Source organism: Belliella calami (assembly GCF_022549695.1).
GTDB lineage: Bacteria > Bacteroidota > Bacteroidia > Cytophagales > Cyclobacteriaceae > Belliella > Belliella calami.
On sequence record NZ_JAKZGS010000002.1, the window covers coordinates 57,672 to 115,342 of the forward strand.

Here is a 57,671-nt window from a genome sequence, read left to right on the forward strand (position 1 = left end):
AATAGTTTCTAAAAATTCTTTTCTGTCAAAGTTCTTATTAAAACCAGATTTTTCACCTTTTTCCAATTCTTTTACCAATAGCTCTTTTTTAGTTTCATTTTGCTCAAATGCTCTTAGTGCAGCTCTTACGACTTCACTTGCAGATGAGTATTTCCCTGTTTGAACTTGTTGTTTTATAAAACTATCAAAATAGTCTCCTAATAGTATGGATGTATTTTTTGCCATAGGATTTTATTAATTCCCTAAACATACCAATTATTGGTATATCTCACAAATTTGTCACTCTCTTGTCAAGTATTAAGCAAGCTTTTTCATTTTCTCTCCTATTGCTTGTGCGATTGCAGAACCAACCATCAGCTGCAAAGCATGGTAAATCATCAATGGCAATAATATCACCCCAAAAATAATGGGATCTGGAAACATCACTCTCCCCATAACTGCTCCTTGAACCAATGACTTTTTACTTCCACAGAAAAGTACTGTAATCCTATCAGCATCACTAAATTTCAGCAATTTGGAAATCAAATGCATCAAAAGCATCATCCCCAGGAAGAAAAGTAACATCAAGAATCCAAGATAAATCAATTCACTCGCTGTCTTTCCTTCAAACATTCTTTCTTCAAACGATTCTGCAAATGCTGAGAAAACAATCAATAAAATAATGAACTGATCAAAATTCTTCAAGGCCTTTGAATACTTCACAACATACACATTCAAATACTTATGGAGTAGAAGCCCAATTACCAATGGCACAAGAACCTGAACTCCCAATTTGATAAAGGTATCAAGCAATTCAAAATCAACTGCTGATTCGGGCAACATCACTTCCATCCAAACTGGAGTAATGAATATTCCTACAATACTCGAAATACTTGCATTGAAGATTGCAGCAGGCAAGTTTCCTCCAGCCAAAGAGACCATCACTACGGATGAAGAAACTGTGGAAGGCAATGCTGCTAAATAAAACGTACCTAACCACAAATAGGAGTTTTCATCTCCCCAAATTGCATATAAAATCAATATCACCAATGGAAATATCAAAAAGGTAGTACTCTGAACTACCAAATGTAGTTTCCAGTTCGAAAGGTCTGATATTAGCTTTTTTGGATTTAGTTTGACTCCATAAAAAAAGAAAATCAATGTAATACCAATTCCTGTGATCATATCCAAAGGAATAGGACTCGCATCGGTGCCCCATTCTGGGAAAGCTTTGGCTAGGAAAATTACCCCAATTAGTAAAAAAAAGAAAGTATTGAGACCAACCTTTTTCAAGGTGCTAAATATTTTTGACATCTTGGACGTTTGAATTTAGAGTCTTTTGAAATTATCGCAAATGATGGCTGTGGCAATTGCCACATTTAGGGATTCTGCTAATCCAAATCTAGGAATAGTGATTTTATGGTTTACAAGTGAACCAATTTTTTCTGAAATCCCATTCGATTCATTTCCCATCAAAATCACTGCAGCAGCTGGTAATTTAGCTTTATAAATATTTTCACCTTCCAAAAAAGCCCCATATACAGGAAGTTTTGATTTTTCTAAGAATTGGTAAAGATCTGTGTATAATACATTAACTCTAGAGAAACTCCCCATACTTGAATTCAATACTTTTGGGTTGTAACAATCAGCAGATTCCTCTGAGCAAATAACATATTTGATTCCATACCAATCGGCAATACGAATGATAGTTCCAAGATTACCTGGATCTCTGACATCATCAAGCGCCAAAACTAAACTTAGATCCAGCTCAATTGGCATCGTGTTTTGTTTGATTTTCGCTACTGCCAAAGCACTATCATTTGTCTGAAAAGAGCCTGCAGACTCCAACACCTTTTGTGTAACCAAGTAGGCTTCTCCTCTAAAAGCAGAAACTGCCTGGCGATTTTCCTCTGCAAATTTTTCGGTATATAATAAATGGGTGACTTGGAAATCTGAGTCCAATAATTCCGTTACATTTTTGCTACCTTCCACAAAAAATGCATTTTCTTGTTTACGGAATTTTTTCTGTTGCAAGGATTTAATAAACTTAAGCGTATTTTTGCTCAACATTCGGTGATGATAAAATAGTGAATAAGGCCAAATATATAAACTTTCTGTTTCTACTTCTTTTGATTTCCTCATGTTCTTTGACCAAAGGTTTGAAAGAAAATGAATACGTTCTCTATCAAGTAAATATAGAAGGGGTAAAAAAAAGTGACAAAAATGCACTCTCAAGTCTTGTAAGACAAAACCCAAATACAAGGATCCCGATTTTCAATACTTCACTTGGGGTAGCAATTTACAGGTTTGGTGAATGGACTTTTGATAGTACAAAGCACATTAACAGACGTGAAAAATTACTTCAAGAAAGACAAGCTCTAGTAGATAGACAACAAGTAGAGGAAGATCTTTCGAGGAGAGAAGTAAAAAGGTATACAAAAATCAATAGTCAATTAACTTCTTTGGAGAAAAAGCTCGAATTCGGGAATTTCTTTATGAGAACAGGAAATCCTCTGGTGATCTATGACAGCATTGAATCAGCCGATTCCCAAAGACAAATGAATTTTTATCTGGCCAACAATGGATTTTTTGAAGGCTATGTAGAATATGAAGTTGAGAAAAAAGGGAAAAAGGCTGAAGTAACATATCAAATTTCAGAGCAAGAGCCATATATCATTGACTCTATCTATTCCAGATCAGATGACGAAAATATTTATATTTTGCTTGACAAGAATATTAAAAAATCGGAAATAAAAGCAAAATCACGCTATGAACAATCTCAAATTTCTAGAGAAAGGCAAAGGGTTGAAGATTTCTTAAAGTCAAATGGTTATTATACATTTTCCAAGTCTTATATCGAATACAATGTCTATAAAGACACTTTGGAAAAAACTGTAATAGTAGAACAAGTCATTAGAAAGCCAGAATATGATGATTTCCACAGAGTGTACACCCTTGATTCCATCTACTTTTCAATAGATTCTCCATCTGATTTGGTTTTTAACGAAGAAAATAAGGTGACTTACAATGATATCAATTTTACGCTATACAGAGATCGGTATTCCGAAAAAGTCATTTCTTCAAGGATATTCTTGGAAAAAGGGTCTCTATACAACAAGACTGATGTACTCGAAACCCAACGACAGCTAGCCAATTTGGATCTTTTTAGATTTGTGAATATTTCATTTGATACCTTGGGAAACGTTCTCAGGCCGAGGATTTTCACACAACCTAACCAAAAATATCTGATTACAAACCAACTTGGTGCAAGCATAACAGAACAAGTACCTGGTCCATTTTTCAGCCATTCATTAAGAAACAGAAATTTGTTCAGGGGAGCTGAGATTTTCGAGTTCAATTTCCGAGCAGGTTTGGAAGGTGTAGTTTCTGCTACTGGCGAAGGTGGTGTGTTCAGATCGCGGGAACTCAATACATCAGCATCTGTTATTTTCCCAAAATTCCTGGTACCTTTCAACCGTTATTCTTTGGAGAAGTTTGGTCGATACAATCCTAGGACACGAACATTGGTTGGTTACAATTATGTAGATCGTCCAGAATATACCAGGGAAAGTGTAAATGGTATTTTGGCTTACAACTGGAATACAAGAAACCTCAGACAGCAATTTTCTTTCAGCTTACTAGATGCGAATTTTATTAGGTCTAGTTTAAGTAATGATTTTAGACAAATACTTGAAGACTTTCAAAATCAAGGGAATAATCTTATCAATTCTTTTTTACCATCTTACGTCAGCAGTATTTCTGGGCAGGTTATCGTGAACTTTAACCAATACGGAGCTTTCCAAAAAAACAGGGCTTCTTTATGGCGAATATTTGTTGAAAGTGGAGGAACAACATTGAATTTTGTGAATAGGGATTTTGTAGAAAACAGAAGCTTAGCCTATTTTCAATTTCTGAAATTCCAGTCTGATTTCAGAAGATATATTCCGATATCTGCAAAGCAAACAATAGCATACCGATTAAATTTAGGATTGGCTAAGCCTTACGGAATTAGCAATGGTATTTTACCTTATGAAAAATACTTTTTTGCTGGAGGAAGTACAGGGATCAGAGCATGGCAGCCTAGAAGATTGGGACCTGGATCATATACTCCTCCAACCAACGACGATGGGTCTTTTGATTATAGATTTGAGCAGCCTGGAGATATTCTTTTTGAAGGGATGTTTGAGTGGAGAAGCAAAATTTATGGATATTTTGACGGGGCATTTTTTGTTGATTTTGGCAATAGCTGGACTTTCCAAGACGATCCTACCCGACCTGGAGCAGATTTTAAATTCGATAGATTTTACAAAGAATTGGCTGTCGGCACAGGTCTTGGGTTGAGGATGGACTTTGACTTTCTTGTATTGCGATTGGATATGGGTGTCAAAGCTGTAGATCCAGCTCGCCCAGATGGTGAGAGATTCATCTTGGGAAATTTCTTCAATAGATTTCTTGGCGAGCGGGGTCAGACAGTGTTTAACATAGGGATTGGATATCCTTTCTAGTGATTGTCTGCTTTACCGACATGCACTAGCGCATCTCCCGCATTCACTACCGGATTGTTGTTCAATCCTACTACAAATCCATTTGAAGTACACCTGACAGGCACTTTGGTTTTTCCATAAGGGTCCGAAATTTTTGCCAAAATCTGCCCTTTTTTGACTGCATCACCCAATTTTACTGTAGATGTGAAAATCCCTGAAATCTTTGCCCTCATCCAGGAGCTTTCCGATATCATGATAGTGTCTTTTGACTGTACATCGGCTTCCATCATCCCAAGGTATACCAATAGCCTTTTTGTTCCAGCCACAGCCTCTTCTACAGCATAATCATCTAAGCGCATAGATTCGCCTCCCTCGTATACCATGATGTGTTTACGCTTTTTGTATGCTTCCTTTCTAAAAGATTTATCAATGTGGGGAGAATTCAAGATAAAATGTGTTCCAAATGCTTTTGCTAATTCAAGTACTTTCTTGTCCCTATAATCGACCCTTACTTGTGGAAAATTAGAGAGCATACGTCCACCCGTATGGAAATCAATTCCATAATCGATAATTGGTATAATATCATTGGTCAAAATAAAAGCAATTTGGGAAGCCAATGATCCTTTTTTACTTCCTGGGAAACTTCTGTTGAGATCTCTTCCATCGGGAAAAGTTCTTGAGTTACTCAAAAAACCATAAACATTTACCAATGGAATAAAAATAATCGTTCCTTTAGTCGGTGCTATCAAATCCTCCTCTAGCATTCTTTTTACGGCCACTATGCCATTTATCTCATCTCCATGAACACCTCCTGAAATCAACACTACCGGTCCATCCTCTTTGGCCCTTTTGATGAAAATAGGTAAATCAATCAAAGTATGTGTGGGTAGTCTAGCGATCGCTATTTCAATGTTCAAAGTCTGTCCTGGTCGTATCCTTACTCCATTAATTACCATTTCTTTCATAAAAACTATCTATTTAGAATCGTGAATTATAATTTTGAATTTCCTATTTACTCAAAATCTTGCTTACTTCGCAAGTAGAATTTCAAAACATGAAGATACAAGAAAACATTTCTTTAAAACCATATAATACCTTTGGCATTGACAAAAAAGCCAAATTTTTTACTCAAATATCTTCTGAAAATGAAGTTATTGAAGCTTTGAAATATGCTAGCAGCCAAAATACACCTTTGATCATCTTAGGTGGTGGAAGTAATATTCTATTGACAGATGACCTAAATGCATTGGTTATAAAAATAGAAATAAAGGGGATGAGATTGATTAAAGAGTCTGAAGAAGAGGTATTTGTAGAGGTGGGTGCAGGAGAGAATTGGCACGAATTTGTTTTGCATTGTATCGAAAAAAATTGGTCTGGTGTAGAAAATTTATCATTGATTCCCGGAACTGTTGGTGCATCACCAATGCAAAATATTGGAGCGTATGGAGTAGAAATCAAAGAGGTTTTTGATGGCTTATATGCTGTAAACAGAGAAACACTTGATCGTGAATATTTTGGCTGGGATGATTGTAAATTTGGCTATAGGGAAAGTGTTTTCAAAAATACACTAAAGGGAAAATATGTCATCACCAAAGTTGTATTCAAATTAAAAAAGCAACATACATTTCACACTGAATATGGTGCGATTTTGCAAACTTTGGAAGAGATGAATATCAAAGACCTGAGTATTCAGGCAGTTTCGAATGCAGTCATTAAAATTAGACAAAGCAAACTTCCAGATCCTAAAGTGATCGGAAATGCAGGTAGTTTTTTCAAAAATCCTACTATTTCAATTCCACATTTTGAACGACTGAAAAGAGAAAACCCTACTATTCCGGGTTTTCCAAATGAAGAAGGAATCAAAGTTCCTGCTGCTTGGCTGATCGAGCAAGCAGGATGGAAAGGCTATACACAGGAAAATATTGGTGTTCATAAACTCCAACCTCTTGTTCTTGTAAACTATGGTGGAGGTGATGGAAAAGAAATAGCTAACCTTAGCAAAAAAATTCAAGAATCTATCAAGGAAAAATTCAATGTGGACCTACATGCAGAAGTGAATTTCCTTTAGATCAAAGGATCTTCTACGCTGAATTCATTTTGGTATTTCTCCACTTCAACTCCAAATTTCCTCAAAAATTCCACTCCTTCATCAAAAGGTAATCCTTTGTATTCTGCATAAGAATACATATAAATTACCCTCTCGATCCCCATTGAGAAAATAATCCTTGCACACGCCAAACATGGTGCTAAAGTCACATATAATGTTGATCCTTCGACAGATGTGTTGTTTTTGACAGCATACAAAATGGCATTTTGTTCTGCATGAAGCGCTAAAGTGCAACTTCCCTTGCTGTCTCTTGCACAGCCTTCTACAGGAAATTCCTCATCACAATTGTGAGTCCCTGAAGGGGGTCCATTGTAACCTATAGAAATGATCCTGGTGTCTTTTGCCAACACAGCACCAACATGCTTTTTGATACAATGGGATCTTTTGGCAAGATTCACTGCCAATTCCATGAAAATATCATCAAAGTTCGGTCTTATCATATTTCTTTGTTCCAATATTGCTGCGGCTGATTTGGCGCTTCTTTCAGAGGACAAAGAAAATAAAACAAAACCGCATTGCTGTATCGATTGTAAAGATATTTTTATAAAATTAATGCTTAAGCATTTTTCTTCTTCTTTTCATTGGAAGGTAATATTCGTACTTTTGCTTGAAATCAAAATCAAAAATGGAAAAAGAAAATCTTACAGACGACCAAATGATTGTGAGAGATTATTTAGCCAGGCAAAGAACTACGCTTGCCAATGATAGAACCCTCCTTTCATACATCAGGACATCTTTGTATTTTTTGGTAAGCGGTACTGCATTGATGGAAGTGAAGGTTTTGAGCCATGTCAGTGACCTTGGCTATTTAGCTTTTGCTTTGAGCGTGATGCTTGTTGTAATTGGTTTTATCAATTATTTCAAAGTCAAAAGTAGACTGAAAAAAGGAAATTACATTAAAATGTAAGTAGGTTTCCCACTTATCTGAAATCAATTTTAAGTTACTCTTTAAACCTATTCACATTGGAATTTGTACAGGAAGAAGGCTATGCCTTAATTGCTTTTGCAGTAATTATATTTGGATTGTTGGCAGTTGACCTTTATGTTTTCAACAGGGAAGCTCATAAAGTAAGTACCAAAGAAGCACTCAATTGGTCCATTGTTTGGATTGGGTTAGGTTTATTATTTGGAGGATATATATATTGGGAATTTGGCCTTGAAAAATCCTCACAATATTACTCTGCTTTTCTGATAGAAAAAGCATTGAGTGTTGACAACCTTTTTGTTTTTATCTTGGTATTTAAGTTTTTCAAAGTACCGGAAAAATATCAACACAAAGTCCTTTTTTATGGAATACTAGGTGCAATAATCTTAAGAGGAATCTTCATTTTTTTTGGAGTTACTTTGATAGAAATGACTTTCATACCAGCATTTCAAATATTTGATATTGAGTTAAATATAAATGTAATAATGACTGCATTTGGTATATTTCTAGTCTATGCTGGCTTCAAGTCTTGGAAGCAAGATGAAGAGGATGAAGAATCCAAGGATTTTTCAAAATCATTAGGTACTAAATTAATTCATAAACTCTTCAGGGTAGATCCACAATATCACGGTACAAAATTCTTTGTGAGCATAAATGGAAAGCGTTTTGCCACCCAATTACTGGTAGTAGTCGCGGTGATTGAGTTTACAGATCTGCTGTTCGCTGTTGACTCCATACCTGCTATTTTTGCGATTTCCAATGATCCAATAATACTATATACTTCAAATATTTTTGCAATTTTAGGTTTAAGAGCACTCTACTTTTTATTGGCAAATAGTTTTGAGATATTTCATTATTTACAACATGGGTTAGCTTTTATCCTGACTTTTATTGGTCTGAAAATGCTCCTTTCTGCCGCTTACCACGTGCCTTCTTATATCTCGCTTTCTATTGTTTTTGGCATCTTACTGATTAGCATTTTGGCATCATTGAAAAGGTACAGGGAACAAAAAGGATAGCATCATTTTTTGGTAGGCTTATTGTTTAAATAATCTGCAAACAAACTAAAAAATCATATGAAAGCATTAGGAATAATTTTGATTGTAGCTGGTATAGCCATGTTCGTATTTTCGGGATTTAGCTTCAACACAGAAGAAAATATCATCGATGCTGGCCCTATTCAGGTAAATAAAGAGAAAGAGAACAATGTAAGCTGGCCCAATTATGCAGGTGGAATAAGTGTAGCTGCAGGCATTATTGTTTTGCTAGCTGGCCGAAAAAAGTAAAACTTTAAGCTCAATTGTTAATGTTTTTGGTTAATTTAGTTGAGATTATAGTTGAAATTAATCTTATAATGGGGACATTTGTCCCCATCTTTAACCTAACCTAAATATTAAATTTTGAAATTAGCAGCTGTAGATATTGGTTCAAATGCCATAAGACTACAAATCACCAACGTCACCCACTATGAAGGCAAAGTCACCTTCAAAAAATTAGAATATCTACGCTTCCCATTACGATTGGGAATGGATGTATTTCATGTTCAAAAGATAAGTGACAAGAATAGACGTAAGTTTGTAAAACTGATGAAAGCTTTCAAGCTTTTGATAGATCTTTATGAAGTAGACGACTATATGGTCTGTGCCACTTCGGCGATGCGAGAATCTTCTAACGGAAAAGAGATCGTGGAAGAAGTAAAACAGGATATAGGGTTGAAAATACAGGTTATCGATGGCAATAGAGAAGCTGAATTGATCAATCTTGCTCTATGGTCATACATTGATGAAAAATCCTATCTGCATATAGATGTAGGTGGGGGAAGTACAGAATTGAATATTTATATCAATAAAGTAAAAGTAGCTTCAAAATCCTTCAAAATCGGCTCTGTAAGAGCTTTGGATGATAACATCCCCACAGCTGTTTGGAATAGTATGAATAAATTTATTCATGAAAACATTTCAAAAAAAGACAGAATTACCTGTATTGGAACAGGAGGAAACATCAATAAAATTTTCGAAATTTCTAAGCCAAGCAAAAACAAAAGATACCTTGATGCTGACAAAATAAAAGAGATTCAAGAATATTTAGCCTCATTTTCATACGAAGATCGGGTCAATAAACTTAACCTTAACCCAGATAGAGCTGATGTTATCATTCCTGCAAGTAAAATATATCTTGCAGCTATGACCGCTGCAGCCTCCAAAAAAATGATTGTCCCGGATGTGGGTCTTAAAGATGGGTTAATGAATGTGCTCTATGAAAGAAATAAGATCAAAAAACCTCAATGATTTTTAGAGAAAAATCAACTTTTGGGATTTTTTCTCTTATCAAATTAAATCACAGTCAAAAACCCTTATACAATACTTGCTGATTGAGAGCAAGTTGCGAGTATTGGAAGTAAAATTTCAAGTTCTATTGACTACACCTCAGGAAATGCGTATCAGCTTTTGGTCGCTCCTCTGCAAGTAAGTTCTTGAGAGTGTACGCATCAAACAAGGCGTCTTTTTACCCGACTCACAACATTGCAGATACTCAAACTTACGAAACAAGAAAAGGCAAAGAACCTACAAAAATGTATATTCTTTGCCTTTTTTGATTCTTCAAAATTTCAAATGATTCTATCGCTTTTTTCAAAAAAACTGTTGGAAAATCATCCTAAAATACCATCGGAATTTGATCACTAATCAAAACTCATGTTAATTTGACATTCATCACTGCATCAACATTCAGGTTGAAAAATTCTTTGTGTATGTTGAACTCGTCTTCATTATCTTTAGGAATTTTTGGCGCATAAGACCCATCTTCTTGCATTCTATATGAATTGACATTATCTCTAAGATTGAATGAAATTATATTCATCAATTGCTTTTCTAGTAATGGAGAGTCTACTTTAAATAATGATTCAAGTCTTTTATCAAAACTCCTAACCATCATATCTGCACTTCCGGCATAAGTTCTTGTTTTTCCATTGTTATGAAAATGGTAGATTCTAGAATGCTCAAGGAAATCCCCTACTATAGATAACACTTCAATATTTTCACTCAAACCTTTCCTACCTGGACGCAAGCAACAAATCCCTCTTATGATCAATTTTACAGGTACACCTGATTGGGAGGCTCTATAAAGTGCATAGATAATCTCTGAATCTTCCAGTGAATTCACTTTGATGAAAATGCCAGAAGGTAGTCCATTTCTTGCATTTTCTGACTCTTGTTCAATAAAATCTATCAACTGATTACGCATGTCTCTAGGAGCTGTGATTAAGCTTTCATAAGATTCTGGTATCGAATGTCCAGTAATGACATTGAAGAACTCTGAAACATCATTTGCCAATATTTCATTTGTTGTCAGTAATCCTATATCAGTGTAAAGTCTTGCTGTGTCCTCATTGTAATTACCAGTCCCCAAATGTACATATCGAGTAATTTTATTCTCATCTTTCTTGACAATTAGCATTAGCTTGGTATGCGTTTTCAAATTTGAAATCCCATAAATAACGAAACAACCTGCTTTCTGAAGCTTTTTGGCCTCTCTGATGTTATTTTCTTCATCAAATCTCGCTTTCACTTCAAATAGAACAGATACGTGTTTCCCATTTTCAGCTGCTCTCAACAAAGCCTTAGTGATCCTCGAATCACTTGCCAGTCTATAAATTGTCATCTTGATAGCCATAACATTGCTATCTTCAGCTGCCTTTTCTACAAGGTCTAAAATTGGATCAATATTATTGTACGGATGGTGAAGCAAGATATCCCTATTCTTCAAAACTTGGAATATATCTTCTGTTCCTTCTTCAGGATATGAAAGTGGGTGCACAGGTGAAGGCATTTGCGGAAGCCTATCTTTAAACCTCTTATTTCCAATCACTTGCCAAAGACCAGTAAAATCAAGCATGCTTCTCTTTTCTACTTTAAAGATACTGTCATCTTGAATATTCCAGCGTTCTTTAAGCAAATTTATCATCCATTTGCTATAGCCTTCTTCAATTTCTATTCGCACTACCCTACCAGTCTTTCTCTCGTTGAGCTTACGCTTGACTTCTTCAAGAAAGTTAGCGTCCATGTCCTCACTTTCCTCAAGTGTAAAATCACCATTTCTGGTAATTCTAAATAGATTTACCGATTCAATATTTACATTTCGAAACAAAGAGATTAAGTTTTCTCTAATCACTTCCTCGATTGGAATATAAATGACAACATCTTCTCGCTCCACCTCGAAAAACCTTGGGATATTTGCAGGAATCTGTACAAATGACAGTTTTCTGTTTTCTTTTTTCTCTCCTGGCGCAAGTGTCACTACTCCAAAAACCAATAGTTTGTTCATCAGAATTGGAAAAGTTCGATATCCGTCATACACCATGGGCGTAAGCATTGGATAAATAGCCTTTGTGAAATAAGAACGGATATACTCTTGCTCGTCTGCTGTCAAGTTTTTTACATTACTCAGGATAAATCCTGAATCAGACATGTTTGGTAAGAGATTCTTTTGAAAATGCTCTTGCTGCTTTTTGTGAAATTCCTGGCATTCGAGCATCAGTTTCATTTTGAAAGGCTCTTCTCTCAGACCAGAATAATCAACTCGCTCTTTGTCATAATCAAGGTAATTGTATAATGACCCAACCCTGATCATAAAAAACTCATCCAAATTAGAGGCGGTTATTGCCAAAAATTTTAATTTCTCAAAAATTGATCTGTTTTCTTTTTTTGACTGATCAAAAACTCTTTCGTTGAATTTCAACCAACTCAGATCTCTACTTACCAAGTCACTGGAGTTGATAACTCCATCAAATTTATCTTTAGCTGCTATATTCATTTTTTATAAACGTATTGACCAAATCTAATTATTTTTTTTATGTTCCTTTCAAGTGTTCTCAAACTATCTTAAATTATAATGAAAAAATAACATTAGATTCTTTTCAGATATTTGTGAAACAAAAAAAGGGAGCTTTTGGCCCCCTTCTGATTTTTTCAAGAAAAGATTAAGTATCGATTTTTGCGTATTTCGCATTTTTCTCGATAAAATCTCTCCTAGGAGGAACCTCATCACCCATCAACATACTGAACAAATGATCCGCTTCAGCTGCTGATTCGATTGTGACCTGTTTGAGAGTTCTTGTATTTGGATCCATGGTAGTAGTCCAAAGTTGCTCTGGGTTCATTTCACCAAGACCTTTGTATCGTTGCAAATTGATACTATCTTCTTTGCCAGTATCGCCTACCATTTCCCTTGTGATTATTTTTCTATCATCTTCATTGTAAGCATATCGCTCATCCTTACCTTTTTTCAACAAGTAAAGTGGTGGTTGAGCAATGTACACATAGCCATTTTCGATAAGAGATCTTAGATATCTAAAGAACAATGTCAAAATCAAAGTCCTGATGTGGGAACCATCGATATCAGCATCGGTCATGATGATGATTTTATGATATCTCAAGTTTGTCAAATCAAGTTCTCTGTCTCCGTTGATCGTTCCAAATTTCACTCCAAGAGCAGTAAGGATATTTTTTATTTCGTCATTATCATAAATCTTGTGCTCGTGAGCTTTTTCGACGTTCAGAATTTTCCCTTTCAATGGCAAAATTGCTTGAAAATCCCTGTCCCTACCTTGCTTAGCTGATCCACCAGCTGAGTCACCTTCGACAAGATACAATTCACAAACAGTAGGATCTGAATTTGCACAATCTGCCAACTTACCAGGAAGTCCACCGCCACCAAGCACATTCTTTCGTTGGACCATTTCCCTTGCTTTCCTTGCAGCATGACGCGCTTGGGCAGCTAAGACTACTTTACCAACTATAATTTTGGCTTCTTTTGGATGCTCTTCTAACCATGTCTGAAGAACTTCCGAAACAGAACTATCTACAGCACCGACTACATCAGAGTTACCAAGTTTGGTTTTTGTCTGACCTTCAAACTGAGGCTCTGCTACTTTGACTGAAATGACTGCAGTCAAACCTTCTCTAAAATCATCCCCAGAAACTTCAAGCTTCAGCTTATCAAGCATTCCAGACTTATCTGCATAACTTTTCAAAGTCCTTGTCAAAGCTCTTCTAAAACCAGAAACGTGAGATCCACCTTCATAAGTATTGATGGTATTCACATAAGAAACTACATTTTCTGAATAGGATGAGTTATAACTCATGGCAACCTGTACAGGTACACCATTTTTTTCAGATTCAATATAGATAGGATGCTCGATTATCTTTTCTTTGGTTTCATCCAAATACTGAACGAATTCAACCAATCCACCTTCTGAGAAAAACTCTTGGGATTTAGGATTTCCATCATCCTCAATCTCACGCATATCTTTTAAGAAAATCCTAATACCGGCATTCAAAAAGGACATTTCCCTTAATCTATTCGCTATTGTTTCGTACTTGTATTCAGTAATGGCAAAAATACTTGTATCAGGCTTGAAATGAATGATTGTACCTCTTTTGTCAGTTGTACCCACTTCCCTTACGTCATACTGTGGAATTCCAATAGAATATTCTTGTTCAAAAACTTTCCCATTTCTATGGACAGTGGCTTTCATCATTGTAGATAAGGCATTCACACAAGAAACACCAACACCATGCAAACCACCTGAAACTTTGTAAGTATCCTTGTCAAACTTACCACCTGCATGAAGCACAGTCATTACTACTTCGAGTGCTGATTTTTTCTCTTTTGGGTGATAATCTGTAGGGATTCCTCTACCGTTGTCTTCTACTGTTACAGAATTGTCTTCGTTTACAGTTACATGGATCGTATCGCAGTGTCCTGCAAGTGCCTCATCTATTGAATTATCTACTACTTCCCAAATCAAATGATGTAGTCCTTTAACTCCTACATCACCAATATACATCGCAGGCCTTTTTCTTACTGCTTCAAGTCCTTCTAAAACCTGAATATTACCTGCTGAATAATCCTTATTGTTGTCTTCTTTATTTTCGCTCATAATTAATTTTAAGCTCTTTCACTTAGTATGAGAAAGAGATTTTTTTACCTCTCTAACAAACCGTAATAATACACAAAAAATCTGAGATTACATACCTTCTACAAGGGTGTATTTCTACTTTTAGAACTACAAGCAAAGTTCAAAAAACTTAATCTAGATTGACTTCACAGGCATTTTTCACCTGATACATTGTCAAATTTAACAGTAATATGAAGTACCATTTAATTTCATCTTGACAAAGGGAATTGACTGTTCATACACTTTTGTTTAATCTTTCTAGTATTGGGTTAAACAAATATTCCCTTAATTATCTTTTGATTTCAAAAATCACCCAAAATTATATTTCCCATCTCCAATCACATCTAAATTAAATTAACAATGAACACAATTATTTCAGCAGAATTAATCGGTTTGGATCGAATCGTCAATAGTGATCCAGTAGCAATTACCTTCTTCATTGGGTATATGGCTATGCTTGCGTCATCAGTTTTCTTCTTCGTAGAAAGAAGTTCTGTCAATGATAAGTGGAAAACATCCCTTTTGGTCTCAGGTCTTATCACGGGTATAGCCGCGGTACACTATTATTACATGAGGGATTTCTATTTACAGACTGGTAGTTCGCCAACAGCATTTAGGTATGTGGACTGGACACTTACAGTTCCCTTGATGTGTGTTGAATTTTATCTTTTGACCAAGCCATTTGGTGCTAAAGGATCTACACTTACCAAGTTGATCCTAGCTTCATTATTGATGTTGGTAGCTGGTTACATTGGTGAAACATCTGGGATTGATAGCAATATCTTCTGGGGTGTCTTGTCTACTTTAGGATACTTATATATCGTGTATGAAGTATTTGCTGGTGATGTTGCGAAATTGGCAAAATCTTCTGACAGTCCTGCTTTGGCAAAAGCGATGTTCCTATTGAAAATTTTCGTAACACTAGGATGGTCAATTTATCCTATTGGCTACATGGTTCTTCCAGGAAATTTGCTTTCAGGTGCTTTTGAAGTAAGTAGCATTGATTTATTCTACAACCTTGCAGATGCGATCAATAAAATTGGTTTTGGACTTGTAATTTACTCAGTGGCTATCGCTGAATCAAACAAGAAAAAAGCTATTGCATAAGTTAAATACCAGTCACCTCACATTACTATGGGGTGACTTTTTATTGTTAAAACCCAAGGTAATGACCTACGATATCATCGTGTCCGGACTTGGTTGTGCAGGTTTTAGTTTTATATACTACTTGCTGAACAGTCCATTGAAAGATAAAAAAATATTATGTATAGATTCTTCCAAAAAGGATCACAACGATAGAACATGGTGCTATTGGTCTGAAGATAAACTCGACATTCATCCTAATCAAAGTGATTTGGTCTCTTGGAAATTATTGAAATTAGTAGGGAATAAACAATCAAATATATCATTAGATAGATTCACTTATTTTCACATTAAGTCTTCTGATTTTTATCAAGAAATGAAGACAAAAATTGCATCTAATCCGAACATCATTTTTGTTAATGAAGTCATACAAAGTGTTGAAAAATCAAATTCGGGCACATATGTTTTTACATTAAAAAACAAATTATTATTTGAGGGAAAAACCGTAATAAATTCCATATCACAAATTTCAAATCCTTTCTCAGAAAGCATAATGAAGCAAGAATTTGTTGGTTGGAAAATAAAAACAAAATCTGAATTTTTTGATCCAAAGCAGATGGTGTTGATGGATTTTGAAAAGAATACACAAAATAATCCTTTCAGCTTCTATTATATATTGCCATATTCTCAAAATGAAGCACTGGTAGAATATACAACATACACAAAGACCAAAGTGAGTAAACCCGAGATGAAGAATAAATTAAAAAAATATATAGAAAGGAAGTTTACGAGCGATTATGATATAACTTTTCAAGAAAGTGGTTCTATTCCAATGTCAACAAAGGAATTTACCAGTTCAAATGATCCGAATTGGATAAATGTAGGAACTATTGGAGGTTGCACAAAGCCATCAACAGGTTATACATTCCACACTATTCAAAAACATTCTAAGATGATTGTTGATGGATTATCTTTTGGAAAAAATAAGACCAAACTCAGTTGGAATAGAGCAAATAGATTTAGATTCTATGACAATATTCTCTTAAATATCGCTGCCAAATGGCCTGATAAATTACCTGCAATCTTTCAAGAAATGTTTTCTAAAAACTCAGGAGATCAAGTTTTAAAGTTTTTAAACGAAGAGACAAGATTCTTGGAAGAGTTGAATATTTTGCGCAAGCTTTCCTTTGGGATATTTATCAAATCACTTTGGAACTATGAAAAACATTGATATTATCGGGAAGACAATAGCAATAATTATTGCCATTTCGTACTATTTCTTTTTTGAGAATATAGAAGCTTTTCAGTTGGTGATTTTTTCGGGTGTAATTTTAATTATCGGCATACCTCATGGTGCAATAGACCATCTACTGCCTCAAGACAAAGATGCTACTAGCTCCTTAATGGTCTTTTTGGTAAAGTACTTTAGTATAATGTTAATCTACTTGTACACTTGGTATTTTTTTCCAAAGTTATCTCTGCTTGTATTTTTAACAATTTCAGCCTATCATTTTGGCCAAACCCATTTTGTCAATCATTCTGTGACTAAATTCCGGTCTCTATGTTATTTTTTTTTAGGTTCAAATTTTCTCGGTATCATCCTTTTAAGTGATTTTCAAGCTACTGAAGAGATTCTTTCTTCCATTGCTGAGGTAAGCTTTATCGAACCTTTTAGGTATCTAGTGATGCTAAGTTTATTTATTGTTAGTTTTTCATTGACTTTTATTCAAAAAATCGAGAATAAAAGTATTTTGTTAACTGAAATTACTTTGCTTAGTGTGTTTTTATATTTTACACCTCTTCTATTGAGTTTTGGTTTGTATTTTGGTTTTTGGCATTCATTGCCAAGTTTGTTGATTGAGTTTGAGGAAGTATCTAGAGATTATTCAAAAGAGAAATTGAAAAAATTCATCCTACATTTGATGCCTTTTAGTATAATAAGCATACTCGGAATTATATTTATTTTATTCCTTTCAAATACTTACCTACAAAAAGATCAGATGATATTGTTGTTTTTTATATTGGTTTCTTTAATCTCAGCACCACATATTTTTGTGATGAATAAGTTTATTGAAAGTAGAAAAATTCAAAATTGACCTGTACTCAATAATACTAAATTGCAAGCAATTACAGGCTCGATATCATTTTCCCTTGCCAAATCAAAAAACTCTTTATTTTCGGTTCCCGGATTGAATATTATTCTTTTTGGTTTCAGGGATAAAATGTAATTGTACCATTCAGGCTGATGTATAGGACCGATATAAAGTGTGATTGTATGCACATCCTCAATGGAAGGTTTGCTGCTAATATCCAAGATTTCTTCTCCAAAAACAGTTCCTTTTTTGATGCCAATCGGCACGAAAGGAACATTATATTTAGAAAGCATTTCTGCAGCTATAAATGCGTATCTTGAAGGATTTGTTGTTGCTCCTACTATTACAGTTTTTTTCATTTTTTTCTATCTACTTCCGAAAACTCTATCTCTTTCAAAAGTTTCCATATGACGATGTTTTTTACTTTCGTAAATGTCATCAATTGTAATTAAAATCCCTGTTTCTTCCACTGCTCCAAATTCATCATTTAGCGCTGTCCCAAAAGTTTTCATAGTCGGCGACAAATTCATGTATGTATTGATTAATGGCGGAATATTCTCTTTTGCTGCCCTAATTCTTGAGTTTAGAAGCTTATATCCATCTTTATAATTCAGCCCTTTGAATGCATCCATCACTTCCCCCATATCAGTTTCATACGTGAGTTTAAGGCTTGGCTGTGGACTTACCAAATGATCATTGTCAGGGAAATAATGGTTCATGAAGTATAGCAAAAGATCTCTCGCTCCTCGATTGTAATGTGGATACATCGTCACTTTTCCGAAAAGGTACTTGACATCAGGGTGCAGCATAACAACAGCTCCCAAGCCATCCCAAAGATTATCCAATGAGAAAAGACCTTTTCTATTGTCTATGCTTGGTTGATATTTTGGTTGAACAAAAGATCTACCTAGCTCAATTGTATTGGGAATATAGTCATCAATAAAGGTCTGTGAAAACTCGAAAAGGTGCGCGGTAGAAAGATTAATTAGCCCTTGATGATCAAAATTTGCGTTTTTACAATAAATAAGCCTATATCCAGCAACAATCTCCTCTTCTTCTGGATTCCAAGTAATCAATTGTTGATAGCAGTTTTCACATGTATCGTTTTCATCAATATCCAATGGTTGCCCTGTGCCTCCTCCTGCTCCTCTGAAGGTAAGTTCCCTCAATCTACCGATTTCCCGAATTACATTTGGCGCAACGTGGTAATCAATCAAATAAATATGATTGTTTCCATTGTTTGTATATCGTAAAAAACGATCTGGTATCAATTCACTTTTTATGAGTTCTTTATCAACCGCTGGTATTATTGCTTGCATATAAATACTTTTTTAGGCCATTTGGTAAACTAAATTCTTTACCTCCTCTGCCCACTCCTTTTCACTTTTCGATCTATCAAAATATCCGTAAGATATTGGTTTTCCTACATGAATCACTACACTTTTTCCTCTTTGTGAGAACATTTCGTCTGCAAGATATAACATTTCAACATTAGACTGTATGCCGAGTATTTTTCTATATTTGGCTAAGTTATAAAAGAATTTTGAATTCTTTCCTTCTATGTATACTGGTACAACATCTTTTTTATAACGCTTTGATTTGCTTATAAAGCTTTTTTTCCATTCGAGATCTTTGATTCCCTTTTCTTGCTTTCTAGATACTAAGCCAGCAGGAAAAACCAATATAGCATTTTCACTGGCATAAGTATCTTCTATCAACTTGGTAACTTCTCGGCTATTAGATCCATGCTTATTGACAGGTATAAACATAGGTTCAAAATTTTTGATATTGGTTAAAATATCATTGACTAAAAATCGAATATCTGTCCTATATTTTCCAAGAGCATACATAAAAGCAATCCCATCCATTCCTCCCAACGGATGATTGGAAGCAAAAATCACCGATCTGTCTAAAGGTATATTTTCTGCTCCTGTCAGAGTGACTTCCACTCCAAATTCCTCTATCAATCCATTTACAAAATCCATCCCTTGCAAATGGCCATGTTTAGACATGATCTGATTGATATCATCTTCATGTACAATCCTTTTGATATAGCTTAGCGCAAAATTAGGCAGCCATTTGTGAAGGTTTGCGTTTTTATCCTTTAGAACTTTTTCTACATCAATAAAAGGTTCCTTATTTTTCACTTTTTAGAATTGAATTTTACCTGTGGTTTCTTCTTTTAGTTTCTCTTAAGAATTTGATATTCAAAACGCTCGATTTTTATATCAGATAGAAGTTTCTATTTTTCATTAAATATCAAATTTTCAAAAGCCTAAAAATACAAAATTTTACATAAAGATTATGTTTTATTTAACTTTACGAAATTTCGTTTTAATAAAAATAAAACAACATTCTTGGCTTTCATGAGTTTAACTCACAAAAGATATAAACATGAACTTAGCAATCACAGGAGCAACCTCAGGTATTGGAGAGCAAGCATTGAAAGCCCTATTGAAAAATTTTGATCAAATTTTTATCCTTGCAAGAAATGAATCTAAAGGAAATGCTTTAATCAAAAGCTTTTCAGAAATTGATCAGAAAAAGTGCATCTTCATAAAACTCAACCTTGCAGATATGGATTCTGTGGTAAAAGCTGCAAACTTCATCATATCAAAAACTGACCAATTGGATGTGTTGATCAATAATGCAGGTGGAATTTTCAAAGAAAAAGAAATAACAAAGGATGGCTTCGAAATGAGTATTTCTGCAAATCACTTAGGTCATTTCCTTTTGACAAATAAATTGATGCCACTACTTCTAAGAAGCAAAATAGCAAAAGTGATCAATGTGAGTTCTGAAGCACACAGAATGGCCAAAGTTGATTTTAGTGACCTGAATTACCAAAAAAATAGCTTTAGCTCCTTTGGATCTTATGCCAATGTAAAACTTTTCAACATTCTTTTTTCAAAATCATTGGTAGAGAAATTTGGCTCCCGAGGATTGAAATCCTATGCGCTGCATCCAGGCGTGGTGAAAACAAATTTTGCAAAAGAATCAGCCGGTGTTTTTTCTTTCCTGTGGAAGCTGGCAAGTCCCTTTATGATTACTGCTGAGCAAGGAGCTCTTACAACGATCTATTTGGCCAAAACAGATATTGAAGCAAAACATAATGGTGCTTATTTCAAAAAATCCAAACCTACAACACCATCCAAATCTGCCAATTCCAAAAACATGCGTGAGAAACTTTGGTTGAAAAGTGAAGAATTACTTAAAGAATGGCTGTAATTTGAATCCCTTAATTTTCTCTACATTCTTTGCAATCCAAAATTTTAGCAAATTACTCGCCTTTAGATGATAGAAAAAACTATTGAAAATTAATGACCATTACAGATTCATTGCATTTTTATTTGAATTTCACAGCCATTAAAGTTATATGTTTACTTTTGCATTATGAAGGAAACAATTTTGTCTTTGACTCCTCAAAACTGGGAGGATTATGAACTGATAGATACGGGCGGATTTGAAAAACTAGAACGCTTTGGTGAGTTTATTTTAAGCAGACCTGAACCTCAAGCGATTTGGGATAAAAGTCTGGAAGAAAATGAATGGAAATCTATGGCACATGCTATTTTTTCCAAAGAGAAAAACAATCCAGAAAAAGGTCATTGGAACGAACTGAAAAAAATCCCGCATAACTGGCAGATAAGCTACAAGAACCAAGACAACCTAAAACTAAGGTTAAATTTGGCGATGACTTCATTTAAACATATCGGTTTGTTTCCAGAGCAGGCTGTAAACTGGGATTACATTACCGACACAGTCAAGAAACTTCCAATCAAACAACCAAAAATTTTAAATCTTTTTGCCTATACAGGAGCTGCTTCGGTGGCGGCTAGAGGTACTGGAGCCGAAGTCACACACCTTGATTCTGTCAAGCAAGTGGTCACTTGGTCCAAGCACAATATGGAATCTTCAGGCTTGGAAGGAATCCGATGGATCGTAGATGATGCCATGAAATTCATCAAAAGAGAAGTAAGAAGGGGCAATAAATATCACGGGATCATACTTGACCCTCCAGCTTACGGAAGGGGTCCTGATGGTGAAAAATGGATTTTGGAAGAACAAATCAATGAAATGCTGAAACTTTGTGCAGAGCTTTTGGAACCGGAACATCACTTTCTCATTCTAAACATGTATTCTCTCAGCTTTAGCTCGATCATCGCTGCAAACTTGGTGAATTGCAATTTTAAAGAAGTCAACAATGCCGAACATGGTGAATTGTATCTAGTAGATAGATTTGAGAAAAAGCTTCCTTTGGGAATATTCTTTAGATTCAGAAAGCTTTAAATATTATATGAGTATCAGCATTGTTGCAGGTAGGGTAACAAGTAGCTTTGTAAGTTGCGGATACTCATCAGCAGACAACAGTTCACAGTCAACAGAACCAAAAATCGTTCACCTGATTATATGTTGTTTGGCTACTTGCAGGTAAGTGGATAGTTATTTTAAATATTCTTAGTATCAAGTAAAATACCCTATGAACAATAGACAATTATTTCTTTCCCATTTAGCCCAGACCACAGACTTCCCATTATTGATTGAAATTGAGAAAGCTGAAGGGATATACATGTACGGTCCAAATGGCGAAAGATATGTTGATTTGATTTCGGGGATTGGTGTCAGCAATGTTGGTCATAGGCATCCAAAAGTTTTGACCGCGATTCAAGAGCAATTGGATAAATACCTTCACTTGATGGTTTATGGCGAATATGTCCAAAGTCCACAAGCATCGTTAGCCAAAGCCCTATGTGGTACCTTGCCACCTCATCTTGATAATGTGTACTTAGTAAACAGCGGCAGTGAGGCAGTAGAAGGTGCTCTGAAACTCGCGAAACGCTTCACAAACAAAAGAGAAATCATTTCATGTGTTGATGCTTACCACGGATCTTCCCAAGGAGCACTATCGGTTGGAGGAAATGAAATTTTTAAAAGGTCATACAGGCCCCTCCTACCTGGAATTAAAAATATTGTGTATGGATCTTTTCATCAACTTGCTGAAATCACAGAAAACACTGCGGCAGTAATCATTGAAACGATTCAGGGAGAAGCTGGGATCAAAGTAGCTTGTATGGAATATTTCAAAGCATTGAGAAAGCGTTGCGATGAAACGGGAACTTTGTTGATTTTGGATGAGATCCAAGCTGGTTTTGGAAGAACAGGGAAATTTTGGGCTTTTGAGCATTTTGGAATTGTTCCTGACATTTTGGTATGTGCAAAAGGAATGGGTGGTGGGATGCCAATAGGTGCATTCATTGCAAATAAAGAAGTGATGGGGGTTTTCAAAAACAATCCTTTGCTAGGCCATATTACTACTTTTGGTGGTCACCCTGTCAGTGCGGCAGCATCATTGGCAACAATCAAAATAATTCAAGAAGAAAGATTGATTGAAGATGTAGAAATTAAAGCTAATTTATTCAAAAAGCTCCTAGTACATCCAAAAATCAAAGGCATTAGAAACAAAGGTTTGATGATGGCTGTGGAGTTTGAATCTTTTGAGGTATTGAAACCAATTATTGACAGAGCAATTGAATTAGGTGTAATTACCGATTGGTTTTTGTTCTGTGATGATGCCATGCGGATAGCTCCACCGCTTATCATTACAGAGCAACAAATCAAAGAATCCTGTGCGACTATTCTAAAAGCAATAGAAGAAGCCTAGAATTACATTTATTTCAAATGCAAAAATGAATTATGAGTATCCGCAATGTTACACGTTGGATAAAAAGTAACTTTTGTAAGTTGCAGATACTCGTCAGCAGACAACAATTCACAGTCAACAGAACCAAGAATCATTCATCCGACAATCTATTGTTTGGCTACGTGCAAGAAAGGGGATAGTTATAAAATGAATTGATGAAATCGTGCCTGAGGCAGACAGGCATGAAACGTACACTTCTTACCGGTATGATTATCAATACCTTGACTTTCTTGCCTGTATATAAGAATCCCAGATGACTATTTAAAGACAAATCTTAAAAATATGAAAAAACTTCTCATTGCAGTGCTCTTTGTTTTTCTTTTCATCTTTTTTGGTACTATCGTAGGTTATCAAATCATCAAGCGACAAATGGCTCCAGAATATGATGGAGACAAAGAACTTCTTGACTTACAAGCCAATTCAGAGGTCTATTTCGATGATTTTGGCATTCCTCATATCTATGCTGAAAATGAAAGTGATGCTTACCTGACACTTGGATATATCCATGCACAAGATCGGCTTTTTCAGATGGAAATGATGCGAAGAGTTGGTTCGGGTACTTTGGCAGAGCTTCTTGGTGAGGATTTGGTGGATGTCGATAAATTTTTCAGAACCTTAGGCATTCCTAAACATGCCGAATGGAGCACAGAAGTTTGGAATCAAGAACATAACTCAAGTTCGAAATCAGCAACAGAAGCATATATAAAAGGTGTCAACCAATTTATTGAAAATGGGAAATTGCCTTTGGAATATTCATTATTGGGAGAAAAACCACGACCATTTACCATCAATGATGTACATAGTATAGTCGGATACATGTCATTTACATTTGCTATGGCGATGAAAACGGATCCGCTTGTCACCAAAATTTCTCGACAGCTTGGTCCTCAATATTTGGATGTATTGTCAGTTCATACATTGCCTGAACACCATGTTATCCCAAACAATTACCCTTATAGAAATCCCGAAACCAATGATATCAATTTTGATGAAACTTTGATTTCACTCCTTGATAAAATACCTGTTCCGCTTTTGGAAGGAAGCAACTCTTGGGTAATTGGTCCTACAAAAACAGCCTCAGGAGAAGTTCTATTTCTGAATGATACACACATAGGTTTTGCCCAACCTTCGGTTTGGTATGAAGCACATATCGAGTACCCAGATTTCAGTTTTTATGGAAATCATTTGGCAGGAGTTCCTTTTGGACTGGTGGGTCATACTAGAGAACATAGCATAGGTTTGACAATGTTTGAGAATGATGATCAGGATTTTTTCGAAGAAAAACTGAATCCTCAAAATCCTAATCAAGTACTTTATAAAGATTCATTTAATGATCTGAAAATCAAAAATGAAAAAATTTTAATTAAAGACAAAGAAGCGATTGATTTTGAAATAAAAGAATCAATTCATGGTCCTATCATGAATGATGTGATTCCGGAAATTGGTCGACTTACTGATAATCCTGTAGCATCTTGGTGGGTATATATCCAAGAACCAACTAAAGCTTTGGAAGCTATTTACAAAATGAATCATGCCAAAAGTATCCAAGAAGTAGAGGAAGCTGTAAGACTGATACATGCCCCTGGACTCAATGTGATGTATGGTGATAAAGCAGGAAATATAGCTTGGTGGGCAGCTGCCAAATTACCTATAAGACCCGAACAAGTCAATAGCAAATTGTTCCTTGATGGAAAGACCGATTTAGATGAACCAACCGGATGGATGCCTTTTGAGGAAAATCCTATGAGTGTTAATCCTACTTCGGGATTTGTAGCTTCGGCAAACAATCAGCCTGATACTTTATCCAATGGCACTTTCTTTCCTGGATACTATTACCCTGGAGACAGATGGAACAGAATCGCAAAAACTGTCAGCTCAAGGAATGACTGGACACAAGAGAATATCAAAAGCCTACAATTGGAAACAGTCAATGAAACACATCCTATAATCGCCAAAAGTATGATTGAAGCAATTAATGAATCAGCTTTCGGAGATTTTGAAAAAGTTAAACAGGCTTTGGTAAACTGGGACGGGAATCACGATTTGGAGAGTATTTCTCCTACAGTGTATTACAAATGGCTGTATCATACACTTCATGGAATGATGGCAGATGAATTAGGAGAAGCCGATTTTGAAAATTTTCTTAAGACCTTCCTTTATATCAGAAGTGTCCAAAATCTGGTTCAAACAGAGAATTCACCTTGGTGGGATAATACTTCTACCGAAAAAATTGAGCAAAGAAAAGAAATCATTCTGAATGCATTAGAAAAAACGCTTAAAGAGCTAGAAAGTCAGTTTGGAAAAAATATCAGTAATTGGCAATGGAAAAATGCAGTCAAATTAGAACATCCACATCCTCTGGGAGCAAAAAAACCATTGGATAGAATTTTCAATGTAAAAGCACCAGCTGTTTCAGCCAATGAAGAATCTATAAACAAATTGGCCTTTGACCTTAATGGAGAAGGTATTTATTATGTGAAATCAGGCCCTGCTATGCGGATAATTATAGATTTTGCAAATGTAGAAGCATCAGAATCAGTTTTACCTACTGGCCAAAGTGGGAACGTATTCAGTCCACACTACAGTGATCAAGCAGAGTTGTTTGCCACAGGGCAATATCGACCGCAGCTGATGAATGAATCACAAATTAAAAACAGTCCAAGTGGAATTCTTAGATTTAGCCCAAAAAGAAAATAAGGGAAACTTAAATCAGCTTCAATTGTTAATCACTAGAAGATTCCATTAAATCGATAAAATGAAAAAATACTATCCTATAGAAAAGTCCGAATCAGAATGGAAAGAAAAGCTTGATCCTGAAAGCTATAGAGTTTTGAGAGAAAAAGGAACTGAGCGTCCAAATACTGGCAAATACTATCTCAACAAAGAAACGGGAATATATCAATGCAGAGGTTGTGGAAATGAAATCTTTCATTCTTCGGCAAAGTATGACAGTGGTTGTGGCTGGCCTGCATTTACAGAACCAGTATCACCTGATGCTATAGATGTAAAAATGGACTATTCACACATGATGATTAGAGAAGAAATTCTTTGTGCCAAATGCGGTGGACACTTAGGTCATCGATTTCCCGATGGTCCAAAAGATCGTGGTGGAATTAGATATTGCATCAACTCGGTATCTATGGATTTCGAAAAGAAATAATAAATAGAACAAAAAGTTTTTTTTAATTAAAATAAGTATCTCATTACAAAACAAATAGAGCCATTCATCTCAATTGTTTTATAATAAAAAATTAAAGGAGAAAACTGAAAAAATAAACTTATTTTCAGCTTTCTCCTTTTCTACTTTACCACTCAAAAAGATATAGTGAGAAGTAATCTCGCACTAATCTTTGAGAGTTTTTTTAAACTTAATAAGAACACTTTCCTAAAAAATCGATCTCTGATAAATCTAAGTCTTCATCTCTCTGATTTGTATTGGCTGTGCAGAAAGCAAAAAGGACTAAAATCAAAATTGGAACGAAGTACTTAAATTTCCCCATATTTTATTCAATTGAATATTTTAATACTTCCGCTACTCGCTTTTCCGTGAACTGTAATATCACTTGAATTGTCTATTTCCAATCTTTTAGAACCACTTTGATCTCCCACTTTTACAGATCCACTATTCGCTACCAGTTCAAAGTTGAATTTGGAAAGATCTGAAGGGGTTTGGATTTTGATACTTCCAGAGCTTGATTTCAAGTTGGTCTCCTCTCCTAGTCCTGAGTTGGTAGCATTGATACTTCCAGAACTAACTGTCAAATCACCCAATCTACTAATTTGATCAAAACGCATGGAGCCAGAGTTTACTTTACCACTCACTGTTCCATCCACATCTTCAATCCTCAAACTCCCCGAAGATGCATTTGCATTGACATTTCCTTGGACTTCTTTCATTGTAATGCTACCTGAATTTACTTGAGCTTCAACATCTCCTACCAATCCATCCGCTTTGATACTGCCAGAAGAAGCTTTTAGATTCATCTTTTCTACATTCAAAGCCAGAGCTTTGATAGATCCTGAGTTCACCTGAAGATCAATACGCTCACTTTTTACATATTTCACATCTATGGAACCAGAGTTGTTGGTGAATTTCAATTTCACATCTTCTGGTCCTGTCAAGCTTATAAAACCGCCATTTGTTGTCCCAAAATTGAAGAAATTGACCGAATTTTGGTCACCTGTCACTTCGATGATTAACTTAGAACCAGATTTTCTAAAACTTAAATCAATATCACTGCTCTCTGATACTTCCAGATAAGAGTTTAGATTGACAACCGTTTCATTTTCACTACCTTCATAAGATACCTCGAGGTATTTGCCAGTAACCTCTATTTCCTTTATATCAGAAAATGTCTCATCATACTCGCGGGTAACTAGAGGACCTACCTCTTCACAGGAAGAAAAAAGTACTGCCAATCCAAAGACTAGCAGTATCAATTGGGATTTATTAAACATTGTCATTGTTGATTATTGGTGCTTGAAAATTACCATTGGACATCATCGATAAAGTTTCATGTGCTACCCGAATATTGTATTCGTAAGCCAAACTTTTATAATTGATCAAATCCACTATAGTACCAATCCAGCATAAACCAATTGTCAACAAATAGAGAATTCCCAAGCCAATTTGTCCAAGAATAAATCTGTGCAATCCTGCAAATCCAAAGAAACCAAGTAAACAAAGAATCAAAACCATTTGATTGTCTTTTCTTCTTGCTCTGTAAACCTGAGCAAAAAGATTTGCTTGGTCTTCATCCATATTCTTCAATAATCCCTGAATATACCCCAATTCCATTCCTTCCAATTCAGGAAGGTGTCTTAATACATTAGCCATAGTGTTTTGTTGTTTTGTTGTTTCTAATTAATTCAAATATTCGGTAAATAATCACTGCGAAAGCAAACATGGCCAATGGATGCATGGACCATGATTCCTGAAAATCCCCTCTTGACAAAAGACTCATTGCTCTACCCAATCCACAGCCTGGGCACCAAGATATTCCTAGGTTGTCCAAAGGACAAAGACTGAAATGATGAGCGTCGTATGGGTCTATCCTAAGAATGCCAATTAATGCGGCAATCCAAAAGATCAATTCAAGCGGCAGCTTCCTTGCAGATATTATAAACTTTTTCATTTGACAGGAAAAGTACGAAAAGAATGCCAACTGTAAAAAATGCATTTTTAAGCCAAATTCAAGGCTGTAAACAGATTTTTTTGATAAAATCGGACAAAAAGTGTACGGTTATGAACGTTTCATAACTGGAATATGAAGTTGAACTTCTTTTCCAAAGTCAATTTTTGATTTCGCTATGAAGAGTGACCTTATCTTATTGTAAGATGGGTTTTTACCAGATTGCCTGTAAAAACTTAAGTCTAACATTAATCCATACAAAGCTTTTGGAAGTTGAAATTCTTCATTGATACCTAAAGCTGACGAAGCTTCCTTTCCTATAAAGTATGCAATTATCGTTTCAATATAGCTCGTTAGGTTCTTGTCAGGAATACTGTCCTTATAATATTTAATCAATGAACCAATAAGAACCTTACCAGCCTCGGACTCCTTGAGTTGTCGTTTTCTGATGATTTTTTCAAGTTCAAATGATTCCTTAGAAGTATCAGGCCAATAGCCAATATTTATCCCCATATAATAGCCGATTATTTTCCAATAATGCAGAACAGCCTCCAATGTAACTTTACCTGGAAATCTCCCCATTTTTTCCATTCCCCTCATTACCATCAGGCTAAATGCACTATTGGTTCCTATCATATCTTCCTGATTGATTGGGATTCCCCATTCATTGTTCCAGTCTGTGGCATATTTTTTTACAAAATACCTACTGTAAGCATGAATCAATCTCACTTTGGCAAAAGTAATCAAAGCCTGACCATCTGAAAGAAAAGTGCCAGGTCGATAGGCATCAAGTAAGAAAAGTGCCGTTTCGGAAAGCCTCAACCCTACTTCATCAGTGATTCTTTTGGACCTGATCAGAACTTGTGCCCCATCCCCAAATGCATAACAAAATGGCAATGAATAGAAACCCAACATTGCCAAATACATATTTCCCTCTTTATTGAAAAAATCTTGGGAAATTTTCACTTTTTCATTTTCAATAAAATCTGGAGCTTCTGAATAAAACTCAATAAATCTTATTAATTCTTTCGGGAAATCCATGATATCATTATTATTGGGAAATACTGACCAAGAATTAATCAAAATTGCCCATTCTGGTGCGTCAATAAGGACAGGAATCAGAGCATCTGCCAAAGGATCACCCTGACTTCTTAGCGGCTCCATGTATTGATTTTGATATAATTTTAATTTATCCACTTACTTCTAACCTGCATTTTGTAATTTAGTTTTCTAATTCCACGAGTACTTATGCTAAAGAAAATTTGCCCTCTCCTATTATTATTTCTAATTGTATGTTTTAATTCCTTTTCACAAAATTCAACCGATATCATATCCATAGATGTGAAAAAATCAGGTGGTAAGATCCAATTGGTCAAAGGGAGTGAAAGAAAAATAACTGATAGAAAAGGTTACGATAATCAACCTAGTTTTATCAATGACAAACAGCTTGCTTTTTCTTCGGCTGACGATAAGGGAAATTTTGATATCATTATCTATAATTTTGAAAACAGCAAATTCACCAATCTTACCAAAACCCCAAACCAAAACGAGTATTCACCTAGAATCACAGATTGTGGATTGTATGTATCTGCTATCACAGTTGAAGAAGATGGGAAGCAGAGACTATGGCTTTATCCTATAAATTTCGGAGAACCAGAATTGTTATACGATGATATTCTTCCTGTAGGCTATTACGATTGGTATGACAACAAGGCTGCAATGTTTGTCCTTGGGAGTCCAAACACCTTGGTCTATCCATACAGCAAAGAGGAAATTGTTACAATTAACAGCAATATTGGACGAACTATTCGGCTGAGACCAAAATCAAGTGAAATGAGCTATGTAGAAAAAAATATTAGCCTTGACCAAAAGTCAAGTAATTCTTTTCAAATAAATGGATTCGATTTAGAAAAAAGGGAAAGCCTATCTTTTGGCAATACATTAGACGAAAATGAAGACTTTATATGGATAGACAAAAACTATCTACTCACTTCTAAGGGAAATGAATTGTTTGTAAGAAAGTTCAATGATCCTAATTGGAGAAAAATAGGAAACGTTGAAATTGGTGGTTACGGAAAAATAACTAGGTTGGACTATTCCAAAAAACTCGGAAAAATTGTGGTAGTTTTGGACCGGTTAGATCAATAATTTGGGCTTCAAACCTACACCCTTGGTCTGTGTCTCACAGACCAATCACTGTCTTCCCCTTGGTCTGTGTCTCACAGACCAATCACTGATTCCCCTTCGGTTTTTGTCTCACAGACCAATCACTGACTATTAGAATACATCCTCAAATAGCAAGCATTCCATAACGAATGTTAAATTGGATTTCCCTGATAGTTTGGATCAAATTTTGAAGTACTCTTGTAAAATCCCCAATAAAGTCCCTAAACTTGTAAAATAAAATTTAAACAGAACCTGTTCTCAAAATATTTGCCATGAATTATAAACTGATAGTATTTACCCTTTGCACATTTGCATTCATAGGAAAAAGCCAAGGACAAATTGTTGATAAAAAGAACTTGATAGAGAAAAATGCGCAATTGGAAAAAATAGAGACAGGTTTTGCCTTTACCGAAGGTCCAGCTGTGAGTCGTTTGGGTGATGTTTATTTTACAGACCAACCAAATGATAAAATTATCAAGTGGTCATTTTTTACAGGAAAAACAGAAGTGTTTATGGAAAATGCAGGTAGGTCAAATGGGATGTTTTTTGATAAAGAAGGAAACTTGATCGCATGTGCAGATATGGATAATCAGCTTTGGTCTATCGATGATAAAGGCAATAAAACTGTGCTGATAGAAAGCTACAAAGGCAAAAAATTAAATGGTCCAAATGATCTGTTTATAACCTCAAGTGGTGACATGTACATTACAGATCCATTGTACAAAAGAGACTATTGGACTAGAGATTCGGAATCGCAACAAGATGGCGAACATTTGTATTTACTTTCTGCAAACAGGTTACAATTTATGCCAGTAGATGAAAATCTCGTAAGGCCAAACGGTATCGTCGGAACACCTGATGGGAAAAACTTGTATGTAGCTGATCCAGGTGCAAAAAAGATTTACAAATACGATATAATTGAAGATGGATACCTTGCCAATAGAGAAGTTTACTTGGAGAGGGGATCTGATGGGATGACTATTGATTTCAGGGGAAATATCTATGTAACTGGTGAAGATGGTGTAAAAATCTATAACAAAAAGTCGGAAGAAATTGGTCATATCCCAATTCCAGAAAAGTGGACAGCAAATGTGACTTTTGCAGGCCCAGACAGAAAAACGCTTTTCATTACAGCTTCTGAGTCAGTTTACAAAATAAGAATGAAGGTATACGGAACTTACTAATCTGAGCTTTCCTTTTGCATCAAAAAACCAATCAGCATAGGCATCATACTATGCTGATTGGTTTTTTGTTTTGGTCTATTGCTACAAATGTAAATACTCCTGAAACCGCCTTTTCTCTTTTGTCGTCATACATTTCTTCAATATAAATCTCTACATGAACTTTGAGGCTTGTGTTCCCAATTGAAGATACCCTACCTACCAATTCTACGAATGTGCCTTCAGGAATAGGCTGAGTAAAGTCAATCCTGTCACTACTTACTGTTACTACCCGCTGACGACAGAATCTAGTGGCTGTAATAAATGCCACTTCATCCATCAATTGCATCGCTGTTCCTCCAAAAAGCGTCCCATAATGATTCGTGGTATTGGGAAAAACCGCTTTAAAAATGTGCGTTTCTGATTGCTGTATCCTTTCTTCTAAGTTCATAATATTTTTGTTTCAAAAGCTGCAAACGCAACTGTTTCTTTATCTTTATTTTTAAGTGGGTGAATTGTCACTTTACATTTGTAAGGAATTTGTCCCTTTTTGTAGTTGATTATATTTTCTGTAAATGGTCCAATTCTCGTGAAAGCAGCCGATCCTTCATGTTACTCAAATAACCCAAAAAATATCAGCAAGCTATTATACAAGCTTGCTGATTTTTCTGTAAACACTAATTCAACGTAACAGGAACCAGTTCTCTCATTGCTTTTGCTGCCAAAACCATTTCAACTAGAGATTTGTGGGTTTCTTCCCATTGTCTTGTTTTCAACCCACAATCAGGATTCACCCAAATCTGTTCTAATGGAATTACATCAGCTGCTTTTTGCAATAACTCTATGATTTCAGCTTTTGAAGGGACCCTTGGCGCATGGATATCATACACTCCAGGCCCAATTTCATTTGGATACTTGAAGTCTGCAAAAGCATCCAAGAGCTCCATCTGTGAACGAGAACATTCAATCGTAATCACATCGGCATCAAGGTTGGCTATATGACCAATGATATCATTGAATTCTGAATAACACATGTGTGTATGAATTTGGGTATTGTCATCTACCCCGCTTGCAGAGAGCTTAAATGCTTTGATAGCCCAATCTAGATATCCTTCCCAATGTTCTTTCCTGATTGGTAAACCTTCCCTCAATGCAGGCTCGTCTATCTGAATGATGCGGATTCCTTCTTTTTCCAAATCCAAAACTTCATCTCTAATAGCCAAAGCGATTTGGTTACATGTTGCACTTCTAGCTTGATCGTCTCTTACAAAGGACCATTGGAGAATGGTCACCGGTCCAGTAAGCATTCCTTTTACAAACTTTGGAGTGAGTGATTGTGCATATTTTGACCAAAATATTGTCATCGGTTCTGACCTATACACATCTCCATAGATAATCGGTGGCTTGACGCATCGGCTACCATAACTCTGAACCCAGCCAAATTGAGTGAATGCAAAGCCATGCAAACGCTCCCCAAAATACTCTACCATGTCATTTCTTTCATATTCGCCATGAACCAAAACATCTAGACCAATCTCTTCTTGGATTCTGATAGTCTTCTCCGTTTCATCTTTAATGAATTGTTCATACTTCTGCTTATTGATCCTACCATTTTTGAAGTCAGCGCGAACCTTTCTTACTTCCTTTGTTTGAGGAAATGAACCAATTGTAGTTGTTGGATAAAGCGGAAGATTCAATAACTCTGCCTGTACAATCTTTCTATTCTTAAACGAAGATTTTCTCTCAAAATCAGAATCCAAAACATTATTCAATCGCTTCTTCACTTCATTTTTATGAATCAAGGTTGAATTTGATCTGTTGCTGATTGCTACCTGATTTTTATTAAAAATATCAGAAAATCCATTTCCAAAAGATTCTAAACCATTCGCACTTTGAACATTGACAGATTTTGCCAATTGCTTCAAATCACTAATTTCCACCAATTTTTGTTTAGCAAATGAAAGCCAACTTTTGATATCTTTATCAAGCTTCAACTCACTGTCCAAATCGCATGGTGAATGAAGTAAAGAGCAAGAAGGAGCTATGAATAATTTTTCAGGATCAACTTTTCTAAGTGCTTTTTGAACCAGGTTCAAAGAGTTGCTGTAATCATTTTTCCAAACATTTCTTCCGTCAATTAATCCAAGTGAAATGGAAAGATCTTTCGGTCTATTTTCTAACAACTCATTCAATTGCTCGGGACAACGGACCAAATCTACATGGAGACAACAAACAGGTAAAGATGTTGCTACGCTTAAATTTTCATACAAACCTCCAAAATAAGTTGCCAACAAGGTCTTCAAGTGAGGGTACTTTTTTCTGATTTGGGAATAGACAGTTTGAAAAGCCTCTTTTTCTTTAGTTGAAAGATTCATAGCCAAAAATGGTTCGTCGAACTGAACCCACTCTACACCATGTTCTACAAGCTTATCCAATATTTGGAAATAAACAGGAAGAAGATTTTTGATTAAGTCAATGCGATCAAAACCGGCTTCTTTTTCCTTTCCCAGTAAAAGGAATGAAACTGGTCCCAAAATAACCGGCTTCGTTTTGAAACCTGCCAGTTTTGCTTCTGCAAATTCCTGAATGACTTTTGAAGAAAATAGCTTAAACTCTTGATTTTTCTTAAACTCTGGTACGATGTAATGATAATTCGTGTCAAACCATTTGGTCATTTCCATGGCCTTGATATCCAAACCATTTGCCTGATATCCTCTGGCCATTGCAAAATACAAATCGATTTCAGACTTATTTTTATCAAATATTACAGAATGATACCTTTCGGGAATGGCTCCAACTGTGAATGCCAAATCCAAAACATGGTCATAGTAAGAAAAGTCATTTGAAGGAATCAAATCTATCCCACATTCTTTCTGTAAGGTCCAATTGCTGAGCTTGATTTCATTTCCTACTTGAAACAGCTCCTGTCTTGTGATTTTTCCTGCCCAATAGTTTTCACAGGCCTTTTTCAATTCTCGCTGACTACCAATTCGCGGATAGCCAAGATTATGCGTTTGCATGGTCTTTTAACTTTATTTGTTTGAAATAATTGGTTAAAAGCTCATCACAATAAATCAAAAATGCTTTTGGAAAAGAAAATAATAGAAAAGCGAAGGAAAAAAATAGTGTTTTAATTCAGACAAACTTTTCCTATCAAGGAAAAACCAAAATCGGTAATTCACTTTGGATCAAAGACCTATAGAAACACCAAAAAGGCATAGAAGGAAATTGAATCACACTTGACTAAAAGCTTCAAATCGCGAAAGCATCGTCATATCGAAATAGGCAGGTCTCCTGACTTGTAACAGCTTTTGTCGTCCTTCCCATTTTATTTAAAACAGTGGACATACTAGGACAAAAACATTTGGAATGTTACTTACAGTTGCGCGACAGTTCGTGATTTGCACACGATTCCCTTTTAATACACAATTAAGCATAACCAATTCCGGATGATGTAGAATTATAGTAAAGAACTTTAATTTCACAAAACTAGTAAAAACACATTACCTCCCACTAATGAATCTAAGATTTAAAATATTACTTCAATAACTGCTAGACATAAATCATAAATTACAATTAAATCGAAATATAATTCTGTATCGAACAGTCTTGTTAACAATTTCCATTTATGTCACAAGAGCTTCCTTCAGAACTGTTCATTTGTAAAATGGGATTTTCCTTCACATAATCTTCCCAAGCTTTATTCAAGGTATCTCGGAAAACCTCAACAGGCTGAGCTCCCGAAATACCAAATTTCCTATCCAGAACAAAGAAAGGAACACCTCTCACCCCTATTTGTCTTGACTCCGAGATATCTTGATCAACTTTCGCAGCGAACTCATTTGATTCCAAACATGCCTGAGCCCTTTCTTTATCTATCCCTACTTCTTCTGCCAAAGAAATTAAAGTACTCAAGTCATCAATGTTTTTGCCTTCTGTAAAGTAAGCCCTCAAAAGTCTTTCTTTCATTGCATCACCCTTTTCCACAGTTTTAGATAGCTGTAAGAGTCTATGTGCATTTTTGGCATTAGCTACTACCGTATTTTCCATTCGATATGTCAACCCTTCACCTTCAGCCATTTCTACCACTTGATTGGTGATTTGCTGAGTTTGCTCTAAACTCCACCCTTTTGTCTCTGAAAGGTACTCCAAAGTGGATTTTTCAGGATCTGTTTTCATATCTGGATTAAGCAAAAAGCTCTTCCATTCGATTTTCACATGATCCTTGTATTCAAAACTTTCCAATGCAGACTCAAGTCTTCTCTTACCTATGTAACAAAAAGGACACATGATATCTGACCATATCTCTATTTTCATAATATATTTGGTTTAATTGTATGCATAATCAAATTTTGATATCAAGAGTTCCAAAAATATGAAAACTAAAGAATGCCCTTCCTGTGCCATGAATGTGGATAAAAAAGCAATTTTTTGTCCTATTTGCGAATTTGAATTTCCACGCAGAAATCCGATCTATTCGATCATTGCCATCTTGATGGCCATTCTGTTGCTGATGCTGTTTATTTTTTAGACTAAAAATCAGTAAAGGGTTTTAGCTTTTATGAAACACTAAAACCCTGTATATAAACATTATCCAGCCATTTCAATATGACTTTCCAACGAACTTTTCAAAACATCTAACACCAGATGATAAAACACCTCGGGATTGTTGTTGATTTGAACTTCCTCCAGCGATTTGTAATAGGAAATTCTTGAACTCAAATCACCTTTTAGATTAGCAATCGAATAGCCATTTTTCATCAATATCAAATTCATGACCAATCGGCTAGTCCTTCCATTACCATCAATAAACGGGTGAATACTCACCAGCCTCTCGTGCAACTCTATTGCTAAAATGACTGGATGTAATTTATTTTTATTGGAAGTATAATAAATGAAATAATCTTCCATCAACTTATCGATCATAAAAGGCTGAGGAGGCTCGTGCCTACTTCCTGAAATACGGACAGGCACTTTTCTATATCTACCGGCATTTTCTTTATCGATTCCCTTCAGAATCAAATAATGAAGATCCATCAGAACTCTCTTGCCAAAGTCAATCTCATCTTTTATCAATTTTTCTATGTAATCAATAGCTTCAAAATGATTGACTGCCTCTAAATGCTCCCTCATAGACTTTCCTCCAATCGTAATCCCTTCATTCACCACCAAGTGGGTCTCTTGAAGTGACAGCGTATTACCCTCAATCCTATTGCTTTCGAAGGTATATGAAATATTGAAGTATTCTTTCAATTTATGTAACTGGGTCTGATTCAATGGTTTTTTGGTTTGCCATTTTTCTTTTAGACGATCCAAGTTCTTTAGCTTTTCATTTATTTCTTGACTTAGACTCTCCTTTGCAAATATTTGACTTTTAGTAAGGTATTCTACTCTAGATTCAGCTAATGCCAACACTTTTGAAGGATCTTCTTCACTTTCTAATATTTGATAAATCTTCTCTGCCAACCAAATTTTCCGAAGTTCTGACATCGGGATATCTAATACACGGGCTAATGCTACAAGATTATTTTCATTGGGAATCCTGTGTCCTTTTTCAAATTTTGATATTAATGCTGCATCTAAATCACATTCTTTGGCTACTTCTCTTATTACTAGTCCTTTTTGATTTCGAGCATTTGTGAGTAACTGTGATAATGACTTCATTTTGTTGACTTTTTTGATCATGACAAATTTAGTCAACATTTTTTGGTTTTGGAATTTTTTTTCCAATTTTTCTCTCTTTTTTCTCTCCTTCCAAAAAATTCTTCATTTCTTTAAATTTATGGTATAAAACCTTGCATTTCATTTTAATACTTTTAACCTTTGTTGCGCAAGAAGCAAAAGATGAAAAAAACAAACTCCATAGCTACTTTTTATAAAATGTCCTCAATCTTATTGGGTTCATTTGCTATGCTATTTTTAGCTCCTTTAAGAGAATTTAGGAACAGCTTTAGGGCAGTGTCCCTTATATAATTTTTGGTACCCTATGTGGGCAACCTACCCCATATACTTAATTATTAACCACTTAAATTTCACATAAGAGTTTTTACTCTGTCTATTCCTATCAAATCAAATGGACAATTACTCTTTCATAATTAAACCTGCAAGTCAGGAACACTCAAAATTCGCAGTCACCATAACTGATGAAATGGAGCAGTCTGCCAAAGCAAGAGGAACTGGTATAGCCAAAAGATCCCCAGAATATATCGTCACAAAAATGATGGAGGGAAAAGCAGTCATAGCTACCACCACAGATGGAGAATGGGCTGGATTCTGTTATATTGAAGCTTGGGGCCACGGTAAATATGTTGCTAACTCAGGCTTGATCGTAGCACCAAAATTCAGAAAATATGGTTTAGCAAGGCTTATCAAAAAAGAAATCTTCAAACTCAGCAGAACCAAATTCCCAGACTCCAAAATATTTGGACTCACTACTGGAGCAGCAGTAATGAAAATCAATTCTGAATTGGGTTACATTCCTGTTTCTTATTCAGACTTGACAGATGATGAACAGTTCTGGAAAGGCTGCCAAAGCTGTGTGAATTTTGAAATTCTGCAAAGTAAAAACAGGCAAAACTGCCTTTGTACAGCTATGCTATACGAACCAAAACTGAAAAAAGTAGAACACGAAGATCTTGCATTGAGAGAAGACTTCAAGAAAAACATAAAGTTGTTTGAGCGATGGACAAGATTGAAGAAATATGTCATGCTCAACCTCAAAAAAACTAAAGACAAAACTATTAGCTTATTTTAAAACCAAAGCCTTAGGCTTTTATTAAAACAACCAAAAAATGAAAAAAGTAGTATTAGCTTACAGCGGAGGATTAGACACAACTTTTTGCGCACTTCACCTATCCAAAGATCTTGGTTACGAAGTTCATGCCGTACTGATCAACACAGGAGGATTCTCCCCTGAAGAACTAAACGAAACTGAAACAAGAGCAAACAGCCTTGGAATCTCATCATTTACAATTCTTGATGTCACCAAAACTTACTACCAAGAAGTAATTAAGTTTCTAGTATTTGGTAATGTTTTGAAAAATCAAACCTACCCGCTATCAGTTTCTGCCGAAAGGATTCTTCAAGCAAAAACTTTGGCAGAATATGCTAAGAACATTGGAGCCAAATGTGTAGCCCATGGTAGCACCGGAGCTGGAAATGACCAAGTAAGATTTGATATGATTTTCCAAACGATCGTTCCAGATATTGAGATCATCACCCCTATCCGTGACCTTAAACTAAGCAGAGAAGCAGAAATAGAATATCTCAAAAAACATGGTGTTTCCATGAATTTTGAAAAGGCAGCCTACTCTATCAACAAAGGTATTTGGGGAACTTCAGTAGGAGGAAAAGAGACTTTGACTTCAAGTCAAACACTTCCTGAAGCTGCTTGGCCAACTCCAGCTACAAAAACTAACTCTGAAGAGATTTCTCTAACATTTGAAAAAGGTGAATTGATCGGAGTAAATGATAAAAAGTATGAAAACTCCGTGGACGCAATCCTCAAGGTAAATGAACTAGCCGCTCCTTATGGAATAGGCAGAGATATTCACGTAGGAGATACAATTATTGGTATCAAAGGTCGGGTAGGATTCGAAGCAGCAGCCCCTTTGATCATTATCAAATCCCATCAATTGTTAGAAAAACATACATTGACCAAATGGCAAACATTTTGGAAGAATCAAATTTCTGAGTTCTATGGCAACCACTTACATGAGGGGCATTATCTAGATCCAGTTATGAGAAATTTAGAAGCATTTTTGGCTGATAGCCAAGAATTTGTATCAGGAAAAGTCAAAGTATCTCTCCACCCATATAGATTCCAGCTTATTGGTATCGAGTCTGAGCATGACTTGATGGCTTCCAAATTTGGTAGCTATGGAGAAATGAACAAAGGATATACAGCTGAAGATGTAAAAGGTTTTACAAGAATTTTGGGCAACCAAACCGCCATTTTCCATCAAGTAAACAAAAGTGACAATGAAAATTAAAGTAGCAGTCATTGGCGCAGCAGGATATACAGGAGGAGAATTATTGAGACTATTGGTTCACCATCCCAATGTTGAATTAGCATATATCCATAGCAATAGTCAAAAAGGAAAAACAGCCTCAGAAGTACATCCTGATCTGATTGGCGACATAGATCTGGTTTTCACTGACAAAGTAAGCACTGAGGGAATAGAAGCTGTATTCCTAGGGCTTCCACATGGAGAGACCAAAGGATTTTTGGAAGAGAACAAGTTTCCAGAAGACACCATCATCATCGATTTGAGCACAGATTTTAGAGATGAAAGCAACGATTTCATATATGGCCTTCCAGAAGTCAACAAAGAAAAAATAAAAGAAGCAAAAAAGATAGCCAACCCTGGCTGTTTCGCAACTGGGATTCAACTAGCGCTTGCTCCTGCTATTGCTAAAGGATGGGTTAAAGATACAATCCATGTCTCGGGAATCACAGGAAGTACCGGTGCCGGAAAAAAGCTCGCCGAAACTTCCCATTTCAGCTACAGAAATAATAACACATCCGTTTATAAGCTATTTACGCATCAACACCTCAAAGAAATCAAACAAACCTTTGGTCAAATCCAAAGTGATTTCGATTCGGACATTCTTTTTGTTCCATACAGAGGGAATTTTGCAAGAGGGATTTGGATCACTGCATATTTTCCATTCGAAGCAAGTCTTGATGAAGCATACGAGACTTTTGAAGCTTTTTATAAAAACGCTCCATTTACTCATGTATCCAGAAAAGATATTGACCTCAAACAAGCCGTCAACACCAACAAATGCATCATTCATTTGGAAAAAGAAAATGGTCAGTTAGTAGTCTATTCGGCTATTGACAACTTACTGAAAGGGGCGTCTGGACAAGCAGTACAAAACTTCAATATAGCATTTGGAATTGAAGAATATGCTGGGTTAAAACTTAAAAGTATCGCATTTTAACACTTAGGAAAATGAATTTATTTGACGTTTACCCCTTAATCGACGTTACCCCAGTAAAAGCCTCAGGTGCAAATTTATGGGATGAAAATGGTGTAGAATATCTTGATTTGTATGGTGGTCATGCAGTGATTTCTGTTGGACATGCACACCCTCACTTTAATCAGAGAATCAAAGATCAATTGGATCAAATCACCTTTTATTCAAATTCGGTACATATACCTATTCAAAAAAAACTAGCTTTAAAATTAGGCGAACTATCCGGATATCCGGACTTCAATTTATTCCTATGCAATTCTGGAGCTGAAGCCAATGAGAATGCATTAAAGCTTGCTTCATTTGTGACTGGAAAGTCTGGGTTTATTTCATTTTCAGGGGCTTTTCACGGAAGAACCTCCGGAGCAGTAGCGCTTACTGACAACCCTAAAATCATCGCTCCAAATAATCAGCGCTCAGATGTACACATCCTTCCATGGAATGATATTGAAGCTGTGAAAAATCAATTTGACAAAGGAAATATTGCAGGAATAATCATTGAAGGAATTCAAGGTGTTGGAGGTATTCATGTTCCAAACCCAGATTTTCTTCTTCAAATCTCAGAATTGTGCAAGAAAAATGGAGCAAAGCTAATCCTAGATGAAGTTCAATCAGGTTATGGTAGAACTGGTAAATTTTTTGCACATCAGTGGGTAGAAGGGCTTGTGCCTGACCTTATCACCATGGCAAAAGGAATGGGGAATGGCTATCCAATTGGAGGAGTTTTAATCCATCCAGAAATCGAAGCAAGCTATGGACTCCTAGGTACAACTTTTGGAGGAAACCATTTAGCATGTGCAGCTGGATTGGCTGTCTTGGAAATTATCGAATTTGAAAACCTGATGGAAAAAGCATTGGAAGCTGGAGAGTTTTTGATGAAAAACCTATCCAATATAAATGGTGTAACAGAAGTTCGAGGTAAAGGTTTGATGATAGGGGTAGATTTGGATAAAGAATCCGCTCCAATCCGTTCTGAATTGGTAAATAAATACAAAATATTCACAGGAAGTTCAGCAGGAAAACATACAATTCGTTTGCTTCCTCCTTTAAATATTGAAATTAATCAGTTATCTTCGTTTTTGGTCAGTTTAAAAGAAATTTTGAATTAATACATTTTATCAAACAAAAAATTAATATTATTTTAAAAAATTGATCATTTCTTTAAAATTTACATAATCAGATCTTAATTGAAGAAATAATCTTTCACAATCAATTTCATGAACCATTTCACTCAATTTGAAAATAAAAGTCTTGCAGAACAGCTTATTGAAGAAGCTTTAAAATACAAATCTGACCCACGTCAACATATTTCAAAGGGACTTGGAAAAAGGGTTGGTTGCATATTTCTAAATCCATCTCTGAGAACAAGAGCAAGCACTCAAATTGCCGCCTTAAACCTAGGCATGGATCCGATTGTGATGAATATGGACAAGGAAGGTTGGGCACTGGAGATGCAAGAAGGGGCCGTTATGAACAAAGGTACTGTCGAACATATCAAAGATGCTGCTGCTGTTTTGGGAACTTACTTCGATGTATTGGCGATTCGAGCTTTTCCTTCATTATCAAACAAACAAGAAGATTCAGAAGATTTCGTCTTCAATCAATTTATAAAATACTCCGGAGTCCCTGTCATTAGTTTGGAAAGTGCCATCAGACATCCATTGCAAAGCTTGGCTGATATGATCACAATCCAAGAAAACATCATTGCAGGACATAAACCAAAAGTCGTCTTGACATGGGCGCCACATATCAAAGCCATCCCTCATGCCGTGGCAAATTCTTTTGCCGAATGGGCCATTGGCTGCGGACATGATTTGACCATTACGCATCCAGAAGGTTACGATTTAGATCCGAAGTTCACAAAAGGGTCGAAAATCGAATATAACCAACAGAAAGCCCTAACAGATGCAGATTTCGTGTATGTGAAAAATTGGTCCGCTTTTGATGATTATGGCAAAATCCATTGTACAGACACATCCTGGATGCTCACTGAAAAGCATTTCAAGAATGCCAAAAACGCAAAAGTGATGCATTGCCTTCCTGTAAGGAGAAATGTAGAGTTGTCTGACGAAATCCTTAATGGAAGCAGAAGTCTCGTTCAAAAACAAGCAGAAAACAGAATTTATGCTGCACAAGCAGTTTTAAGTAAAATAATTGAATAATTAACAGCTCAAACCTACCACAACCATGAATATCAGCATAATAAAAATTGGAGGGAATGTCATAGACTTTCCCGAAAAACTAGATGAATTTCTTTATTTGTTCTCCAGATTTCCAGGAAAAAAGATCCTTATACATGGAGGCGGCGTCTTGGCATCTAAGTTTGGAGAGAGTATGGGAGTAATGCCGGAAATGGTCGATGGACGAAGAATTACGGACAAAGACACCCTCGATATTGTCACCATGGTATATGCCGGACTGATCAACAAGCAAATCGTCGCCAAACTCCAAAAGCTAAAGCAAAATGCACTTGGTATGACTGGTGCAGATGGAAACCTTATCCGATCAAAGAAAAGACCTGTAAAAACCATTGACTATGGTTTTGTTGGAGATATTCAAGAAGTGAATACTGACTTGATAGGAACGCTCTTAGACGAAAATATCATACCTGTGATATGTGCCATCACACATGACAAAAAAGGACAACTACTCAATACCAACGCTGATAGCATTTCTTCTGAATTAGCTGTAGCCCTTTCTGGTAAGCATAAAGTCAATCTATATTACTGCTTCAATAAAGCTGGTGTATTGATAGATGAAAAAAATGACGATTCGATCGTACCATTGATCAATGAAGATATCTACTCAGAATTGAGAAAAGAAAATGTGATCCATTCTGGAATGATCCCAAAACTTGACAATGCTTTTGCTGCACTAAACAAAGGGGTCAATCAGGTGTGGATTGGCAAGGCCGAAAATCTTCTTTTGGCTGCAAAAGGGAAAGTTTCAGGGACAAATATAGAAAAGCATAGATACGATCTATATTGATTTCAAATATTGAAATTTTTTCTATTAGAGAGTAGATCAAGTCCAGTTAACTGAAATAAACTATTCAGACATTTGAGAAAATACAAATTATAAAGTATTGATTATATTGATCTTAGTAATCATGATCAATTTCTTTTGAAGCCAAATAGTTGATTAAAAATTTATGAAGTCAAATATTTTAAGTAGCAACACATATTCAGACAAGGCTATTTCTTTGCTCAAAGATTTGATCAAAACCCCTTCTTTCAGTAAAGAAGAATCTTTGACCGCAGATATAATTGTTACTTTCCTTGATCTACATCAAATCCCTTCCGAAAGAAGTGGAAATAATATTATTGCTTACAATAAGTATTTTGATCTAAGCAAACCATCCATTTTGCTCAATTCCCATCATGATACCGTCAAACCAAATTCAGGTTACACAAAAAATCCTTTTGAAGCCAAAATTGAAGATGGAAAATTATTTGGATTGGGTAGCAACGATGCAGGTGGATGCTTGGTTTGTTTGATTCAAACCTTTATCCATTATTATCCTCAAAATCTACCCTACAACATCATCTTAATAGCAAGTGCAGAAGAAGAAATATCAGGAAAGAATGGTATTGAAAGCATTGTAAATCAGCTTCCAAAAATTGAATTGGCAATAGTTGGAGAACCTACATTAATGCAGATGGCTGTTGCTGAAAAAGGGCTAATGGTAATAGATGCAGTAGTCAGGGGAAGGGCTGGTCATGCTGCAAGAGAAGAAGGTGAAAATGCCATTTACAAGGCTTTGGAAGACCTTAATACCATCAAAAACTATCAGTTTGAAAAAGAATCCAAATTCTTAGGAAAAACGAAAGTTTCAGCCACAATCATCCAAGCTGGAAGTCAACACAATGTAGTTCCTGACACTTGTACATATACTTTGGATGTGCGGGTGACAGACAGCTACACATTGGAAGAAGCCTTGATTGAGTTGAATACAGTACTCAAAGCTGAACTCACACCAAGATCAATGCGGCTAAACTCTTCCAAAGTACCAGAAAACCACAAGATTCTCAATATAGCAAAGAAATTGAATCTTGTTCAATATGGTAGCCCTACCCTATCTGATCAAGCGCTGATTCCTTTTCACTCAATAAAAATTGGCCCAGGAGATTCTGCAAGATCACATACGCCAGATGAATTTATTTACATCCAAGAGATTCAGTCGGGTATAGAAGGTTATATAAATCTTTTAAATACCTATATCTTTGATTAATAAAAATCCTATATCGTTTAGATTAGGCCTGTTAGGTTTTTTGTAATAAAAAGAACAAGGATTTTATTTGGCAAGAAAGGCTAATAAAAGTTTTGAACCTGAAATATCTCGTCTCTTAATCGAACAACATTGAATCAAAATCCCACAATCTAATAAAGCAGCACATTCCAACTATGAAACTTTGGCAAAAAGATAAAACAAGTAAAAAAGAAGTTGAATCATTTACGATCGGAAGAGATCCGGAATTTGATATTCTCCTAGCTCCTTTTGACGTGTTAGGCTCAATGGCTCATGCCATAATGCTAGAAAAAATCGGTCTTTTGACTTTCGAAGAATTATCTGTATTGAGAAAAGGATTGAAGGATATTTATCTTGAAATAGAAAAAGGACAATTTCAGATTGAAGAAGGAGTTGAAGACGTTCATTCACAAGTTGAATTTTTGTTAACTCAACGATTTGGTGACGTTGGGAAGAAACTTCATAGTGGAAGATCCAGAAATGATCAAGTTTTGGTGGACCTGAAGCTTTACTACAGAGCTGTAATTAGAGAGCTGGTAGAAGAAGTTCAAGAATTGTTTACCCTACTTCAAAGCCTATCCGAAAAGCATAAAAATAGCTTTATGCCTGGCTATACACATACCCAACTTGCTATGCCTTCATCATTTGGGCTATGGTTTGGTTCATTTGCAGAAAGCCTGACTGAAGACTTGGATTTACTGCAAGCAGCTTACAAGCTTTCGAACAAAAATCCACTAGGTTCAGCTGCTGGATATGGTTCTTCATTTCCATTGGATAGAACACTCACTACAAACTTGCTTGGTTTTGAAGATTTGCACCACAATGTGATCAATGCACAAAATAGCCGGGGAAAAACAGAAAAAACTATAGCTTTTGCGATTGCTGGAATTGCAGGTACATTAAATAAATTGGCAGCTGATATTTGTATTTATATGAATCAGCATTTTGGCTTCCTTACTTTTCCTGATGAGCTTACAACGGGAAGTAGTATTATGCCACACAAAAAGAACCCTGATGTATTTGAGTTGATCAGAGCAAAAACAAATCAAATCCAATCAATTCCTAATACTGTAACCCTTCAGCTTACCAACATGACGACGGGTTACCATAGAGACCTGCAGTTATTGAAGGAATCTATTTTCCCAGGTGTGGAAATGACCATTGATTGTATCAAAATGACAACATTTATGCTGAAAGAAGTTAAAATCAAAGAGCAAATTTTGAAAGACACTTTTTACAAGCATGTATTTTCTGTGGAAGTGGTAAATGAATTGGTTTTACAAGGTGTACCTTTTAGAGATGCATACAAAAAAATAGGTTTGGACATTGAAAAGGATGACTTTTCACCAAATCAAGAAAATGTACACCATACACATGAAGGGAGTATTGGGAACCTATGTACCAAAGAAATCAAGGTAAAAATGGAAAATGCAATTGCCAAATTTGAATTTGAAAAAGTAAATCAAGCCTTGGAAAGACTTATTAGTAATTCTTAAAGAAAGTATTAGCTAAATGCTATCCTTTCTATCTCAGTTTCAAAATCCCAACTTAATTTCCAGATTCAATTTTTCTTCGACTTTGATCAATCCTCCAAGCTTGCTTGGAGGGCTGAGATCAAGTTCATCGAAGTTGATAGAGATCTTTCCAACCAATTGATCTTTATGATATTTCAACTTCAAAGATTTATAAGCTAACTTTTTGCCAACCAAATTTACGCTTACATCACAAGTATAGTAGATACCATATTCACGTAGATTGTTGACTGTCACTTTAGCATGCGGATACTCTGAAGCTTTTATAGTTTTTCTGAAATCTTTATTGAGTAAAAAATTCCCACAACCAAAATCTTGAACCGGAATATCAAAAACTATTGGGTTATTATTTTTAGAACTATTGATAAATAGCGTATCCTTAAAATCCTCGTTTGTATAGTTACAAGTAAATCCACCTAGAGAAGTCTCACCTGATACAGATATCTGTTTCTCTGTGATTACTAGCTTCTTTTCCGAAGAAGTCGTGTAACCGAATATTAAAACAAGAATGATAAAGATACGCATGATAATGTTTGATTTAGAATCCTATTACGCCTTCGATCATCAAGCCATTGAATTTTCCACCATTTCGGATATCTCCTGCTGCAAAGTCGTTGTAATTTTGGCTTACATACTCAACTTTTGCTAGGATATTTTTGGTTACAAACCATCCACCACCTATTTGGACTCTATCGATACTTACATCTTGTCCGCCAGCTAATTCTCCGCTGACTTTGTTGTATCTTGCAGCTAGGTAAACATTTTCTTTGACACCTATCCTATATACCGCATCTGCACCTAGCTGACTCCATTTTCTATCTGTCTGCTCATTTGCAGCTCTACCTTTAGATTGCTCAAAGTTACCAAACAGTTCCAAACCTTTGATTTTCACGAATGGATTCAGCACCATAGCAGTAATGTTGTCAGTTTGGTTTGGACTAAATCTACCAGAGGTGAAGTTCGCAGAAGTACTTGCACCAACGGGATCCATTACCAAGTAATATCTTGATCCTGCTCGATCACCTGCATACAGTGTATTTCTAGCAGATCCTTTGGTTGTGTAGACAGATCCTGTCAATCTAACTCTAACATCATCATTGATGTATTTGTCATAACCCAATTTCCCAAGGAAATTCATTTTCCTATCATCTGGTCTAGTGATACCGCCTTGTATTTCACCACCAGTAACACCTACCATTGCAAGAAATCCATTGTTTTGGAAAAATATTTCACCTCCAACCTCAGTTGTAAATGCATCCATAATATAGTTCCCTATGAAAGGATTGTACATTCCATTACCATTGTCTGATCTTCTGAAATGCGCATCTCCATAGTTGATTTCCATATGTCCTACCCTAACAGTCAAATACTTGTCAAACCAATCTGTGTTTCCAATATTTAAGAAACTCAATTTGTCAACTTGCAAGAAGCCACCTTTAACCCAAGTCTCTGGATGGTGTCTTGAAGATAGGTAAGTCACCAAATTCAATCTAACACCATCAGCCAACGCGACGTCGATGTTTAAGTTGGCTGTGGCAAGATTTGTTCCTGATCCTATTTCGATCAGTTCCGGAGAGCCATTCGCATTGCTGTGACTCAAGCTTTGGAACTGCTGGGTGAAGTGACCTCCAACCCTTACTTTGATTCCATCATAAGCTACAGTATCTGCTTTGCCAGTTTCGAATACATTTATTCCTCTTTGATCATAAGATCTCCAGAATTGCATATCTCTTTGGAGACCTTGGGCCATTACAGCGGATGATAAACCTGCAATAGCAATCAGCGTTAAAATTTGCTTTTTCATTACTTTATTATTTAGTAGGTTGAAATGTTACATTGAAATGTATACTTACTTCGTTTCCGGTTTTTACTGTTCCCATCAATGCCGTAGGTGGATCGATGTTATAATCTGTCAACTTGAAATCATGCTTACCTTTCACTGTTACTTTTTCGCCAGATATTGAGGCAGTAACAGGGAATTTGGCTGCCTTAGTGACTCCAGCGATGGTGAAGTCTCCACTTGCTTCATAACTTGAGCCTTTTGCTACCAACTCTTTTAGGTTGAATTTCACTTCTTTGTGATTTTTGGTATTCAATGCACCATAAGCATTTTTGTCCATACCACCTCTTCCACTTTTAATACTCTCAGCAGGCATGATGATACTTACATTTGCAATCTTTTCAATCTTACCGTTCTCAAGTGAAATTTGAGCTTTTCCCGTAGCCAAAGAAGATTTCATGTCCCAATCATGGAGAGTAGATGTACCTGTCACCTTCAACTCTGGATTGCTCGAAAGGGAATAGTTTGTTTGTCCAAATGCAGAGAAGTTTAAAAAAACCAGAGCTGCAAGCATTGTCATTTTAAGAATAGAATTGCTGTTTGTTTTCATGATAGTTGGGTGTTTGTTGATGAATCAAAGGTAGGCTTGGACAGCTCCCCAAAACATGAGCAAAATCAGTTTTATTGATGATTTTCAACACAGTCAAAAAATTTAAATAAAAAAATATCCCTTAAAAAACTAAAAACCTGATGTTTACACATCAGGTTCTAGTAATCATTTGTTTTTATGCAATAATCAAGAAAATATTTTTTCGAGTATTTTATAAGTAATTAAATAAGTGGGTTTCACTCCTTCCATTCCCAAAGCACCAGAAGCTAAAGTACTACCTGTTTCCAAAGGATTGTCTGATGCATAATATGCATACAACACCTTTACATTTTTTCGAATGCTATTTCTGATTTTACTAGCTGACTGAATTGCTTTTTGATAATGAGCTCCTTCCATTTCCAAACCTGCTGCTTTCCATGATGACTCCATGAAATAACGAAGCACATCCTTGTTCTGCAAAGAGGTCCCCAAAACAGTTATCATAGGGCCTTCATATACTCCAAGTCCAAATCCTTCGAAATCAGATTTTTTCAATTCGTTTTTGAATGGATAATTGTCAGCAGTTCCTTCAAAAACGTGGCTATTCGGAATCATTATATCACCCTTATTTCCTTCCAAAATACCTGCTTTGCCCATAATCGAAGCTGAAACTACATCTAAAGGAATTGATTTACCCTCTTTATCATAAGGTTTTAGGAGCTCATCAAAACACTCATAAGCTTGCTCACCAAAAGCATAATCCATAACTACAATCACTGGTTTATGCTTCTCCTCTTTTGGTAATTTTAGCCCAGGAATAATTGTTTCCTTTGACATTTGGGCTGTATCAATGATCTGAGCACCTATATTCGTACCTGACAAATCAGGTAAATCTATAAATCCGTTTTTGGTTGCAAATGCTTGAATATCCTTGCCTCTATGCTTCTTGTCATTGACACTGATATCCATTGCGACTTTTTCGATTTCATCATAACTTTTCAATCCCAATGCTTGATGTCCATAAATCGTATTGACCACACTGTGCAGATTTGCTGAAATAATGTGAATGGGTCTAGCCAACAATCCTTGATCATCCAAGACACTTTTGATCCTGGTAGCCCATAATTCACCATATACATGATGCCCAACTCTTTCTCTTAGAGTAGCAGAAAATGAAATCTCCCTGTCTTTTTCATGAAGAAATTCATCAATTGACAACTTACCCAAGTGGTAAACAATTGAAAACAGACTATTGGAATTTGATGATTGTGCGAATTTTTGAATAGCATGGTGCGTTTCGTCAAAAGTTCTTCCTGTGATGTGGCTTAAATAAGAACACGCTGCTTCTTGGTCAAAATCTTCTCCCCTGCTTTCTTTTTCCACTATTTTGGAGAGCATTTCCCAATTCAAGTTTATTCTTCCTTTATGGTCAGTACTATTTGCCCTGATTTTTTCTGATTCGATGTATAAAAATGTAAGGTGAGTCAAAATATCATAAATATCAGATTTACCACGAGTCATTTCAACATACATCTGATCATCATCCACTCGATAACAATTCCTTTTTCTCCTACTTGGTACCAAAGTTAAAAAATCAGAGTTTTCATAACCTTCCCTGCTAATCAATCTCACAAATCGACATTCTTCAATACCTTTAGGAAGTCTTTCCATCACGTAAAGTAATCCATCAAGCTCAATTTTTTCCTCGTCTATGACCAAGCCATAGATTTCTGGACTAAGAACCAAAAGTGAGCTTACAAGGGATTCACCCGACACACCCATTGGTTTGTATGTTCCCCTCATAAATAAGTGGCGCATCGTAATATAAAGTTTTTCAATGGCTGCCCGAGATTCTTGTGCTCTTGTTCTTTTCATATTTTTCATTTTTTGTATTAGATAAATTCAGCAAATATAATATATTTTTTATGATTTACTTTAATTTTATTCTTTCAATAGACTAAAATTATGCATAAAATTAGGTAGGGAGTTAATGGAAATGATTTTATTAAATTAACTTACCCACTCAAACAATTCAGATGCCTTTTCTTTAGTCAACACCAAAAACGCTTTAATGTCAAACAATTTAGCGTATGAATTAAATTTAGACCTGTATTGTGTGTTTATCATGGAAATATATGTGCTGTCGGATTCTGTCCAATTAATAATTGATAAAAGTTTGATAACCGTATCATTTGAAATCGTGAATGGGGAACAGTTTTGAATTTTATTGCCATTCACTTTCCCAAGAAGTATGGACATAAAGATGCAGGTTGTATCTACGGACTTTTTTAAAAGGTTTTTTAATCTATAATCTGAAATTCCTTTTTTCATTTTTTGAATATGTTCTTCCGTATAGTTTGGGTCATTTTCTTCGGTTAATTTATTGTTTTCCCAATTCTTCAATTCAATGATGTATAGAACTTTATTCTCTTGGTCGTACCAACAAACATCCATTTCAGCAAAATTATTTTGCAAATCTTTGTAGCCATCACAATCCCCCAACCTAAAGTAATTATTATCTGGGAAATTAAGTGTAATCTCGCTTTCGGTAAAACCAGGCATATTAAAAACTATTTTAGATCAATATAGATTTCTTCATCATACATTTTGAGTGCTTCATCGACAATTGAATTAGAAGGCAAAACTCCATCAATTAAATTATGAAAAGAGCTACTTACAGGTTTACTTACTTCTCTTTTTAAATTCCAACAGCTAACATCTAATTCATCTCTTTTTGCGCAGTTTGCAAGTTGCTTAACCACAAAATAGCTATGTGATGCTAAGAATATTTGAACTCCAGCTTTGCTCATAGCAACTAACATCTCAACCATTTGTCTGACTGCATCAGGATGTAAAGCTGTTTCAGGCTCATCCATAAAAAGAATCGTTCCTTTACCCAATTGTCTGTTGGTTATTAGTGTAGTAAGGATCCCGATTTTTTTGATGCCTTCTGCAGTTTGTTGCATTGCAAACTGTTGATTTCCTTTCTTAAAAATAAACGGTTGATCATTTTGCCTTGTTTGTTCAATTTTGCCTTCAAACAAATCTTCAAGTGATCTATTTACTTGACTTAGTTCAGATGCAACTTTGCCTTTACTTGTTGGAATATTCAATGCTTTGATCAAATCGAGATATGTATCATCAAACCCAACTCCAAATTGCAATTCTCTAATATTTCTAATATCGTTAAAAGCCGTCAAAACTTCTTTAGCTGGAATAAATAGCGCATTAATAGTATCAGGTGGCAAAGTCTCAATATGTTCACTGCAATTTGGTATTACCTTTTCTGTTCTGTCTCCAAAAGAATAATGAATATCTTGATTATATTTATTGTTATTTCCAATTATAGTTAGATTGACTTCGAGTCTTTCTTTACTTCCTTTCTGAACTAAGTCTCCAAGTCCATTTTTACGTGGCATAAAAGTGTCATGAAGTTTTTCTGAAAGTTCTTTTTTGAATACAGTTTCCGAATGCTTTGCTTTGAGACTATAAACTTCCAAAGATTTTACTGTTGCATAGAGGAGTTTAAGCAACCCTGTCTTGCCCGTATCATTTTTCCCAATGATGATATTTATTGACGGCATATCTTTTAGGCTCAATTCTGAATGAGCCATAAAATTTTTTATTGTTATTGAATTTATCATCTATTTTTACTTTTAGATCTTTATTGCACTCTATTTAAATTTAACTGTTGAGCAGTACTGTTTTTTAAACTTTCCTTCAATTTAAAAGCAACCCTTAATTTGTCCTTTTTTTTATTAAATCCATCTAATTTTCAATATCATTTGTTCGGGATGTTGATATACATTGTTTCATTGATAGTAAGATATCTAAAAGTCACAACCAAAAACCAATCAATATCGCTCTTTCAGAATTTCCAAATGGTGCATAGTATGGCCTGCTATAATATAAATCAATGCCCTTACGCTTACATCAAAACCACTAGCATTTCCAATTCTAGAATAGGAATCCTCAGGGAGTGATTTGATCATTGATACCAATGCATATCTAGACATTTCAAAATCTTCCAACAGATTGACCAAAGGGACTTTATTAGCTCCTGAATTTGCTACATACAGATCTTGATCAAAACTGGGATATGCCGCTTTCTCTCCCCTAGCAAAGCATAAAGCTCTAAATGTCATCACCCTATCTGTATCAATGATATGACTCAACACTTCTTTTGCGGACCACTTTCCTGGAGCATATCCCAATTGGGATTTTTCTTCGCTCATAGCTTCATAATATCTCCTAACTTCTTCTATCTGGCTCAATAAAAGCTTTGGAACATCTATATTCTCTATCTTTGAAATGTATTTATGATAATATGGAGCATATTCCCCTTCTTTTGGGAAGTTATTTTCATTCATGTAATTTTTGTTTTGATTAAGGATGCTTTGTGTAAATTTAAGTGTTTCAAAATCACAAAAAGTCAAAATGAGAAAATTATTACCAATATTCGTTTATTTCATAGTTGCTACACTTTCTGCCCAAACACAAATTATCAATCGAGATTCAGAAATCGAGCAAATGGTCTCAGAAATAACTGCTTCAAGCCTTGAGCAATATGTCAGGGACTTAGCAGGATTCAAAACAAGACATACTCTGAGTGAAAAATCCGATAATCGCGGAATTTTGGCTTCTCAAAATTATGTTTTAGACCATTTCAAATCTTTTGAAAAAGAAGCTGGTGGCAGACTATCATCTGAAATAGATTTTTTCACAATCCCTGCTGACAATCGCAGAATCCCAACAGATAGCCAATTAGGCAATGTGATTGCAACACTGAAAGGTTCCGATTCAAATGATGATCGGATTTTCATTATCATGGCACATATTGACAGTAGAGCTTTGGATGTAATGAATGCTGAAATTGATGCTCCTGGAGCAAATGATGATGGTTCGGGTGTTGCTGCAATTATAGAATTGGTGAAAGTAATGTCCAAGAAAACATATCCCGCCACAATCAAATTTGTAGTGGTAAGCGGTGAGGAACAAGGATTAAAAGGTGCTGAATATTTAGCAAAAAAAGCAAAGGCTGAAAACTGGAACTTGGTTGCCACATTAAACAATGACATGATCGGAAATAGTAGATCTTCCCAAACTGACATCAGTGACAACACACGTGTCAGGATTTTTTCTGAAGGAATTCCTATGGCCGAAACAGATCAAATGGCTGCAATTAGAAGATACACCAACAGTGAAAATGATAGCAAATCAAGGCAGCTAGCAAGATATATGAAGGAAATCGGGGAAAGGTATGTTGATCAAATTGAAGTAAAACTTATCTATAGAAATGATAGGTTTTTGAGAGGTGGTGACCATACGCCATTCGCGAGAGAAGGATTTACAGCGATCAGAGTTTGTGAGATGAATGAAAACTACTATGCACAACATGAAAATGTGCGAGAAGAAGACGGGATTCAATATGGAGATCTTCCTGAGTTTATGGATTTCGAATACATGCGAAAAATAACTGGAATCAATTTAGCTTCCCTTTCATATTTGGCTTCTTCCCCATCAGAACCACAAATGGTTGGTATTGACGTGAGGCGCTTAAGCAATACATCAACGCTAAGATGGGACGCTCCGAAGACTGGAATCGCTAAAGGCTATTATGTGTTGATCCGAGAAACAAGTGACTCTATGTGGACAAAGAAAATCTACACTGAAGATAATACACTTACCATTCCATATTCAAAGGATAACTTTTTCTTTGCAGTCCAAGCTGTCGGAGAAAATGGGCATGAAAGCATGGCAGTGTTTCCGCAGCCTATTACACGTTAATTGATAAAGCCTTTAATACTTAAGTTGAATTTGTAAATTCAACTTAAGTATTATTTTTTTTTATAAAATTCAAAATGAGTATCCGCAATATTGCACGTAGTGTAAAAAGTAGCTTTGTAACTTGCTGATACTCGTCATCAGACAATCGTTCACAGTCAACAGAACCACAAATCGTTTATCCGACAGTCTATTGTTTTGCTACGTGCGAGAAAGAAGATACACATAAAATTCAAGCATTTAATCAAACAAAGAAATATTGAATAAAAAATTCAAGTGCTAATGAACGTGGAAATTGTGTGATTTAATTGTATTAAATTTACATTTTTCGCCTTGATTCCTTCCAAAATTACCATTACATATCTCTGCGCTTTCAATATTTTTTTACATCCTTTATAAGTTATCAGCTTTCATTAAAGTCAATTCCAATCTTATGTTCACCTTTAGAATTATTCAGAAAATGATTTTTAAAAATTAAGAAATACTCACATTGGGGAAATTAGGCTTTTGATTCAACATAATGTGTACACCTTGACACAAAATTTTGCGAAAAAAAAAAACTAATTTTTAAATTGAAAAAGATATTTTTATAACTTTATCATTAATTTACATTATTTATTGAATATTTATTTGATTTCATAACATTTTATACCCCTTTGGTAGAACCTTTGACAAAGCAGATTAAATAATGATTTTTATATCAAATTTATGATGCCACAGAAAAATTAATTGCAAGATGAAAAAATTGGTAATGTTGTTACTCTGCCTGTCATATTCGACATGGCTATTTTCTCAAAGTATTTCGGTTAGAGGGAATGTTTCCTCCTCTGTCGATGGTCTCCCTATACCTGGAGCAAATGTTTTGTTAAAAGGAACTACAAATGGAATAGTTACAGACCAAGAAGGTAATTTTTCCATTGAAGTTGCTGATGAAAATAGTGTTTTAGAGATATCCTTTTTGGGAATGTCTACCAAAGAAGTAAGAGTTGGTAATCAAAGTTTCTTTGAGATAGTTTTAGATGAAACGCAAGAAGAACTTCAGGAAGTTGTGGTCATAGGCTACGGTACCATGGACAGGAAGCGATTGACTAGTGCTGTTTCTACCATAGGAAGTGATGCATTGGAAAGGGATCCACTCCCCTCACTATCTCAAGCTATACAAGGAAAGGCCGGGGGCGTTCAAGTAACCCAAAATTCTGGAACTCCAGGTGGTGGGATCTCCATAAGGGTTAGGGGAACTACCTCTATTAATGCGAGTTCAGAACCACTGTATGTAATAGACGGAGTTCCGGTAAACAGTACCACCAACTTTGTAGGTGGACAAGATTTCAATTTTGGAGGAGCAGATCAGGGCATCAATGTACTAGCATCACTCAACCCAAGTGATATCGCTTCAGTAGAAGTCTTGAAAGATGCCGCTGCTACTGCGATCTATGGCGCTAGGGCTTCCAACGGAGTCGTTTTAGTAACGACCAAAAGGGGAAAAGCCAATGAAAGCAAGATTAGTCTGAACGTTTATCAAGGAATTTCTCAAGTGCCTAGGGAAAGAAGACTTTCACTTATGAACTCCGAGCAGTATGCAGATTATATCCAAGACTTATGGAGCTATAATCCAAATGGTGGATCAATCAACCCTGTTCTTCTCAATACTGCAATCCAAACTGACTGGCAAGAAGAAGTATTTAGAACTGCTCCTATTTCCAATTATGAAGTTTCTGCCTCTGGAGGAAGTGATAAAACACAGTATTATGCTTCGGTAGGATATTTTAACCAAGAAGGTACGATTCTTAACTCCGGATTTGATAGAATTAGTTTTAGGTTAAACTTGGATCATCAACATAGCGATAGACTAAGTTTCAATACAAACATCAACTTGACCCGTGCTTTTAACCGACGCATTCAAGAGGAGAATAGTAGAGAGGCAGTTATCAGAAGTGGTCTTGTTGCTCCACCAACACTACCCATCTATAATGAATCCGGTAATTTCGCTTTTGACCCTCAAGTGACTTCAAGAGAAAATCCTTTTGCATGGCTGACACTTCCAACAAATACAGCTGAAACACTTCGATTGCTTACCAATGTGGGTGCAAGATATGACATTGGAAAAGGAATTAGCTTCAAAACCAATTTTGGGGTAGATATTTCAAATATTGAGGATCGTTTCTTCCTTCCACCTAATGGAGTTCGTTTCAATCAAGGTATAGGACTTGGAGCTAGTAGAATCAGCAAGGATCAATTGTGGCTCAATGAAAATATTTTACAATATGAGAATAGTTGGGGCAACAGTAGTTTGGACGCTATATTCGGGTTGTCATTTCAAGGATCACGATTTTCGTTCACTGATGCCAGAAGAACAAATTTTCCATTCAACGAAATCGACCTGATCGGAGCTGGTGGAGTGATCTCTGGTGCCAATGCCAGTGCACAAGAGTGGAGCATAGTTTCTTACTTCAGTAGGGTTAACTACTCCTTGAAAGACAAATATTTGTTTACCGCAAACTTTAGAATTGATGGATCCAGTAGGTTTGGATCACAAAATAAGTATGGAACATTTCCATCTTTTGCATTTGCATGGAGGGTAGGTCAAGAGAACTTTTTAGCTAACAATCAAACGCTGAGTGATCTTAAAATCAGAACTTCTTGGGGTTTGACTGGTAACCAAGAAATACCTAACTATGTCAACCAAATTTTGTATTCAGGTGGTTTCAACTATGATAATCTACCAGGTTTTAGACCAAATGTCTATGGTGACGGTGACCTGAGTTGGGAAACAACAGAACAATTCAATATTGGTGCTGATTTGTCATTATTCAATGATCGAATTAGCATCTTGGCTGATTACTATATTAAAGATACCCGTGACCTATTGATTCTAATTCAATTGCCAAGAACCTCTGGGTATTCTACTGCTTTTCGAAATGCAGGAGCCATTCAAAATAAAGGGTTCGAATTTGAAATAAGTTCAAGAAA

52 protein-coding genes and 1 riboswitch (2 of these 53 cut by a window edge) are annotated in these 57,671 nt (G+C 35.7%); of the genes, 27 read left to right on the top strand and 25 right to left on the bottom strand.

Annotation, left to right across the window (positions count from 1 at the left end):
- The 3 genes from MM236_RS02625 to MM236_RS02635 form a co-directional block, all read right to left on the bottom strand.
- On the bottom strand, positions 1–225 hold the 5' portion of the coding sequence (locus tag MM236_RS02625) for a type II toxin-antitoxin system ParD family antitoxin (RefSeq protein WP_241273378.1). It extends 27 nt beyond the left edge of the window; the window shows 225 of its 252 coding nt (coding positions 1–225); its start codon is at positions 223–225; the stop codon falls past the left edge of the window.
- A 72-nt stretch (positions 226–297) separates the two neighbouring features.
- Positions 298–1,293 carry a bile acid:sodium symporter family protein gene (locus tag MM236_RS02630; RefSeq protein WP_241273379.1) on the bottom strand — a complete coding sequence of 332 codons (996 nt, stop codon included), beginning with the start codon at positions 1,291–1,293 and terminating at the stop codon, positions 298–300.
- 15 nt (positions 1,294–1,308) lie between these two features.
- Positions 1,309–2,049 carry an RNA methyltransferase gene (locus tag MM236_RS02635; RefSeq protein ID WP_241273771.1) on the bottom strand — a complete coding sequence of 247 codons (741 nt, stop codon included), beginning with the start codon at positions 2,047–2,049 and terminating at the stop codon, positions 1,309–1,311.
- 89 nt (positions 2,050–2,138) lie between these two features.
- On the opposite strand from MM236_RS02635, the gene tamL reads away from it, so the two are divergent.
- Entirely contained in the window at positions 2,139–4,484 is a 2,346-nt protein-coding gene (gene tamL / locus MM236_RS02640; protein WP_241273380.1) for a translocation and assembly module lipoprotein TamL, read from the top strand.
- Here the strand turns inward: tamL and MM236_RS02645 are convergent.
- Positions 4,481–5,428, bottom strand: a complete 948-nt coding sequence (locus MM236_RS02645; RefSeq protein ID WP_241273381.1) for a succinylglutamate desuccinylase/aspartoacylase family protein — start codon at positions 5,426–5,428, stop codon at positions 4,481–4,483. The genes tamL and MM236_RS02645 overlap by 4 nt on opposite strands.
- Before the next feature lie 59 nt (positions 5,429–5,487).
- Between MM236_RS02645 and murB the strand changes: the two genes are divergently transcribed.
- The gene (gene murB, locus MM236_RS02650) at positions 5,488–6,531 is read left to right on the top strand and encodes a UDP-N-acetylmuramate dehydrogenase (protein ID WP_255742322.1); all 1,044 of its coding nucleotides are present in this window, start codon (positions 5,488–5,490) and stop codon (positions 6,529–6,531) included.
- Here the strand turns inward: murB and MM236_RS02655 are convergent.
- Positions 6,528–7,010: a deoxycytidylate deaminase gene (locus tag MM236_RS02655; protein ID WP_241273383.1), complete on the bottom strand. Its 483-nt coding sequence runs from the start codon at positions 7,008–7,010 to the stop codon at positions 6,528–6,530. The genes murB and MM236_RS02655 overlap by 4 nt on opposite strands.
- Before the next feature lie 185 nt (positions 7,011–7,195).
- Between MM236_RS02655 and MM236_RS02660 the strand changes: the two genes are divergently transcribed.
- The 4 genes from MM236_RS02660 (at position 7,196) to MM236_RS02675 (ending at position 9,783) form a co-directional block, all read left to right on the top strand.
- Positions 7,196–7,477: a DUF202 domain-containing protein gene (locus tag MM236_RS02660; RefSeq protein ID WP_241273384.1), complete on the top strand. Its 282-nt coding sequence runs from the start codon at positions 7,196–7,198 to the stop codon at positions 7,475–7,477.
- 56 nt (positions 7,478–7,533) lie between these two features.
- Positions 7,534–8,514 carry a TerC family protein gene (locus MM236_RS02665; RefSeq protein WP_241273385.1) on the top strand — a complete coding sequence of 327 codons (981 nt, stop codon included), beginning with the start codon at positions 7,534–7,536 and terminating at the stop codon, positions 8,512–8,514.
- Between the two features lie 57 nt (positions 8,515–8,571).
- Positions 8,572–8,781: a hypothetical protein gene (locus tag MM236_RS02670; protein WP_241273386.1), complete on the top strand. Its 210-nt coding sequence runs from the start codon at positions 8,572–8,574 to the stop codon at positions 8,779–8,781.
- A gap of 114 nt (positions 8,782–8,895) precedes the next feature.
- Positions 8,896–9,783, top strand: coding sequence for a Ppx/GppA phosphatase family protein (locus MM236_RS02675; protein ID WP_241273387.1), 888 nt, complete (start codon positions 8,896–8,898; stop codon positions 9,781–9,783).
- 403 nt (positions 9,784–10,186) lie between these two features.
- On the opposite strand, the gene ppk1 is transcribed toward MM236_RS02675, so the two are convergent.
- The gene (ppk1, locus tag MM236_RS02680) at positions 10,187–12,307 is read right to left on the bottom strand and encodes a polyphosphate kinase 1 (protein ID WP_241273388.1); all 2,121 of its coding nucleotides are present in this window, start codon (positions 12,305–12,307) and stop codon (positions 10,187–10,189) included.
- 166 nt (positions 12,308–12,473) lie between these two features.
- On the bottom strand, positions 12,474–14,435 hold the full coding sequence (gene gyrB / locus MM236_RS02685; RefSeq protein WP_241273389.1) for a DNA topoisomerase (ATP-hydrolyzing) subunit B: 1,962 nt from the start codon (positions 14,433–14,435) through the stop codon (positions 12,474–12,476).
- Between the two features lie 378 nt (positions 14,436–14,813).
- On the opposite strand from gyrB, the gene MM236_RS02690 reads away from it, so the two are divergent.
- The 3 genes from MM236_RS02690 to MM236_RS02700 all read left to right on the top strand — a co-directional run bounded on the left by MM236_RS02690 (position 14,814) and on the right by MM236_RS02700 (position 17,632).
- Complete coding sequence (locus tag MM236_RS02690) at positions 14,814–15,560, top strand: bacteriorhodopsin-like (RefSeq protein ID WP_241273390.1); 747 nt, start codon at positions 14,814–14,816, stop codon at positions 15,558–15,560.
- 61 nt (positions 15,561–15,621) lie between these two features.
- Positions 15,622–16,767, top strand: coding sequence for a lycopene cyclase family protein (locus tag MM236_RS02695; protein ID WP_241273391.1), 1,146 nt, complete (start codon positions 15,622–15,624; stop codon positions 16,765–16,767).
- Positions 16,754–17,632 (top strand): Brp/Blh family beta-carotene 15,15'-dioxygenase, encoded by an 879-nt coding sequence (locus MM236_RS02700; RefSeq protein ID WP_241273392.1) that lies wholly within the window; start codon positions 16,754–16,756, stop codon positions 17,630–17,632. Before MM236_RS02695 ends, MM236_RS02700 begins: the two co-directional genes overlap by 14 nt.
- Here MM236_RS02700 and MM236_RS02705 read toward each other — a convergent pair.
- The 3 genes from MM236_RS02705 to glsA are packed head-to-tail and all read right to left on the bottom strand — an operon-like array spanning position 17,623 to position 19,776.
- Positions 17,623–17,988, bottom strand: a complete 366-nt coding sequence (locus MM236_RS02705) for a CoA-binding protein (protein WP_241273393.1) — start codon at positions 17,986–17,988, stop codon at positions 17,623–17,625. The genes MM236_RS02700 and MM236_RS02705 overlap by 10 nt on opposite strands.
- Before the next feature lie 6 nt (positions 17,989–17,994).
- Complete coding sequence (gene glsB / locus MM236_RS02710) at positions 17,995–18,948, bottom strand: glycine N(alpha)-acyltransferase GlsB (RefSeq protein ID WP_241273394.1); 954 nt, start codon at positions 18,946–18,948, stop codon at positions 17,995–17,997.
- 12 nt (positions 18,949–18,960) lie between these two features.
- The gene (glsA, locus tag MM236_RS02715) at positions 18,961–19,776 is read right to left on the bottom strand and encodes a lyso-glycine lipid O-acyltransferase GlsA (RefSeq protein WP_241273395.1); all 816 of its coding nucleotides are present in this window, start codon (positions 19,774–19,776) and stop codon (positions 18,961–18,963) included.
- A gap of 247 nt (positions 19,777–20,023) precedes the next feature.
- On the opposite strand from glsA, the gene MM236_RS02720 reads away from it, so the two are divergent.
- From MM236_RS02720 to msrB, 5 genes are all read left to right on the top strand, one after another.
- Positions 20,024–20,857, top strand: a complete 834-nt coding sequence (locus tag MM236_RS02720; RefSeq protein ID WP_241273396.1) for an SDR family NAD(P)-dependent oxidoreductase — start codon at positions 20,024–20,026, stop codon at positions 20,855–20,857.
- 165 nt (positions 20,858–21,022) lie between these two features.
- Positions 21,023–21,919, top strand: a complete 897-nt coding sequence (locus MM236_RS02725; protein ID WP_241273397.1) for a class I SAM-dependent methyltransferase — start codon at positions 21,023–21,025, stop codon at positions 21,917–21,919.
- A gap of 190 nt (positions 21,920–22,109) precedes the next feature.
- Positions 22,110–23,291 carry an aspartate aminotransferase family protein gene (locus MM236_RS02730; RefSeq protein WP_241273398.1) on the top strand — a complete coding sequence of 394 codons (1,182 nt, stop codon included), beginning with the start codon at positions 22,110–22,112 and terminating at the stop codon, positions 23,289–23,291.
- A gap of 321 nt (positions 23,292–23,612) precedes the next feature.
- Positions 23,613–26,027, top strand: a complete 2,415-nt coding sequence (locus MM236_RS02735) for a penicillin acylase family protein (protein ID WP_241273399.1) — start codon at positions 23,613–23,615, stop codon at positions 26,025–26,027.
- 58 nt (positions 26,028–26,085) lie between these two features.
- A complete protein-coding gene (msrB, locus tag MM236_RS02740) occupies positions 26,086–26,490 on the top strand; it encodes a peptide-methionine (R)-S-oxide reductase MsrB (RefSeq protein WP_241273400.1) in 405 nt (134 codons plus the stop codon).
- Positions 26,491–26,837: 347 nt separating this feature from the next.
- Here msrB and MM236_RS02745 read toward each other — a convergent pair whose 3' ends face one another.
- The 4 genes from MM236_RS02745 to MM236_RS02760 form a co-directional block, all read right to left on the bottom strand.
- The gene (locus MM236_RS02745; protein ID WP_241273401.1) at positions 26,838–27,788 is read right to left on the bottom strand and encodes a DUF4097 family beta strand repeat-containing protein; all 951 of its coding nucleotides are present in this window, start codon (positions 27,786–27,788) and stop codon (positions 26,838–26,840) included.
- On the bottom strand, positions 27,781–28,167 hold the full coding sequence (locus MM236_RS02750) for a TM2 domain-containing protein (protein WP_241273402.1): 387 nt from the start codon (positions 28,165–28,167) through the stop codon (positions 27,781–27,783). The genes MM236_RS02745 and MM236_RS02750 overlap by 8 nt, the downstream gene beginning before the upstream one ends.
- Entirely contained in the window at positions 28,160–28,465 is a 306-nt protein-coding gene (locus MM236_RS02755; RefSeq protein WP_241273403.1) for a DUF2752 domain-containing protein, read from the bottom strand. Before MM236_RS02755 ends, MM236_RS02750 begins: the two co-directional genes overlap by 8 nt.
- A 108-nt stretch (positions 28,466–28,573) precedes the next feature.
- Positions 28,574–29,626 carry an oxygenase MpaB family protein gene (locus tag MM236_RS02760; RefSeq protein WP_241273404.1) on the bottom strand — a complete coding sequence of 351 codons (1,053 nt, stop codon included), beginning with the start codon at positions 29,624–29,626 and terminating at the stop codon, positions 28,574–28,576.
- Positions 29,627–29,803: 177 nt separating this feature from the next.
- On the opposite strand from MM236_RS02760, the gene MM236_RS02765 reads away from it, so the two are divergent.
- Positions 29,804–30,610 (top strand): TolB family protein, encoded by an 807-nt coding sequence (locus MM236_RS02765; protein ID WP_241273405.1) that lies wholly within the window; start codon positions 29,804–29,806, stop codon positions 30,608–30,610.
- Between the two features lie 290 nt (positions 30,611–30,900).
- Complete coding sequence (locus MM236_RS02770) at positions 30,901–31,812, top strand: SMP-30/gluconolactonase/LRE family protein (protein WP_241273406.1); 912 nt, start codon at positions 30,901–30,903, stop codon at positions 31,810–31,812.
- A gap of 43 nt (positions 31,813–31,855) precedes the next feature.
- On the opposite strand, the gene MM236_RS02775 is transcribed toward MM236_RS02770, so the two are convergent.
- The 3 genes from MM236_RS02775 to MM236_RS02785 form a co-directional block, all read right to left on the bottom strand.
- Positions 31,856–32,239, bottom strand: coding sequence for an acyl-CoA thioesterase (locus MM236_RS02775; protein WP_241273407.1), 384 nt, complete (start codon positions 32,237–32,239; stop codon positions 31,856–31,858).
- 226 nt (positions 32,240–32,465) lie between these two features.
- Positions 32,466–34,808, bottom strand: a complete 2,343-nt coding sequence (gene metE / locus MM236_RS02780; RefSeq protein ID WP_241273408.1) for a 5-methyltetrahydropteroyltriglutamate--homocysteine S-methyltransferase — start codon at positions 34,806–34,808, stop codon at positions 32,466–32,468.
- 247 nt (positions 34,809–35,055) lie between these two features.
- Positions 35,056–35,247, bottom strand: a riboswitch (cobalamin riboswitch).
- 153 nt (positions 35,248–35,400) lie between these two features.
- Positions 35,401–36,105 (bottom strand): DsbA family oxidoreductase, encoded by a 705-nt coding sequence (locus MM236_RS02785; protein WP_241273409.1) that lies wholly within the window; start codon positions 36,103–36,105, stop codon positions 35,401–35,403.
- 58 nt (positions 36,106–36,163) lie between these two features.
- Between MM236_RS02785 and MM236_RS02790 the strand changes: the two genes are divergently transcribed.
- A complete protein-coding gene (locus tag MM236_RS02790; RefSeq protein ID WP_241273410.1) occupies positions 36,164–36,319 on the top strand; it encodes a hypothetical protein in 156 nt (51 codons plus the stop codon).
- Positions 36,320–36,378: 59 nt separating this feature from the next.
- Here MM236_RS02790 and MM236_RS02795 read toward each other — a convergent pair whose 3' ends face one another.
- Positions 36,379–37,452: a Fic family protein gene (locus MM236_RS02795; protein ID WP_241273411.1), complete on the bottom strand. Its 1,074-nt coding sequence runs from the start codon at positions 37,450–37,452 to the stop codon at positions 36,379–36,381.
- 409 nt (positions 37,453–37,861) lie between these two features.
- Between MM236_RS02795 and MM236_RS02800 the strand changes: the two genes are divergently transcribed.
- The 8 genes from MM236_RS02800 (at position 37,862) to argH (ending at position 46,512) form a co-directional block, all read left to right on the top strand.
- Complete coding sequence (locus tag MM236_RS02800) at positions 37,862–38,542, top strand: GNAT family N-acetyltransferase (protein ID WP_241273412.1); 681 nt, start codon at positions 37,862–37,864, stop codon at positions 38,540–38,542.
- A 37-nt stretch (positions 38,543–38,579) separates the two neighbouring features.
- The gene (locus MM236_RS02805) at positions 38,580–39,779 is read left to right on the top strand and encodes an argininosuccinate synthase (protein ID WP_241273413.1); all 1,200 of its coding nucleotides are present in this window, start codon (positions 38,580–38,582) and stop codon (positions 39,777–39,779) included.
- Positions 39,769–40,734: an N-acetyl-gamma-glutamyl-phosphate reductase gene (argC, locus tag MM236_RS02810; RefSeq protein WP_241273414.1), complete on the top strand. Its 966-nt coding sequence runs from the start codon at positions 39,769–39,771 to the stop codon at positions 40,732–40,734. The genes MM236_RS02805 and argC overlap by 11 nt, the downstream gene beginning before the upstream one ends.
- Positions 40,735–40,745: 11 nt before the next feature.
- Complete coding sequence (locus MM236_RS02815) at positions 40,746–41,876, top strand: aspartate aminotransferase family protein (protein ID WP_241273415.1); 1,131 nt, start codon at positions 40,746–40,748, stop codon at positions 41,874–41,876.
- Positions 41,877–41,984: 108 nt separating this feature from the next.
- Positions 41,985–42,929: a Rossmann-fold NAD(P)-binding domain-containing protein gene (locus MM236_RS02820; protein WP_241273416.1), complete on the top strand. Its 945-nt coding sequence runs from the start codon at positions 41,985–41,987 to the stop codon at positions 42,927–42,929.
- A gap of 25 nt (positions 42,930–42,954) precedes the next feature.
- Positions 42,955–43,755: an acetylglutamate kinase gene (gene argB, locus MM236_RS02825; RefSeq protein ID WP_241273417.1), complete on the top strand. Its 801-nt coding sequence runs from the start codon at positions 42,955–42,957 to the stop codon at positions 43,753–43,755.
- A 163-nt stretch (positions 43,756–43,918) separates the two neighbouring features.
- A complete protein-coding gene (locus MM236_RS02830; RefSeq protein WP_241273418.1) occupies positions 43,919–44,998 on the top strand; it encodes a M20 family metallo-hydrolase in 1,080 nt (359 codons plus the stop codon).
- 173 nt (positions 44,999–45,171) lie between these two features.
- Positions 45,172–46,512, top strand: a complete 1,341-nt coding sequence (gene argH, locus MM236_RS02835; RefSeq protein WP_241273419.1) for an argininosuccinate lyase — start codon at positions 45,172–45,174, stop codon at positions 46,510–46,512.
- Positions 46,513–46,551: 39 nt separating this feature from the next.
- Here argH and MM236_RS02840 read toward each other — a convergent pair whose 3' ends face one another.
- The 7 genes from MM236_RS02840 to MM236_RS02870 form a co-directional block, all read right to left on the bottom strand.
- Positions 46,552–47,073 (bottom strand): hypothetical protein, encoded by a 522-nt coding sequence (locus tag MM236_RS02840; RefSeq protein WP_241273420.1) that lies wholly within the window; start codon positions 47,071–47,073, stop codon positions 46,552–46,554.
- Positions 47,074–47,086: 13 nt separating this feature from the next.
- Positions 47,087–48,352 carry a hypothetical protein gene (locus MM236_RS02845; protein ID WP_241273421.1) on the bottom strand — a complete coding sequence of 422 codons (1,266 nt, stop codon included), beginning with the start codon at positions 48,350–48,352 and terminating at the stop codon, positions 47,087–47,089.
- 7 nt (positions 48,353–48,359) lie between these two features.
- Positions 48,360–48,938: a YceI family protein gene (locus tag MM236_RS02850; RefSeq protein ID WP_241273422.1), complete on the bottom strand. Its 579-nt coding sequence runs from the start codon at positions 48,936–48,938 to the stop codon at positions 48,360–48,362.
- Between the two features lie 186 nt (positions 48,939–49,124).
- Positions 49,125–50,792, bottom strand: coding sequence for a DUF6909 family protein (locus MM236_RS02855; protein ID WP_241273423.1), 1,668 nt, complete (start codon positions 50,790–50,792; stop codon positions 49,125–49,127).
- Positions 50,793–50,927: 135 nt separating this feature from the next.
- The gene (locus MM236_RS02860) at positions 50,928–51,479 is read right to left on the bottom strand and encodes a hypothetical protein (protein WP_241273424.1); all 552 of its coding nucleotides are present in this window, start codon (positions 51,477–51,479) and stop codon (positions 50,928–50,930) included.
- An 8-nt stretch (positions 51,480–51,487) separates the two neighbouring features.
- Positions 51,488–52,561, bottom strand: coding sequence for an AAA family ATPase (locus MM236_RS02865; protein WP_255742332.1), 1,074 nt, complete (start codon positions 52,559–52,561; stop codon positions 51,488–51,490).
- 210 nt (positions 52,562–52,771) lie between these two features.
- Positions 52,772–53,287: a DinB family protein gene (locus MM236_RS02870; protein ID WP_241273426.1), complete on the bottom strand. Its 516-nt coding sequence runs from the start codon at positions 53,285–53,287 to the stop codon at positions 52,772–52,774.
- A 67-nt stretch (positions 53,288–53,354) separates the two neighbouring features.
- Between MM236_RS02870 and MM236_RS02875 the strand changes: the two genes are divergently transcribed.
- Both MM236_RS02875 and MM236_RS02880 read left to right on the top strand, forming a co-directional pair.
- Positions 53,355–54,704, top strand: a complete 1,350-nt coding sequence (locus tag MM236_RS02875; RefSeq protein WP_241273427.1) for a M20/M25/M40 family metallo-hydrolase — start codon at positions 53,355–53,357, stop codon at positions 54,702–54,704.
- 733 nt (positions 54,705–55,437) lie between these two features.
- Positions 55,438–57,671, top strand: the 5' portion of a protein-coding gene (locus MM236_RS02880) for a SusC/RagA family TonB-linked outer membrane protein (RefSeq protein WP_241273428.1). Its footprint extends 763 nt past the window's final position; 2,234 of the gene's 2,997 nt are visible here — the first part of the coding sequence; it begins with the start codon at positions 55,438–55,440; the stop codon falls past the right edge of the window.

What these genes read in the sequence shown, in the direction of transcription:
- MM236_RS02630 (WP_241273379.1), bottom strand. Translation starts at nt 1,293, where the DNA reads ATGTCAAAAATATTTAGCACCTTGAAAAAGGTTGGTCTCAATACTTTC.
- MM236_RS02635 (WP_241273771.1), bottom strand. Translation starts at nt 2,049, where the DNA reads ATGTTGAGCAAAAATACGCTTAAGTTTATTAAATCCTTGCAACAGAAA.
- MM236_RS02645 (WP_241273381.1), bottom strand. Translation starts at nt 5,428, where the DNA reads ATGAAAGAAATGGTAATTAATGGAGTAAGGATACGACCAGGACAGACT.
- MM236_RS02655 (WP_241273383.1), bottom strand. Translation starts at nt 7,010, where the DNA reads ATGATAAGACCGAACTTTGATGATATTTTCATGGAATTGGCAGTGAAT.
- MM236_RS02660 (WP_241273384.1), top strand. Translation starts at nt 7,196, where the DNA reads ATGGAAAAAGAAAATCTTACAGACGACCAAATGATTGTGAGAGATTAT.
- MM236_RS02670 (WP_241273386.1), top strand. Translation starts at nt 8,572, where the DNA reads ATGAAAGCATTAGGAATAATTTTGATTGTAGCTGGTATAGCCATGTTC.
- ppk1 (WP_241273388.1), bottom strand. Translation starts at nt 12,307, where the DNA reads ATGAATATAGCAGCTAAAGATAAATTTGATGGAGTTATCAACTCCAGT.
- gyrB (WP_241273389.1), bottom strand. Translation starts at nt 14,435, where the DNA reads ATGAGCGAAAATAAAGAAGACAACAATAAGGATTATTCAGCAGGTAAT.
- MM236_RS02690 (WP_241273390.1), top strand. Translation starts at nt 14,814, where the DNA reads ATGAACACAATTATTTCAGCAGAATTAATCGGTTTGGATCGAATCGTC.
- MM236_RS02695 (WP_241273391.1), top strand. Translation starts at nt 15,622, where the DNA reads ATGACCTACGATATCATCGTGTCCGGACTTGGTTGTGCAGGTTTTAGT.
- MM236_RS02700 (WP_241273392.1), top strand. Translation starts at nt 16,754, where the DNA reads ATGAAAAACATTGATATTATCGGGAAGACAATAGCAATAATTATTGCC.
- MM236_RS02705 (WP_241273393.1), bottom strand. Translation starts at nt 17,988, where the DNA reads ATGAAAAAAACTGTAATAGTAGGAGCAACAACAAATCCTTCAAGATAC.
- glsB (WP_241273394.1), bottom strand. Translation starts at nt 18,948, where the DNA reads ATGCAAGCAATAATACCAGCGGTTGATAAAGAACTCATAAAAAGTGAA.
- MM236_RS02720 (WP_241273396.1), top strand. Translation starts at nt 20,024, where the DNA reads ATGAACTTAGCAATCACAGGAGCAACCTCAGGTATTGGAGAGCAAGCA.
- MM236_RS02725 (WP_241273397.1), top strand. Translation starts at nt 21,023, where the DNA reads ATGAAGGAAACAATTTTGTCTTTGACTCCTCAAAACTGGGAGGATTAT.
- MM236_RS02730 (WP_241273398.1), top strand. Translation starts at nt 22,110, where the DNA reads ATGAACAATAGACAATTATTTCTTTCCCATTTAGCCCAGACCACAGAC.
- MM236_RS02735 (WP_241273399.1), top strand. Translation starts at nt 23,613, where the DNA reads ATGAAAAAACTTCTCATTGCAGTGCTCTTTGTTTTTCTTTTCATCTTT.
- msrB (WP_241273400.1), top strand. Translation starts at nt 26,086, where the DNA reads ATGAAAAAATACTATCCTATAGAAAAGTCCGAATCAGAATGGAAAGAA.
- MM236_RS02745 (WP_241273401.1), bottom strand. Translation starts at nt 27,788, where the DNA reads ATGTTTAATAAATCCCAATTGATACTGCTAGTCTTTGGATTGGCAGTA.
- MM236_RS02750 (WP_241273402.1), bottom strand. Translation starts at nt 28,167, where the DNA reads ATGGCTAATGTATTAAGACACCTTCCTGAATTGGAAGGAATGGAATTG.
- MM236_RS02755 (WP_241273403.1), bottom strand. Translation starts at nt 28,465, where the DNA reads ATGAAAAAGTTTATAATATCTGCAAGGAAGCTGCCGCTTGAATTGATC.
- MM236_RS02760 (WP_241273404.1), bottom strand. Translation starts at nt 29,626, where the DNA reads ATGGAGCCGCTAAGAAGTCAGGGTGATCCTTTGGCAGATGCTCTGATT.
- MM236_RS02770 (WP_241273406.1), top strand. Translation starts at nt 30,901, where the DNA reads ATGAATTATAAACTGATAGTATTTACCCTTTGCACATTTGCATTCATA.
- MM236_RS02775 (WP_241273407.1), bottom strand. Translation starts at nt 32,239, where the DNA reads ATGAACTTAGAAGAAAGGATACAGCAATCAGAAACGCACATTTTTAAA.
- metE (WP_241273408.1), bottom strand. Translation starts at nt 34,808, where the DNA reads ATGCAAACGCATAATCTTGGCTATCCGCGAATTGGTAGTCAGCGAGAA.
- MM236_RS02785 (WP_241273409.1), bottom strand. Translation starts at nt 36,105, where the DNA reads ATGAAAATAGAGATATGGTCAGATATCATGTGTCCTTTTTGTTACATA.
- MM236_RS02790 (WP_241273410.1), top strand. Translation starts at nt 36,164, where the DNA reads ATGAAAACTAAAGAATGCCCTTCCTGTGCCATGAATGTGGATAAAAAA.
- MM236_RS02795 (WP_241273411.1), bottom strand. Translation starts at nt 37,452, where the DNA reads ATGAAGTCATTATCACAGTTACTCACAAATGCTCGAAATCAAAAAGGA.
- MM236_RS02800 (WP_241273412.1), top strand. Translation starts at nt 37,862, where the DNA reads ATGGACAATTACTCTTTCATAATTAAACCTGCAAGTCAGGAACACTCA.
- MM236_RS02805 (WP_241273413.1), top strand. Translation starts at nt 38,580, where the DNA reads ATGAAAAAAGTAGTATTAGCTTACAGCGGAGGATTAGACACAACTTTT.
- argC (WP_241273414.1), top strand. Translation starts at nt 39,769, where the DNA reads ATGAAAATTAAAGTAGCAGTCATTGGCGCAGCAGGATATACAGGAGGA.
- MM236_RS02815 (WP_241273415.1), top strand. Translation starts at nt 40,746, where the DNA reads ATGAATTTATTTGACGTTTACCCCTTAATCGACGTTACCCCAGTAAAA.
- MM236_RS02820 (WP_241273416.1), top strand. Translation starts at nt 41,985, where the DNA reads ATGAACCATTTCACTCAATTTGAAAATAAAAGTCTTGCAGAACAGCTT.
- argB (WP_241273417.1), top strand. Translation starts at nt 42,955, where the DNA reads ATGAATATCAGCATAATAAAAATTGGAGGGAATGTCATAGACTTTCCC.
- MM236_RS02830 (WP_241273418.1), top strand. Translation starts at nt 43,919, where the DNA reads ATGAAGTCAAATATTTTAAGTAGCAACACATATTCAGACAAGGCTATT.
- argH (WP_241273419.1), top strand. Translation starts at nt 45,172, where the DNA reads ATGAAACTTTGGCAAAAAGATAAAACAAGTAAAAAAGAAGTTGAATCA.
- MM236_RS02840 (WP_241273420.1), bottom strand. Translation starts at nt 47,073, where the DNA reads ATGCGTATCTTTATCATTCTTGTTTTAATATTCGGTTACACGACTTCT.
- MM236_RS02845 (WP_241273421.1), bottom strand. Translation starts at nt 48,352, where the DNA reads ATGAAAAAGCAAATTTTAACGCTGATTGCTATTGCAGGTTTATCATCC.
- MM236_RS02850 (WP_241273422.1), bottom strand. Translation starts at nt 48,938, where the DNA reads ATGAAAACAAACAGCAATTCTATTCTTAAAATGACAATGCTTGCAGCT.
- MM236_RS02855 (WP_241273423.1), bottom strand. Translation starts at nt 50,792, where the DNA reads ATGAAAAGAACAAGAGCACAAGAATCTCGGGCAGCCATTGAAAAACTT.
- MM236_RS02860 (WP_241273424.1), bottom strand. Translation starts at nt 51,479, where the DNA reads ATGCCTGGTTTTACCGAAAGCGAGATTACACTTAATTTCCCAGATAAT.
- MM236_RS02865 (WP_255742332.1), bottom strand. Translation starts at nt 52,561, where the DNA reads ATGATAAATTCAATAACAATAAAAAATTTTATGGCTCATTCAGAATTG.
- MM236_RS02870 (WP_241273426.1), bottom strand. Translation starts at nt 53,287, where the DNA reads ATGAATGAAAATAACTTCCCAAAAGAAGGGGAATATGCTCCATATTAT.
- MM236_RS02875 (WP_241273427.1), top strand. Translation starts at nt 53,355, where the DNA reads ATGAGAAAATTATTACCAATATTCGTTTATTTCATAGTTGCTACACTT.